The sequence below is a fragment of the Levilactobacillus enshiensis genome (genome assembly GCF_007115095.1).
GTDB lineage: Bacteria > Bacillota > Bacilli > Lactobacillales > Lactobacillaceae > Levilactobacillus > Levilactobacillus enshiensis.
In genome coordinates, this window is the sequence record NZ_SULH01000007.1 from 119604 (window position 1) to 172763 (window position 53160).

A 53160-nucleotide genomic window follows, 5' to 3' on the forward strand; every position below is an offset into this window, starting at 1 on the left:
ATCCACGTTGGTGACGACTTCATGTGCAACTACGACAACGTCATCTTGGACATCGCTCCCGTGACGATTGGCGACCACTGCATGATGGCTCCGCACGTGCAGATCTATTCCGCCTACCATCCCCTTGACCCGGCTGGCCGTGATGCCTTCATCGGCCTGGGCAAGCCCGTCACGATTGGGGACCACGTCTGGATCGGTGGCGGCGCCGTCATCCTACCCGGCGTGACGTTAGGCAACAACGTAGTGGTTGGTGCCAACTCCACCGTCACCAAGTCCTTCGGTGACAACGTGGTTATCGCGGGTAGCCCGGCCCGCGTGATTCGTGAGAACGTTCCTGAAAATAAGTAACTAACGCCCAAACACCGGTCATGCTCGTTTTAAACTAAAAACAACATGGTGGTTGGGTTCGCCTTACTGCCCGGCAGATATAGGCTGGCTCGGTGCGAATACAACTACTTCCCCATACTAGAATAATCTGGATTTCATCTTTCTTTATCAGCTAAAACGCGTTGTGAGCCCCTCTACTCATTGGTAGAAGTTGCTGACAACGCGTTTTTTTATTATTTCGCTAATGATTTAATGACCTTCGCTGGCACGCCACCAACCAACGTGTTTGCTGGAACGTCCTTGGTCACAATGGCACCGGCCGCAATCACGACATTATCACCGACCGTGACGCCCGGCATAATTGCGACCTTCCCGCCGATCCAGACATCATTTCCAATCGTCACCGGCTTGGCTTGGGCTAGATAAGCCCGTCGGCCAGTCGCCGTCATGGGATGGTTGACCGTGTAAATATCAACGTTGGGGCCAATCATCACGTGATTACCGATGGTCACAGGGGCGATATCTAAGATCGTCAAATTATAATTGCTCAAAAAGTCTTCACCAACGTGAATGTTCTGGCCATTATCGCAATTAAACGTTGCCTGAACCGAAACGCGCTCACCGTGGCTCCCCAATATTTCTTTGATTTTAGCCGTCTGCGCTGTTGGGTCAGTCGCTGGAATCGCGTTAAACTCTTGACACAATTTAGCCGCCCGCGCCTTGCGCGCCGCTACCTCCTGATCTAAGAAATAATACGGTTCCCCTGCTTCTAACTTCTGTAACTCACTTTCTGCCATTTCTTTCACCTCAAGTTTAGTCTACCACTGAGCTGCCTAAGAAAATACGGTGTTGATTCGCAACCACTATGACAGCAATCCGCTCAGTTGCGATGATCACTGTCTTCATCTATGCTAATTCCAACCAGGAGGTCTTCCCATGACAACACTGATTGCCCACGCCTTAATTGCCACCCCAGCCGGCTACCTGCTCCTTCAACGAACACCTGTCGAGCGCGGCCAATCCAACATTTACCCGCTATTTTGGGACATTCCTGGCGGTCGCACACAGCCCCACGAGACTGCCCGCCAAGCTGCTAAGCGGGAATGCCTTGAAGAAACAGGGCTTCACATTCAACCGACCACCATTATCGGCATCACAACCACCTATGATCAAAACCAGGAGCAACGCTTCACCCGGCTAATTTTTACCGCCCACTTGCTCACGCCACTCACCGATTTAAAGCTGAATACCGCTGAGCACGGCCGCTATGCTACCTGTACGTCACTAGCAACTTGGCCAGCGGACCAGCAACTCGTTCCTTATCTCCGCAATCTGTTGACGACTGCCAATTAAAAAGGGTTGTGTCGATTACCCACTTAGCTGGTAATCGACGAAACCTTTTCACTTTTTTTTTTTAATTTAAGCGATCCAACCACCGGTGCTCAGCACACTCACACTGCCAGTCGGGGCGACCTTGACGGTGTACCGGTACCCTTGAATATCAAAGTCGGCATGGGCCTTGATATTCAGATTCTTCGTGCTCTGCGTAAAGGCCTGACTGCTAACGACCTTGCCATGAGCATTACGGTTCGTTAATTTGACGGCCTTGCCCGCTTGGAAATCATAGATGGCCGTTTGACTATCCTGTTGTAATAAGACAACGCGTTGGACATTACCATTGGCGGTTGCGACCCCCACCTTAACGTGACCCGCTTCATCGACCGTCGTGGTAGCCGTGGTAGCGGCCAGGTCACGAGTCAATTCGCGCTGCAGGAGATTTGGATAAGTGCCCTTGATAACGGCGTTGACGGGTAACCAACCGATGGCCTTGCCTGCCGCCGTTTCAAAGTAGAGGTACTGCTTCTTATTGATCGTCGTCAATGACTGAATCGCGTACAACGTCCGGTAGCCGTAGGAGTGACCATAGTGATTTGCCGCCGTGGTTCCCAACGTCTTCTTAGGCATGTTCCAGAAGTCATTGTTCGTCGTTGGCGTCCAGTAAGCGGTCTTCTTTACACTGGTCAGCTTACTGATCTGCTGATGGAATTTTAACTGGCTCAGTGCCACATAGCCGCCGACCAAGGTCGTGTTGGCCTTGCTGGGGTTCGGCACAGCGGTCCCGTGAGGCAAAGCTTTGGTCGTCACTTTGGCCAGGCGCACGTAGCGTTTGCCATTGACCTTGATGACCTTATCGACTGTCCACTGCTTCGTAGTACTCTTGTCCGTCCCCAAGACCGTGCTCTTCGCGTAAGCTGCGCGCGGATAGCTGTACACCTTAGTTCCCTTAGCTTTAAATGTGAAAATCCGTTGCTGGGGGTATTCTGGCAACGTGACTTTTTTAGCCGCATGGGCGGTCGTGCTGCCTCCCCACAAAATCAGTCCCAGACTGCCCGCCATTGCCAACTTAATCCAGTTCTTCATGTGCGCTCCTCCTCAGAAGTTACCTGTCAACATCTCTTCCTCAACCTATTCGTCATTTTCCCGAAACGGTTCGTCCTAGTCACACACCGTCCCATTAATTTATCAAAAAAACATTAAAGTAGCTTTACTGAAGTATACACCAAAAGACAATTAATTGTGCGCGATAATCACTATCCGTAACAATTAATTGCCTTTTAGGGTTTATTTAGCTGAATTCTGGGTTGCTCTTAAAACGTTTAATCTAAAAACCAATTGGTCTACGACTCACGGTCGATTACAGGTTTTGGCCCTTTTCCCAAACCGTCTTGGATAACAGCAGGCCCTGCTTAACCAAGTCATTGAACAACGCATGTGTCCGCTTAGAAATTTCACCGGCCGTTTCCAAATTGCTCTGCGTCAGGTAAGTTGTGGCGTCACCGGTGATGTTGTCATCGGTAGCCGCAACCCGACCGCGGGCATAGGATTGGCACCCATCGCGGAAGGCGTTGACCGTGGCGACGAACTCGTGGAAATGCGGTTCGATCAGAACGGACAAGGTCTTGTTCAACCAGTACACGTTGTCGACGGAAACTTCAGTCGTCGTATTCTTGTAGTCTTCCGGCGTGTCATTGATGTTCGTGAAGAATGGCATGTATGGCGCATAGGCAAAGAAGCCCATGGCGACCCACTGAATCGCAGCGTGGTCAGCCGGCACATCGTTACGAATTTGCAAGATGGATGAGCATTGATTCCGGTCCATCGCGATCGAACGGTACTTCTTCTGATCATCGGCGTTGCCTGAAGCAAATGTCCCAAATGGATCGTAAGGCGTGCCGTTGTAGTGGGAAGACAGGAAGAATTGAACGTCTTCAATCGCGATCTTCTTGGCTGGCTTCCGGGTAAATGGCATGTCTTGGTCAGTTGGGTGTTGGTCGGTAATTTCTGGATTAAATAACTTTTGGCCGTACCAGGTCCGTGGCGTGTTGTAGTACGCGTCATCTTCGCCGTGCGTGCCGAAGATTTCACGGAAGTTAAAGGTACCTGGGACCGGGTTCAAGTGGTGCTTCTCCACGAAGTCCACTAAGTCCGTAGCAACCAAGAAGTTATCGGTATCGTTTAAATCGACCTCTTGCATCAACGTCTGGTTGGGCGCAATGGCGTAGGTGTCTTCTGGCAACCGCATTGCGGCCCAGTGATGGCCCCCAGCCGTTTCCAAATACCAGATGTCATTGTGGTCGTTAAAGGAAATACTGTTGCTTTCGCCCGTCCCGTACTTTTCAATCAGGGCACCCAGACGTTGGGCCCCTTCTTTAGCACTCTTAATGTATGGCAAAACCAAGGTGATCATGGCTTCTTCATTGATGCCGTCGTCGACGAGTGGGTCGTAGCCCAACACGCGGGCGTTGGTCGCCGTGGTCTCAGTCGCACTCATGCCGACGTTCAATTCGTTAATGCCGGCCTCTTCATATTGGCCGTCACTTTGGTCAGCCTGTGGCGTCCCCGTATAGCGGTAGGCGTGGTCGGGTAATGGCACGTTGACGCCAGTCGTGATCGACGTGAACGATGCCCCCGTTTGGTCTACTGCTGGGTGGACCACAAACTTGATGGGATTGATGGGGCCGTAACCATCCTCGTTACGCGCCACAATCGTGGAACCGTCCATGCTAGCGGCTTTACCCACTAAAATCTCAGTACAATCGGAACTCTTTTTCATCATTTGATGTTCCGCCCCCTTCTTCATTCTAGTATAAGATTAACTTTTGATTAGAGCTAGGGATTTCGCAAAATTCGCTGAATTGTCAGTGACTTTGTCCGTTGTCGTTGGCTGCGAATCGTCAGTCATATTTCCGAATAGCCAATCATTTTGCCTAAATTTGGCAAAAAAAAGAAACTAGACAATTTCTGTCTAGTCTCTTCAGGTTTGCTTAGATTAAGTTAACCGTTAAAAGTTGAACTCCCCATGCCAATTCTAGCAACAACAGTGGTCCTAGAACTAGGCAACTTGATGGACTAGTCGCCTTACCGGCCGGCAGATATGAGCTGGATCGGTGCGAACACAACTTGAAGCCTCGCAAAACACGAGTCTACAAGCTTGGTTTTCTACTAAGCCAGTAAGAAAAACACTTACTGACTAAGTAGAACGACGCGCCTGAGCTCATATCTGCCGGCCTCTCGGCTTACATTGTGCTTTCGGACGACTTTGAGAATAACCGTAGCGATCGTTATCAGTCGAATGCAAAAAAAGTCAGGTAGCTGTATTTTACAGCCGTTGTCTTGATAAAATACCGTCAGCGCCGGAGGAGGCCAGGGATGGAGCCGGCCGTGAAAGTGGTGTTAGCTGGCGTTTTTCTTAGCCAGCTTACAGCACGGGCGACTTTGAAGACACGTGTTCTTCGTGGCTTCAAATCGAGCGAGAAGACTGGTGGTCTTCCAGGCTGAAGCGTCCCCACAGCAGGCGGAATCCCTGGCAGCCGGAGTGCGCTCAATTTAGACTAATTTAATGGTGCGACTGCTCACCAATACTGAGATGAAGAGCCGGATCTTATCTTTCAAACTTCAGTTAACCGTTAACCTTCATAACTTGGTCGTTAAAACCGGTCGTAACTTGAAAGGTCACGCTCACAGTTGCCAACGACACCATTAGAAGTTACGTTGTTCCCGTGAAATGGTACTGGCATCGATGCGGTGGCGGATTGCCTTCGCAATTTCCGTGACGATCAGGACGATGGCCCCCGCCATGATTGGGATGCCCCAACCGTAGTGGAAGTTGACGCTGGTCGTGTGGAAGACCCCTTGCATGGCTGGCCAGTAGATGATCATGGCTTGTAGCGCCAGTAAGACACCCACGATGACGAAACTCATCTTGTTTCTGAAGAAGTATTTCGACAACACGGGGTGGTCATTTTGCAGGTTAAACAGGTAGAAGACCTTTCCGAAGATGATCACGTTTAACGTCATCGTACTCCCGATAACGGCTGAAAGCCCTTGTGCCGTCAAGAAGTCGTAGGCAAACATCCCCAGCCCTGAAATCAGCAGGGAAACGTAAGTGACCTCGAAAACGTCCAGCTTGGATAAGATTCCACGCGTGACGTCCCGTGGCCCCCGTTTCATAATGCCGCTTTCGGCCGGTTCGAAGATGAAGGCAAATTGAATCGTCAAGGCGGACACCATATTGATCCACAACAGTTGGGTCGGGAACAATGGCAGCTCTTGGTCCATCAGGATACTCAGCACCACGATCAAGCCTTCAGCGAAACTGGTTGGCAGTAGGAACCGAATCGTCTTCCGAATGTTATCGAAGACGTGCCGGCCTTCCCGCACGGCACCCAGAATCGACGTGAAATCATCGTCGGCCAACACCATATCGGCGGAGTCCTTGGCAACGTCGGTTCCCCGAATTCCCATGGCAACCCCAATGTCGGCCTGCTTCAAGGCGGGCGCATCGTTGACCCCATCACCAGTCATGGAGACTACGTGACCGCGGGCCTGCTGGGCCTTCACGATTCGCAGTTTGTCGGCTGGTGTGGTCCGGGCAAACACGGTGTACTTGTCGATCTGGCTCGCCAATTCGGCATCACTTAATTCGGCCAGTTCCGGCCCAGTAATGGCGCGGGCTTGTTCCGACAGGTTCAACTGTTGGGCAATTGCGGCGGCCGTTTCGGGGTCGTCACCGGTAATCATTTTAACCTTGATGCCGGCGTAACGTAACTGGCGAACAGCATCGGCCACGCCAGGACGTGGCGGGTCGATAATGCCGGCCATGCCGGCTAAATGGAAGTTCTGGCCCACGGCGATGTCGTCAACTTCAACGGCGTCAGCAGCGACTGGTTGATACCCCAATGCCACCACCCGTTTTCCTTGGCGGGTCAGTTGTGACAACCGTTGTTGCCAAGCATCCTCATCGACAGCCTGGCCCTGTTCACGCATCAAGCGCGTCAGAGTCTGCGGTGCCCCTTTGACCAACAGGTAGCGTTGGCCGTTGTGGTCGACTAACCGCGCGGAGTAACGAATGGCGGAGTCGAAAGGCAACGAGTCGATCTCTTGTGGGTCGGGTTCAGTACCTACCAGCTTGTGGTACAGCGCCGTCAGGGCCCCATCGGTCGGTTCCCCGGTCAACACCCACTGGCCTTCTTCCTCATGGAATTCGGCATCAGAGGTCTGCCCCGCAATTTGGACCAACCATTCGAGGTCGGGGTCGGCTTGCCAGTCAACGTCCTGGCCCTCATCATTTTGCACCTGCCCGGCGGCATCGTAACCCACGCCAGACACGGTATAGGTATCGGCGGTGGTCAAAATGTCGGTCACGGTCATTTCGTTTTTCGTCAACGTCCCGGTCTTATCGGTGTTGACAATATCCACGGCGCCCAATGTTTCCACGGCAGGCAGTGTCTTAACGATCACATTTTGCTTAGTCATCTGCTGGGTCCCCATGGCGAGGACGACCGATGTGCTGGCCGGTAACCCTTCAGGCATCGACCCCACGACCATCGTGATGACTGCGACTAACAGCACGGGTAAACTGTAAACTTTGGTGATCATCCCTAAGATGAATAAGAGGACTGCGGCAACTAGGATTGCGATTGACAGCCCAAGACCCAAGCTATTCAGGTTCTTCATCAATGGTGTGGCTTGTTGCTTAACTTGCGCAACGTTTTGTTGGATGTGACCAATTTCGGTCTGCGCACCGGTCACGGTCACAATACCGCGGCCAGATCCGTTGGTAACGGCCGTTGAGGCAAAGGCCTGGTTCGATCGTTCGGCCAACGGTAAATTTGCGGTGGCTAGGGGATCTTCTCCCTTAAGCACCGAGTCAGTTTCACCAGTCAAGGCGGACTCCTGGATCTTTAAGTTATCCGCGCTGATCAATCGGAGGTCAGCGGGGACGGTATCCCCGGCTTCCAACTGAACAATATCCCCCGTCACCAATTCACGTGCGGGCAGACTGATTTTCTGTCCGTCCCGAATGACGATGGCTTCGGAGACTAAGAGGGCCTTGATCCGGTCCAAAGCGTTATCCGCTGAGCGTTCCTGAAAATAACCAATGAAAGCATTGGCGATGATTACCAGTCCGATAACAATTGAATCGGAATAGTGATGCATCAACAGCGTAATCAATGCGGCAGCCGCCAAAATGTAGATGATAGAGTTATTGAACTGCTTCAAGAAACGTAACAGATTCGATTGCTTCTTGGCGGTCAGTTCGTTCGGGCCGTTTTGCGCGAGGCGTTTCTTCGCCTCGGCGGTCGTCAACCCGGTATCTTCATCAGTGGCATACTCAACAAGTAAGGACTCAGTCGAGCGTTGCCATAACGGCGGCTGCTGGCTGGGTCCAGGGTCAGTGGTTTCTGCTTCAGTTGTGGTTGAAACGGTTGCTTCAGGTTCTTGTGCCATATAAATAAATCTTCCTTTCTAGGTAAAAACTAACGATTAGCGGTCCGGTATTGGGAGTGCTGCAAACGAACGGTGCAAGACGTCCACCTCCAAATCTCATTTTTAGTTAATTTATTTTACCAAGTTTTCATGAAAATTGCATCTATTTAGCGGGTAATGCAATCTAAATTTAATACTGGCCATCAATAAGTAACTGTGCAACGGATCTGCAGACCGAAGATTCAGAACATCTTGTGGGTCCAGTTGTATGTAAAAAGGCGACCCCCTACTTTTAGGAATCGCCTTTCATCTGGCCTAATAATCCACTTGAAAATTCGTTTGGGGCTCCCCGGTCACGACCGGATGGGCCTCGAAGTATTGCATGATCAGTTCGGCCATATCCACGTTGACCTCCCGAATGACTTTGGCCGGCGAAAACATGGGGTAATCGCCACCACCATTGCCCCGATACTGGTTCATGGCAACGTCCAGGTGATCGGTCGGCTGGACCGCACGCCCGTGATATTTCAGGGACACCACTCGACTTCCCCGTGGCTGCGTCAGATCAAAGCGATAGTCCACGCCACTGTAGATGTCATAATTGTACAGCTCTATTTTAGGCGTTGTGAATGCTGTGGCGATCCCCACGCGGCGGTCACTGCGTAACTCAAAGAAGCTGGCACACCGTTCCAAGGCCAATTTCACATCCGCCCCGGTCAACCGCTCAACGACTAAGGTATTGGGGTACGGGTAACTATTTAATAGTTGCCGCAACGACACATTTTGGCCAAAGCCATGGACATCATCGTTGAATAGGGCCGTGGCCGCAATGTCCGTCACGCCCGCAGCCATTTCGACTTGATTAATGAACTGAAGGTACGGGTGGCCATGAAGTCTTGCTGCCATGGGATCCGTGACCGTCAAGCTGGTACCGGTGATTTGGCCAATTGGCTGGTCCAACCACGTCTCGACCTTCTCTTGAACCGATTGGGTGAGCTGGGTTAAGGTCTCATCCGGTGTCGCACTTGCCGTTGATAATAGCCGTGCTGAGCGATCAATGATATGGTGATCTGCATCCAATTCAAGGTCAATGCACCCTACCGCAACGCCCTTATCACCGGGTTGCGTCGCGGGGACACCCTGAAAGACGCCAGCAATCTGGCGGTGCTGATGGCCCGTGACCAACGCATCGATGCCGGGAACCTCAGCAAGCAACTGATAGCCCTCGTTTTCGCCGGTTTGTCGCTCAGTTGGCACCCCCGTTGCCGGATCAGCCTCAAAGCCGCCGTGGTAGGCAACGACAACGACATCAGCCTGTTGGCGCAATTCAGGAACCAAACGGCGAGCGGTGGCCACGGCCGGTTCAAAGGTCAGGCCAGCAATGTTACTAGCTCGCTCCCAGACCGGTACGTAGGCCGTCGTCAGTCCCAGAATGGCGATCTTGATGCCTTGCTTCGTGATAATTTTGTACGGGGCATCGAGAATCCGTTGGTTTTGGCCGCCAATAATATTGGCCCCCAGTAACGGATAGGTCCGTTTGGCTTCCGCAGCCCGAATGTAGGCCAGCCCGTAGTTGAACTCATGGTTGCCGAGAATCCCCGCATCATAACGCATAGCGCTCGTAATTCGCGTAAATAGGTCCTGTTCCGCCGCTGGCTGCTTGGCCAAGTAGGTCGCAAACGGCGCCCCCTGCAACCAATCGCCATTTTCAATCGTGACCACCACGTTATCCGGCCCCGCTGTTGCTTGGGCTTGGCGAATCACCGTGGCCGCCTTTAACATCCCATACAGATGGCGATCCGTTGGCGTACTGTAATCCGTGGGGTAAACGTAGCCGTGCACGTCACTGGTCGATAGAATTTGGATGTGCATGGTTAGATCAACCTCTTTCGCAACTGTTCGGACAACGAATCAATCAGCAGCACCATGACCACGATACCTAGAAGAATGATGCCGACCTTGGACCAATCCCGTGTCTGAATGGCAAAAATCAGCGGCGTCCCAATCCCACCGGCGCCCACCATCCCCAAGATGGAGGCAGACCGCACCGCAATTTCAAACCGATACAGCGTGTAGGACAAAAACTCTGGCATGATGGTCGGCACCGTGGCTAACACGAAGACTTGTCCCGAGCGGCCGCCAGCACTGGTAATGGCCTCTTCGGACCCCCGATCCATATTTTCAATGGCTTCACCAAATAGTTTCCCCAGCATCCCGACCGAGTGCACACTGACGGCTAAGACCCCGGCGTAAGAGCCAGGACCGACCGCTTTGATGAACATGATGGCCAACACGATTTCAGGAAATGTCCGAATCAACGTCAAGACAACTTTCCCACTCCCAGAACGTAGGAAATAGCGTTCCTTAGGGCCACGCGCCGCCCAAAAAGCAAACGGCACACTGATCAAGGCTGACACAATCGTCCCCAGAAAGGCAATCGCTAACGTTTGTAAAATCAGGGAGACAAGATCCTCGCCACTGCCGTCATAGACATAAGACCACGTTGGGTGGACTAAGCCGTGCAAGATGGACTTCGAGACGGACGCTGCGGACTCCTGAAATCCAGAGAACTTCAACCCATTGATCGTCCAGAAATAAATGATTCCAATGACCAGTACCCAGAGTAACCAGCTCCAACGTTGCCACAGCGACCGCTGCCGAGTAGGAGGCGTAATTGTTGTTTGCATATTAAAGAAGAACCCTCCTTAGATGGTTGCTGACACCATCGATGACCAGGACCACTACCAACGTTGCCAAGATAATAACCGCCGTCTGGTTGTAGTTGAACTCATTCAACGACCGCTGTAAGAAGACCCCGATCCCGCCGGCACCCAAGTACCCTAAGACGGTTGACGCCCGGACGTTGATCTCTAAGGTGTACAGAAAATAGCTGATAAATTGGTTTAGGATCTGGGGCAGCACCGCATACCAAATAATGGTGATCTTCGTGGCGCCCACCGATTCCAAGGCTTCCAACGGCCCCATGTCGATGGTCTCAATGACTTCGTAGAACAGTTTGGACACCATCCCAAAGGAGAAAATGGCCAGGGTAACGACCCCCGCCGTTGACCCGATCCCAAAAATCGCAACAAAAATTGCGGCGAGCAGTAGGTCGGGCAATGTCCGCACCAAGTCTAAGAATAACCGCGTCAGCCCCCGTAACCAACGATTATGAATTAAGTTGCTGGCACTCAATACCGCGAAGGGAATTGCAAATGCTGCCCCAATCGTGGTTCCCAAAATTGCCATCTGAATAGTTTCCAAAAGGGGTTGGATGATGACCGTGGTGTAGTCCCAAGCCGGATTCGACATCCGGACCAGCAGATTCGTAAACTGACCCAGGTTGCTAAAGAACATCCCCACATTAACTCCGGTCATCTGGGCGGAAGCGACCAGCAAAACCAGCATCAGCACCGTCCAACCGATGCCCTTTACGTGATACCGTTGTGCCCACGAGCGTCGTGGAATTGTCGGTGTACTCATGCCTTGGCCCCCTCAGGTGTCTGATAGATTTGGTCCAAATCGCCTTCCGCAACGTTACCAATGGGTTGGTCATAGACCAATTGGCCGGCGCGCAGGCCAACAATTCGATCCGCATATTCCCGCGCTAAGGCGACCGAGTGCAAGTTGACAATGACCGTAATGCCATCCTCTTGATTCAACCGTTTGAGCGTATCCATGACCGTCTTGGTGGTCAGCGGATCCAGTGAGGCCACGGGTTCGTCAGCTAAGATAATCTTGGGGTCTTGCATCAGTGTCCGGGCAATGGCGACCCGTTGTTGCTGACCACCGGAGAGCTCGTCGGCCCTGGTGTACAGTTTCTCGGCCAAATTGACGCGTGCCAACGAATGCACTGCTTTTTCCTTATCTGCCTTGCTGAATAGCCCAAAAATCGTCTTCCAAGTTGGATAGTAACTGACGCGCCCGGACAACACATTTTTCTCCACGCTCGACCGATTGATCAGGTTGAATCCTTGGAAGATCATCCCAATCTTGCGTCTCAATAAGCGGAGTGCCTTACCTTTGTAATCGCTGATAGACTCATCTTCCACCGTAATCTCCCCGGACGTAATCTCATGCATCCGGTTGATGGTCCGTAGCAAGGTACTCTTACCGGCTCCAGAAAGCCCCACCACGACCAGGAACTGACCACGGGAAATGTCAAAACTGATATCCTTGAGGCCAACGGTGCCATTGCTGTAGACCTTATTGACGCCTTTAAATGAAATAATCGGTGCTGTTTGCTCCATAGTTGGTTCCCCCGTTATTAAAAAAGTAGTGAGGTACGGTGTCGCTGCCCTCACTACTTCTGCTGTCTAATCTTCTGTTAATCATTTTATGCCAATGTGCCCCCGTTTTAATTGACCCGATTCACAGAACAAGAGCCACTAATTCTGCTAACCATTAGATTTAACTAAAACAGGAAATCCATTCGCAACGAGAACCTACTTGTCCAGCTTTTGAATCTGCTTGTCGTAGTCTCGAATAATGTTAAAGGTGCTGTCCTTTGCATCCACGTAGCCTTCGTGTGAGTAGACGCTAGAAATGATATCGTGACCCTTCTTGGTCTTCGCAATTGCCTTGAACGCTTCGGCAATCTTCTTTTGCCACTTAGCACTCATATCACCACGAACCGTAATCGTATCGTTCGGAATCTTGGCAGTCGTGTAGATTGGAACAACTTTGCTCATGATGTCTTTGTCGTCCTTCTTGACTAAGTTCCGGGCACCTTGGAAGACAAAGGCAGCGTCAGTGTTCTTGTTGTAAACGGAGAGAACACCTTGGTCGTGACCCTTGACCGTCACCGTTTGGATGTTGTCCTTGTTGATGTTCACACCTTGCTTCAACATTTCAACGGCAGGGTAGATCCAGCCGGCGGTCGACGTGGTATCTTGAACGGCAATCTTCTTCCCCTTCAAGTCCTTCAACGTCTTGATACCGCTGTCTTTACGAACTAAAATCTGAGAGCGATAGTAGTTGACCAATTGCTTAGTTGCTTGGTCATTTGGTTCCTTAACCCCAAACCGTTCGGCCTGTAAGATCACTTTATCCCCATATTGCTTATGTGCAAGAACGTAGGCATCAGGCGGCAGGAAGCCAACATCGACCTTCTTCGATCCCATCGCTTCAACGATGGTGTTATAGTCGGTCGAGACGCTGACCTTGACCGGAATCCCCAATTGTTTCTTCAACAGACCCTCTAACGGTTTGGCCTTCGCTTCAATCGTCCCCGCGTTAGATGACGGTACAAATTCAACCGTCAACTGTTTCGGCGTGTAGCCTTGCTTAGAACTCGAACTCGTACTGCTGGTTGCCTTCCCACAGGCAGCCAAACCAGCTGGCAGTAGCAATAATGCCGCCGCAATCAAGAGTAATTTACCCTTACCCTTTAAGTGCATCGAACTCACTCCTCAAATTATGTCGTATGGCTCTTTTTTAAGACACTTTTAATTCTACCAGAAGGCCGAACTTTTACAATCATTTTATAATTTTTAGTTCGTTATTAAAATACTTATAACGAGTAATGGCGGCATTAACGAAAAAGTAAAACGTAAAACCTTAACATTAATTAATTTAATTATTTAATGCATTTTGCTGGTCTTTCTACTGAAATTTGGATTCACTGCTGAATAAGCACCATTATTTAACGATTAAGTTACTAAAAAGAGCTAGCGGTTTTGCCCGTTCAAGTGGCAAAATCGCTAGCTCCTCGCTTAAATTTACTATTCGTTTACATTAGCCTTGCGTTGCATTGTGCCCATGATTCGTGGCCGTATCTGCCAGCGCATTCAGCTTGGCCATATCGGCTGCATTGATTGAGAAGTCCAACTGCGCATTGGCTTCGATGTGCGCTTGGCTCGTGGCTTTCGGTAATGGCAAGACGCCATTTTCCAAGACAAACCGTAGTGCCAACTGGGCTGGTGAAACATGATATTTGTTCGCCATCTCTTTAATGTCGGCGTTTTCCAACATGTCACCGGTTGCTAGTGGTGAGTAGGCTTCAACTAACATGTTGTGGTCCTGCGCAAACTTCGTGATTTTCGGTTCCGTAAAACCCACGTAGTACTGAATTTGGTCGACCATTGGTGCAACTTCGGCGTGACTCAACACGTTTTGCAGGTCGTGAACGTCAAAATTGGAGACCCCAATGGCTTTTGCCTTACCGCTGGCGTAGATCTTTTCCATTGCCCGCCAAACGTCGAGATTCCCCTGATCGCAGTCCTTACCAATTTCTGCCCATGGCCACGGTGCGTGAACCAAGTACAGGTCAACGTAACCCACGTCCAAGTTCTTCATTGTCGTGTCAAATGCGTCCAGAGCACCTTGATAAGTCTTCACTTCGGCCGGTAACTTAGTCGTCACAAAGATCTCTTTACGGTCGATTCCAGAATCACGAATGGCCTTCCCCACACTGGATTCGTTGGCGTAAGCCTTCGCCGTATCGATATGCCGATAACCCGTCTTCAATGCGTTAGCTACCGCATTGTAAGCCGTATCGCCACCAGGAATTTGCCAAGTACCAAAACCAACTTGTGGAATCTGAGTTCCGTTAGCTAAGCTGAACGTATCCGTTAATACTGACATAGCAAAACCTCCAATTGTATTAGACCTGCTCCGTACCTGCTAAAAGCAGCACGCGCATATCCTAAAACGTGTCCAGCCAAAACGTTTAGTCAACAAATAAATTAACCGGTCACGTTCCGTTATGAATAATTATACGCCTGAGTACCCACTCAAAAGCAATTATTCCATCAAATCGTGGTAATCGTTCATAGTATAACCATTTGTTAAAACTGATTTGGAAAATTGTAATATTACAAATTACCAGAATCGCCCAAAGCCCTTGATTTCTTTGTTATTATAAAGATGTCGTAAAACAATTGCTTAACAAACTGACGACAAACTAAAGCTTTTTTGGTAACAGTCAACGAAGTACCCGGAAAATGCTTCGTTGGTCACTGTCCCCAATTGAATATTAATCCCATTGAATCAGACTAAATCCCAGTTCGATTCAATGGGGTTAATTTTTTTGTGCTGAAATAATTGTTTCATTGATTAAGCTGTCGCCTTACCGTTCGCCAAATTTGGACCGGAACGCGGTGGGTAGGACGGCCAAAGCCTGAGAAGCGGTCTTTGGCCTCGCTTTGAGCCAGAAGGTCGCTGTCTCAAAGTCGCCATTTTTCAAGCGGCCCACTTGAAAAATCCCACGGCTGGGTCCAAATTTGACTCACTCACGGCTACGTATACGTTTAACACTCAAACTACCGTTATCCCAACGATGAGTTGACGAAAAGTCATTGTCAAGACAGAACTTAACTGGAGAAGAACAGCGCTGAAGGTAGCTGTGACGACGGTGTTGACCGAGTTGGTTTTGAACTCAGTCTACAGCGTGGGGCTTGTTTAGAAAATGACGCTTTTTTCAAACCTCAAACCGAATCGGAGGACCGCTCTTCAGGCCGAAGGTGGTCCCCATAGATGCCGGAATCTCTGGCAGCCGCAGGTGAAGTGTCAAAGTTGATTTAACCATACCTTCGACTAAAAAAATCCCGTCGCACCAGCTTTATTGCCGCGTGCAACGGGATTTTCACCTTCCTTCCTATTCTTCGTAATCGTCGTTGCCGTTTAAGACGGCAGATAGGCGTTGTAAGACCCGTAGCAGTTCACCGCGGTCCGCATCCGAATACTTCACTAATCGGCGCCGAATCGCCGCTTCCCGGGCTAATTTAATCTGTTGGACCGTTTGCTGTCCTTTAGGACTTAGGATGACCTGCCGAATCCGTTTATCTCGGCGTTCGGTTTCCTCCAACCAACCAGCCCCAATCAGCTTGTCCACCTGCCGACTGATCGACGAATGGTTGCGACCAATCTGATTGGCCAACTCACCAATGCTGATGCCGGGCTGATGATCGACCCGCATGATGATGGGCAGGGCTGGTGCATCGAGCTTGACGTGAGCTTCTTCCAGTAGCTTACGGTCTTCTTCCGTTTGACTAAAAAAGGTAACGATTTCAAATAGTGCTTCAAAAATTTGATTATCCATACTTGTTATTATACCAGAGGAATGCTAATATGTGTGCATAATGCACGGATAAAATTTTAGCACTTAAGGAGTCCCTACTATGACAAAGAAAATTGGCTTAATCATTGGGTCAACGCGGCCCAATCGTATCAGTACCAGCATTGCAACTTGGCTCCAATCAGCCGTCGCCCAAGATGGTCTCGACGTTGATCTCATCGACCTGGCGAAGATCGACTTGCCCTTTCTGGACGAGCCCGGCCAACCCGCAGATGGTCACTACACGTTAGCTCATACGAAAGCCTGGAGCCAACTGATTCAAGGCTACGATGGCTTCATCCTCCTGTTCCCCCAATATAACTGGGGTTACCCCGCACCATTGAAGAATGCCCTCGATTACCTCTACACCGAATGGCGCGGTAAGCCCGTCAGTCTGGTCTCCTACGGTGGTCACGGTGGTTTTCAAGCCGCACTGGGCATGCAGCTAGTCGTCCGTGGCCTCAAAATGCAACTGATGGCGACGAACTTACAGTTGACACTGCGCAAACAAGATTTGGACGACAACGAACAGTTCATTGATTCCGCCCAAGCCCTCGCTCCTTACGCCTTCAACGCCAACCAAATAGGGGCTGAATTCTGCCACCGGTTGGCCTAACTGGCGACTAGTGCGCAACTGCTAAGTCGTCCAATTGCTATTGATTCGCTCTCAACTAAAGTATGAAAATAGGGCACGAAACCCAAGATCGGTTTCGTGTCCTATTTTAGTGGCCCTGCAACGGCTAGTGATGTCCCGCAGCGCGATGACCCACTACTTGCTGCTACACCCGCATCAGTTCCTGGCGAAGGCGCATCATGGTCAGAAAGTCATCGGTGAAAATGCCCGCCACGTGCTTCTGGAACAGCTCCGTTGCCAATTCTGGCTTGTCGACCGTCCAGATTCGCTCGGCGACCGGCACATCGGCCTGGTAGTGACTCAGGTGCAAGCCACTCAAATGTTCGTTAGCTACGAACGCCACGGCGTTGACCACCGGCTTATCCGTCAGCCAGCAATAAGACTCGTTGGGCGCAATCTTCTGACAATTTTTTAACGTCTGTAAATGAAATGATGAGAAGATGACCGGGTGCTTGAGCGCCGCCCCGTGAACCATCGCCATCACGATGGGCTCAATCTCCGGATACTGGATCTTGTCCGTTTTCAACTCCAAATTCAGCTGAACATCCGCATCATCGACTAACGCTAAGAACTCCGCCAACGTTGGAATCGTTTCTTGATTGGCTAGCCGAAACTGTTGCAGTTCGCTAAAGGTGAAGTCATGGATCAGGCCGCTTCCATTCGTGGTGCGGTCAATGTGCTCATCGTGCATGATGACGGGGACTTGGTCCTTGGTCAAATGCACGTCAAATTCCAGGCCATCCACGTTGTTCTCCAGGGCGCAACGGAAGCCCGCAATGCTATTTTCCGGAAACTTAACGGGATAGCCCCGGTGTCCAAATACTAACGTTTTCACTGTCATAAAATCGCTCTCCTACTAATAGCCGTTCGCACGGTTGTTATTTTTAATGTTGCCGTTGAGCGACGACTGCGCCGTCTGCAACGCCGTTTTAATATTAGTCCCCGCGTAGATCTGCTCCATGGCGGTCTGAGTCAAGTTACGAGCTTGAATCAACCCCTGCATGAAGATACCAGAGTTGGTATTGTTTGGTTTCGCTGCGGCCAATTGCTCGCCAGGAACTCTGGATTCCGGTAACTTCTTGTACATGTTCAGCAAGGCTGGCTGCTGCTGCGACCCCTTGTTCAAGGCCAAGTATCCGGTCGCTGCCTGCCACTCTGCTTGACTCTTAGCGGTCATGACGAACTTGATGAAGTCCCATGCCCCCCGCTGAACAGCCGCAGATTTGTCATTCGAGATCCACAGTGACGCGCCACCGATGGCCACCCCATTACTCTTCTGGCCATCGGGATGTGGATAGTAGGTGATGCCCACTTGATCCTTGTTGCCCTTAGTCAACTGGGTCGTTGTCGCGGAACTTTGTAAGAACATGGCGAGTCGCCCGGATAAGAAGCTGGCGATTTCGTTGTTCAGCGCGTTCCCACCGGCACCATAGTTGGCAAAGACACCATCTTTAACGTTCTTCTGAATCCAGCTCATCGTATTCACGGTGCTAGCGCCGGTCAAGTTAGCGGCCGTTGGCGTACTGGTGTGACCATCGTCATTGTTGGCAAAGGAAGCACCGGCGTTCGCCATGAACTGTTCAAATAACCAGCCATAAATTTCGACCGACATGCCTTGAACCTTCTTGTTCGACTTTTGCATGACCTGCGTGGCAACCTTAGTGATGTCACTATAGGACGGGTTGACAGGTGGTGGCGTGACGCCCAACTTTTTCAGCAACGTTGCGTTGTAAAACAGGACGGGTTGCGAGGTGTTAAATGGCATGGATAGCTGCGTCCCCTGGTTAGAATAGAACGCCCGGGCCCCCGCAGAAATCTGGTTCACATCGTAGTGGTCGGCGTCGATGAACTTCTGGACCGGCGTCGTGTAGCCCGTGTGGTGCATCTGACTAGTCGAAATATCCATGGACTGGAAAACCGCTGGCGATGCATCGGTACCGTGCGTGTTGATGACTTTTTGCACGGCCTCATTATAACTCCCTTCGAACTCCGGGACGACTTCGTACTTACTTTGCGACTGGTTAAATTCCTTAGAGAAACTAATCAACTGTTGCTGTGCCGGACCGGTCATTTCGTGCCAAAAGACCACTTTGATCCGGCCGTTACTCTGCGCCGAAGCGGACGGATGACTGAACGCGGTCCATCCCAGAATCGCCGCTAAGACGACCAGAATACCGGCCACAATGCCGAATGTTTTGTGGGAAACGGTTTGCTTCTTCATTTCGTGGCCCCCTCATTCAAGCCATCCTTAAAGTAATGTTGTCCCACAAACAGCACGATCAACGTGGGAATCACAACGATCACAGCACTCGCTTGAATCATACCCCAATTGTTAAACGTTTCCTGTGATTGCAGTTGCCGCAACCCATCTTGAACTGGGCGGAACTTATCACTAAACGTGGTCAACATTGGCCAGAGGTATTGGTTCCAGCTTTCCAGGAAGCTGTAAGCGGCTAGTGTAAACAGGCTGATACGCGCGTAAGGTAACGTGACGCGCCAGTAAAATTGCCAGTGGTTCAAGCCCTCCACGTCGGCGGCTTCCTTTAACTCCGGTGGAATCTGGCGGAAGGACTGCCGCAACATGAAGATCCCAAAGGCCGATGTCAGAAATGGCACGACCATAACGGCGTAGTGGTTCAGCAGGTTCAACTGCCGCACCGTCGCGAAGTTGGGGATGACCTCAGCTTCAAAGGGCAGCATCATCGTGGCCAGAATCACGTAGAACAGGAAGTCACGGCCCTTAAAGGACAGGAAGACAAAGGCGTACGCCCCCAACGAACAGAACAGGAGCTGCGCCGCCATCGTCAACACGGAAATGACAAAGCTGTTGAGCAGGTAGCGCATAATGGCCGTTTGCTGCACGGCGTCCACGTAGTTTTGAAAGGAAATGTGCGTGCTAAACAGCGTCCCCTTGGCAATATCGGCCGTGGGCAATAGGCTGGTCCAAAAGCCCAAGATAAACGGGCCGATGATAATAATCGCCATGATGACCAACACCAGGTAACGTAACGTTTTATGAGTCTTTGTCAACATCATTAGTAGGTCACCCGTTTCTCAAGGAATTTGAATTGCAGCAGGGTAAACAGGGCAATGATGACCGCCAAAATCACGGATTCGGCGCTCGCCAACCCATAGTTGCCGCTTAAAAAGGCATCTTGATAGACCCGATAAACCATCAGGTTGGTGGCGTTGTTAGGCCCCCCAGCCGTCATCAGGTCGATCAACCCAAAGCTCTTGAAGGCCCCGATCAACGTGACCGTTGACGTGAAGAATAGTGTTGGCGAGATCATCGGAATGGTCACGTGGAAGAACTGGTAGCCCTCGGACGCCCCTTCGATGGCAGACGCTTCGTAGAGCGGTTGGGGCACCATTTGTAACGCCCCAAAGAGAATCAAGAAGGTAAACCCGAGATTCATCCAAACCGTGGAAATGATGACGGCGGTCATGGCCGGACCCGGTTGCGTCAACCAAGCCACAATCGGCAAATGGAGGAAGCTCCCAATCTGGTCGAACAGCCCAATCGACGGACTGAAAATGAACAGCCAGAAGATAGCGGCTACGGAGACGGAAACCCCCATCGTAGCGGAGAAAATCGTCCGGAACCATTGAATTCCGGCAAGCTTTTTGACCGCCAGTTGGGCCAACAGTAATCCTAGAATCAGGGTCAAGGCCACGACCCCAATCACGTAAATGGCCGTGGCTTGCAGGCTGGCTTGATAGGCGCTAGAGGTCAACAGGCCGATGTAGTTTTTCAAGCCGACAAAGACCGTGGGCCGACCCAGGTTATTGGTCAAGAAGAGGCTCAGATAGAGGGTTCGCAACATGGGATAAAAGACGAAGATTCCCAGTACCAGCAGTGATGGTCCGAGAAAGGCAAACGCGTAGTACTTGTCACCGGCGTGGAGGTTGTACCCCTTGGCCCGCTTGTGACTAATCGCCGCCGACTGATCGACCTTAGGCTTGGGCGCTGGCGTGACTTCTGCTTGCATGTTGGCGACCTCCTTCCACCATAAACTGGACTTCCCCGGCATGGTCAAAGACATACGCATTGCCATCAACGCCGACGGACAGCCAATCGCCGGTACGGTAAACGTCATCGGGATCAGCGGTCAACTCAATGGGTGTCCCATCACTGAGTTCGGCCTCCAGTAAAATTTGCGCACCCAGGTATTCAACGGTCTTGACCTGCGCATTGGGCTCACCCTCTCCTTGAGGGAGCAAGTACAGCGACGTTGGTCGAATCCCGACAATGTAGTCCGCAACTGGTAATGGCTTTGGTAACGCTAATTTCAACGTATCGGCCAATGTTAATTCGCGGTCGGCAGTCACCCGTGCCGGTAACAGGTTCATCCGTGGCGTCCCAAAGAAGCTGGCCACGAAGGTGTTGGCTGGCCGGTTGTAAATGTCGAGGGGCGTGCCAATCTGCTGAATCTTGTGGTCGTGAAGCACCATGATGTGATCGGCCATGGTCATCGCTTCGACCTGGTCGTGCGTGACGTAAATCACGGTCAGTCCTAATTCTTGCTGAAGATTCCGCAATTCCGTCCGCATCTTGATTCGGAGTTGGGCGTCCAAGTTGGATAAAGGTTCGTCCATTAGGCATATCTTGGCATCACTGGCGATTGCCCGCGCTAAAGCGACCCGTTGCCGTTGCCCACCAGATAAGTCCCGGGGACGACGGTCCTTGAATTCTTCCAGGTTAACCAATTTGATGGCCTTCGTGACCCGTTCTTCGATTTCCTTGGCGGGAAACTTCCGGGCCTTCAATCCAAACGCCACGTTGTCGGTGACCGATAAAAATGGAAATAATGCATAACTCTGAAATACCATCGTTAACTGGCGGTCTTTCGGTGGCAAGTCCGTTGCCACCTTACCGTCGATCTGAAGTTCACCGGTCGAAATTGGAATTAACCCTGCAATCATCCGTAACAACGTACTTTTCCCACACCCAGAAGGCCCGACAATCGCGAAAAATTCGCCACTCTCAATGTGCGCCGTCACGTTTTGCAAAACCCAATTATCAGCGGTGTACGCTTTCCCCAATGCGTTTAACTCAATCGACATCTCGCCACTCCCCTTACTTAAGTATGGGGCAAGTGTACGCGGCCCATGTAACGAGGTTGTGTCGTCTATGTAAATAGTTTGTAAACCATCCTCACTTTTTTTGAAAGCGATTACCTGTTAGGGTTGACAGGCCGGGATAGTCGTTTCCGTGGCACTTGATTTAGGGGGTTATTTAGCGGTCAGAACCCGTCCTAGCGATTTAGGCACCGTGACAAATTAGCTAGCTGCTATGCGGCGTCAAGTGCTCTACAACCGTTATCATTCCGGCGTTTTTAGCCTGATCTCATCTTTTTAGGTTGAACTTGCAACCCGCGAGAATTATGGCCAGGCGCTAGCTGAAACCCATCGCCGTTTTCTGTCAAATTCACCATCTCCCACTAAACCACTTGGGACCAGTTGATTGCCACTCTACCTGCTAAATTCCAAGTGGCTAAAAAGGTAAATTAACTTAATATCTACGCTAAGTTTTCCTAATCTAGGCATGAAAAAGGCGCTACCAGTTCGTCCGCTGATAGCGCCTGATCGTTATTCTGATAATTGACTAAGGGTTAAACGATAAAATCCAGACCGCATCCCCGCATTGGTAAGCATTTACGCCGTTAAATTTGTCTAAATTGGGCGCACTCCGGCTGCCAGGGATTCCGCCTGCTGTGGGGACGCTTCAGACTGGCAGGACACCAGTCTTCTCGCTCGCTTTGAAGCCCCGAAAACCACGTGTCTCCAAAGTCGCCCGTGAAGTAAGCTGGCTGAAAAAAACGCCAGCTAACATCACCTTCACGGCCGGCTCCATCCCTGGCCTCCTCCGGCGCTGACTGTGTTTTATCACGCCAATAGCTGTAGACCACTGCTACCTGTCATTTCTTGATTCGACTAATAACAACCGTTACATTACGTCCTCATTGTCGTCCAAAAACACAATGTAAGCCGAGAGGTCGGCAGATATGGGCTCAGGCGCGTCGTTCTACTTAGTCAGTAAGCGATTTTCTTACTGGCTTAGTAGAAAACCAAGCTTGTAGACTCGGGGCTTTCGAGGCTTCAAGTTGTGTTCGCACCGATCCAGCCCATATCTGCCGACCGGTAAGGCGACCGGACCACCAAGCTGGCAGCCGCAGTGCGGTCAATTTACACTAATTTAACTCCCCCAAACATCGTCAGCGATTCGCTTGACCAATTTCAGTTTGGCCCACTGCTGGTCCTCTGTCAGTTGGTTGCCTTCTTCAGTCGAAGCGAAGCCACACTGGGTGGACAGGGCCAAGTTGGCTAGTGGCACCTGTTGAGCGGCATCTTTGATCCGGGTCTTGATGTCGTCTTCGTTCTCCAATTCAGGAAACTTCGACGTGATCAATCCCAAGACGAGTTTCTTATTGGGGTCATTATTCCAGATTTTCTTAAGCGGCGTGAAGTCCCCAGCCCGATCACTGTCGTATTCCAAGAACAAGCCGTCATAGTGTAACTGGCTCAGGTAGTCGGCCACATCATCATAGCCGCCAGAGAACAGGTACGTTGACTTGAAGTTCCCCCGGCAAATGTGCGTGGTCACCGTCAAGTCGTCCGGCAGGTCCGTTAACAGGGTGTTGATGACCCGAACCGCGTCTTCGGCCAAGGACACGTACGTCTGGTGAGCGGTCGCATCGTCAACCGTCTCGTTGAGCTTACTAATGAGAAAGGCCCACGTCGTATCGTCTAGTTGCAGGTAACGACAACCCAATTCATAGAAATGCAGAATCGTTTCATGATAGGCCTTGGCCAAGTCATCTAGGTACGCATCCCAGGTCTCATAAAAGTCGTGCCAGTTATCGCTACGGTTGTCCCGGAACAACATAGTTGGTGAGGGGATCGTCTGCTTTACCAGCACACCTGCTGGTACCAGTGACTGCAGATACTGGAAGCTCTCAAAGAAGGGGTGATCCGGGTTAAACGCAATCTTGCCCACCAGGTCGGCGTTGTCGGTTCGGGTCTTGCTGCCATGGAATTTATAGCTTTGTTGATAGTCGTAGTGACCAACGCCATTTAGACCCCATAAGAAGTCCAGATGCCACCAGCTCCGATTGAACTCACCATCAGTAACAGCCTTCAACCCCAGGGCGACCTGTTCACCAACGACACGTTTGGTCTCGGCACGTTGGACGGCCTTCAGTTGGTCGGCATCAATCTCACCCGCCGCAAATTTTGCCCGGGCATCCTTGAGGGTTGCGGGGCGTAAGAGACTACCCACAATGTCATAGCGGTAAGGGAACTCATTTTCTGTCGTCGTTGTCATGTTTGATTTCCTCCTAAAGTGGGTGGACTTAGACCGTTCGACTGGCAACGTGAAGCGCACATTCAGCAAGCACGTTGCCCGCAATCCTCCCAGCGTGCACCGCTCGGGGAATCTCAAGGGGTTGGTAACGGCAAAATGGCCGTTGCCAGTCCAACGATATAGGTCGCCCTGTTTTCTAATCGGTCAGCATAACTAAAAAACGACACGCTCCTCCCCCAAACTAATTGCTTAGTTCAAGGGACGAACGTGTCGTTTTACCACCCTAGTTCACAAAGTCCTCGCAGACCTTGCCTCAACGGTACCAGTTGATACCCGGAAAGTTAACGGTTCCTACCGACCAAGTAGCGTGAACCGCTTGATAGCTCTTAGGAGCTCATCTTCATGGTTCGTCATCGACCCGTTCCCACTCGTTCGGGCTCACTGCACAACGACAACACCACTACTCTTCTCCTAGCTTTATTTATGACAAACCGATTAGAAATTAGTGATAAGTTTAGGACTCTTATTCCCACCTGTCAAGCGTTGATTTTAATCCAACAACCCATGACTTCTTAAATAGTCCCGTGCCACGGTCGCGGCCTTCTCATGCTTGACGGTGACCCGGTAATTCATCTTCTGCATATCCGTTGTGGTCACCTTACCCGCTAATTTGTTCAACGTTGGCTGCAATTCGGGATGGGCCGTCAACAATTTTTCCGTCATCAACGGGGCCCCCTGATAGGGTGGGAAGAACTGCTTGTCGTCTTTCAAAACGACTAGGTGGTACTCCTGTACTTCGGGATCGGTCGTGTACCCATCGACCAAGTTGACCTTGCCATTGGCGATGGCCTTATAGCGAATCGACGGCTCCATGGTCTTGACGCTGGCAAATTTCAGTCCATACGCCTTGCTGAGGCCTGGATAGCCATCCTTCAACTGATGGAAGTCCGGATCAAACCCGGCGTGGACCTTGTCCTCAACGGCGACCAAGTCGGAAACCGTCTTCAACTGATATTTTTGCGCAAATTTTTTAGTCACCGCCAGATCATACCCGTTTTGATACTTCATCGGCTTCAGGTAGGCTAGCTGGTGTTGCGTCTTAAGCGCCTGTTTGGCTACCTGATAGGTTTTCGCAGGGTCGTGGCTCGCCGATTTCTCACCCGTGACCAACGACTCCAGCACGGTTCCGGTAAACTCGGGATAAATGTCAATCGACCCCGACTGGAGCGCCTTGAACAGGAAGGAGGTTGCGCCAAAGTTAGCCTTGGTCGTCACCTTGATGTTGGGATGGTCATGCTCGATCAAGTCCTTATACATGTTGATCAGAATTTCGGGCTCACTTCCCAATTTACCAGCCACCGTAATGGTCGTCTGGGGGTTCGCCAGCTTACGATAGCCCGCAAAACCACCAATTAGGACGATCAACGTTAGGAGCACGATCCCCGCCTTTTTAAACGACAGCTTTCCCAGCCAATCAATCGCCGCGCCAAAGACCAGCGCCAGGATGGCCGACAACACGGCCCCAATGATTAAGAGGGCATTGTTGTTGGTTTCAATTCCCAGCAGGATATAAGTTCCCAGACCACCCGCGCCAATCAGAGCAGCCAAGGTGGCGGTCCCAATGATCATGACCATCGCGATCCGAATACCGGAGATGATCATGGGCAAGGCCAGTGGTAGCTCAACGCGGAACAATTTCATCCGCCGCGACAGCCCAAACGCGGTCGCCGCTTCCTCTAAATTGGGATCGATGGTGGTCAGCCCAGAATAGGTGTTTTGGAAAATTGGCATCACCGCGTAAATGACCAACGCAATGATCGAGGGGACGGTCCCAATGCCGACGATGGGAATCAGAATCCCCAACAGTGCCAGACTAGGAATCGTTTGGAGAATACTGGTAATCTGAAGCATCACCTTGGCCCAGCGCCGATGGTTCATCAAGAGAATCGCTAAGGGAATGGCGATGATGGCGGCAATCAACAGTGAGATCAGCGACAACCCAATGTGTTGACCAATCGAATTGACGATGTCACCGCCCTGCGTTCGTAGAATATGGATAATCTGTGCCAACTAGTTTGCCTCCTTAGTTGCCAAATAGTCGAGAAGATCCGGCGTGCCAAGCAACCGCGCTGTCGTTCCCGTGCCCACCACGACCGAGGTGTTGCCTTTCAGGGCTGCCGCCAACTCGTTGACCGTCGCCGTTGTCGCTAACGTTTCCGTTTCAGTCGTCGCCACCCCGTAACCCGCATTGAGTAATGACTGGACGGTATCGGGGCGCGGGGCGTGCTCATTTTCAAAAAAGCCACGCACAAACTCATTGGCCGGATGCTGCATAATCTCTTCACCCGTTCCCACCTGTTGGAGCTGCCCCAACCGCATCACGGCAATGTGTTGGCCCAGCCGCAATGCCTCGTGCATGTCATGGGTGACGAACACGAAGGTCATCTGGAGCTCCTTGTGCAACTGTAGAACCAGGTCCTGCAACTGTTTACGCGAAATCGGATCCAGCGCGCTGAATGGTTCGTCCATCAAGACCACCTTGGGTTTGATGGCGAGTGCACGGATGATACCGACTCGCTGCTGTTCCCCACCAGACAGTTCATTGGGCATCCGGGTAGCGTACTGATCCGGATCTAAATCGACCTGTTTCAGCAGGGCGCGTGCCCGTTCGACCCGTTGTTTGCGCGGCCAGCCGAGCGATTCCGCCTGAATGGCAATGTTTTCTTGAATGTTTAAATTCGGAAAGAGGGCAATATTTTGCAGCACATATCCCATTTGCAGTCGCAATTGTGTTAAATCGTAATCAATTAGGCGTTGATCTTCAAAGTAAATGTCGCCCTTGGTCGGTGCAATCAGGCGATTCAACATCTTCAATGTGGTCGTTTTGCCACTCCCACTGGGACCGACCAACACAAAGAAATCCCCCGTTGGTATGGTCAGATTGAGATTGTCAATCGCCTGGTTACCGGCATAACGCTTACTAACATTTTTAAATTCTATCATTCGTGACCTCCCACTGATGACTTGCAAACCCTGCTTTTATATTTTCGCGATGAGCTGTCAAAATCGGAACCCAGCTCACCCAATCTCACATGACTGTCTTCAATTATACTAATCTTCTGCCAATTTCCTAAGCAGAAGACTTACCAACTTTGTCACGCAACAGTCTCCCACTTTACACGTTTCCAGCCCGACTGTTAATATTAAAAAGAAAGACTTTCCGTCCAAAAAACTTAGAAAATAAGGTGTTTAATGTGCCAGACGAAACCGATATTGCCATTATCAAGGAACTTAATCGCGATAGTCGCATCAAAACTAGCCACTTGGCCGACCTCGTCCACCTCTCCGCCCCAGCTGTAGCCGCTCGCATCCAGCGGTTGGAAGATACCGGCGTGATTACGAAATACACCATTGAAGTCGATCTCGACAAGATTGCCCGACCACGCCAAGTTTTCATTCAAGTCGCCGTTCAAAACCGCCAACATGCGGACTATTTGAAATTGGTCAAGCGTCACCACAACGATTTCCGCCACCACTACCGCACGACCGGGAGCTACGATTACATGCTGGAAGGCGCGTTTCACGACCGCCACGTGCTGAACGATTTTCTCCTGGCGCTGGGGAAAGTCGCCCGTTACCAGGTCATCGACGTGATCGACGATATTTAAGCCGTCTTGGTGGAGGAGCGTTGCATTTTCATCCGGTCTAAATTGACTTGGATGACGGGCAAAATCGCCCATTGTGACGGCACTGTCAAAATAATTCCCACTTTAGTCACCCTGCAATATCAAATTCAAAACTAAAAATTGAAAGATAAATTTCAAGTCTCATCTCAGTGTGGGTAAGCATTCGCACCGTTAGATTGGCCGCACTACGGCTGTCAGGACTTTATCAAAACAACGGCTAGGGCACAGCTACCTGGCGTTTTTAGATTCAATTGATAACGACCGTTACGGTTATTCTCAGAGTCGTCTGAGAGCACAATGTAAGCCGAGAAGTCGGCAGATATGAGCTCAGGCGCGTCGTTCTACTTAGTCAGTAAGTGATTTTCTTACTGGCTTAATAGAAAACCAAGCTTGTGGACTCGGGGTTTACGAGGCTTCAAGTTGTGTTCGCACCGATCCAGCTCATATCTGCCGGCCGGTAAGGCGACTAGACCACCAAGTTGCCTAGTCTTGATTACAATATTGTGGTTAGACTATGTTTTGAAATTTTCCACCTTCAATCCAAACCTAGCCCCCGCAAAAACGCTAGAATTCTTGACCGACTCCGCGAAAAGTGCTGTAATCAAGTTGATAAGAAACGATTGCTTCACTTAACTAGTCACAGTATCGGGGTTTACATTTAAAACTAAGGTGGGTCTTAACATGGACGAAGTGGTACAAGCACTGAGCGACATTGTCAAATTAAATACAGTTAATGGAAACGAAAAATTGGTTGCCGACTATTTGGCCGACCTGTTCAAGCAACACGGCATCGACAGCACTGCCGTTGAATATGCGCCTAACCGTGTCAGCCTAGTCGCCGAAATCGGTGACGGCAACGGTCCTGTCGTGGGGTTTGACGGCCATTCAGATATCGTGGCTTTAGGGGACGCGACTAAGTGGCAGGCCGATGCCCTCTCCGCGGCTATCGTGGACGGCAATATGATTGGCCGGGGAACGTCTGACATGAAGTCCGGTTTGATGGCTGGTGCCCTGGCAATGATCCATTTGAAGGACCAAAACGTACCACTACACGGCACCTTGCGCTTCATGGCCACCGTTGGTGAGGAATACGGCCAATATGGTGCCCAACAATTGGGCAAAGAAGGCTACGCCAAGGACCTTGATACGCTAATTGTCGGCGAACCAAGTGGTGTCCACAAACAACTATTACTGCAAAAAAAGATTCAATACATGTTGCAAAGCGACGAGGCGGGCGCCAAAAAACTCTTGGCCGCTAACCAGACCAACGAACAACATTTCATTGAACTGGCACACAAAGGGTCCTTGACGTACACGGTTCACTCCAAGGGGGTCGCCGCACACAGCTCCATGCCAGAAATCGGCAACAACGCCATCACCCCTTTGATGCGCTTCTACCAAAAGGAAGAAGCCTACTTTGCTTCCATCAAGGACTATCGCAACCCCGTTCTGGGACCCGTCACACCCGTTGTGACCATGATCAAGGGTGGCGAGCAGATCAATACGGTGCCGGCCAGCGCTGACCTCTCCGTCAAGATCCGGACCATCCCCGAACTGCCAAACGCCGACATCACGGCTGCCATCAAGCAGATCATCGCCGCCATCAACGCTGAAGGTGCAGACTTGACGCTGGATATTCTCAGCGATCTCCGGCCGATGCACACCATGGCAGATGCGCCGCTAGTTCAGGCCGCTAAGGAAATCGGGCAGGCTGAACTGCAACAAGCCCTCCCATTGGTCGGCGTTCCCGGTGGCACCGACGCTTCTTCCTTCCTGGCATTCAACCCAGACATCGACGTCATTGTCTTTGGTCCCGGCAACATCACGGCCCACCAAGTCAACGAGTACGTCGACCTCGACATGTACCACCGCTTCATCACGATTTACGAGAAATTGATCACCCGGTTATTGCAGTAACCTGCTTACCGGCTAAGCAGCAAAATCCGGAACATCACTAAAAAATCAGCATCTTCAGAAGGATCTTCTGAAAATGCTGATTTTTTTGCCATTATCGTGTCGAGATGTGCGCCACCAGGCAGTTTGCGCGTCTGGCTGGCCCGCTCTTTTTTCAGTTTACGCTTCGTCGTCCACATCGTAGCCCGGGGCGTTGGTCAGCCCCCAGGTAATGGTGCCCTGGTACTTACCAGCCGTGGCCCCACCGCCGACTGACAACAGCAGTCCCGTTTCCGGCGTCCAACTATTGCCCACATCATACAGGGTGTCCGCTTCACTTCCGTCCGTTTGCCGCGTCAAAATCTCTGTCGCCTCCGCCCCAATTGTCCGCGTTCGATAAGTATCTACGTAGATGAGTTGGCCCACCAATGGCCTACCCGTCTCCGTTTTAAAGGGTTCTGCCTGGGCCGTTAACGTCCACGGCTCACCGGTTCCACGTTCATCCTGAACACTCAAGATCCAGTCATTCTCCCGCTGAACGCGTTTTGTTTCTCCCGTTAGAACGGTCTCCTTAAACGTACTTCGTAGCGAAACCGTACTGAACCGTAATGTTCCCACCAACGTAATCGGTACGGTCACTGGCGCGGATGCGTCCCCCTCTTCGGTCATCGCGATCAATTCTAAGTGATTGGCCCCCCGTTGAATCTGGGCACCCGAAATCGGCAATTGAAAGTCGCCTGCGCGATTCACCAGAACCGGCTCAAGCGCCTTTCCGTTCAATTGCGCTTTTATCCAGATCTTTGACGAATCGTCAGCGTCCACACCCTTCAAGCGGGCCGTCCCTTCGACGACGATATCCCGACGAGACGACAAGACGATCGGCGTTTCACTGGTCACTTCCAAGCTCATCCGCGCGTGGGGGTTGATCATAAAGTCTGGCGTATCCGCGGCACTAACCTGCGTCGCCGATGTAAACTTACTGGTCAACGCCTCAACCGTCTTGGTGGTCGTCACGGCCTTGGCCTGCCCCATGACGCTGATAACGGCCGCCCGGTTCTCCTCATTCAGCGCATTTTGCAGGCGTACCGACAGCTCATTATCCGCGAAATTCGTCAGTGACACTTGCTGCTCCTCTCCCTTGCTATAGGCGATCTTGATCTCCTTCACGTCGATATCCTTAGGCACCTTCAAGTGGGCCACGATGTCTGCCCACGCCTGGCGCCCGGAGCGATAAGCCAAATGATAGTCCAACCGCACGCGACTCTTGCTCTTGACCTGCCCACCCGAGGTCACCACCCGTTTGCGGTCCAAATCGGTCAGCGTGGTCCGCGAATCGACATCGACCATTCCCGGGACGTTCTCCAACACGACCAAATGATTTTCAAATTGGTCACTCGTTGCCGAAGTCAGGCCCCAACGAATCTGCCCCGTTTTCTGCGGATCCAGTTGATTCAAATCCAGTTCAATGGTTCGGCCGATTCCCTGCTGTGGCGTGTGCATTTGCGGGTCCCGGTCATCGAAGGTGTACATCAATAACCCACCCTTCTTTTGGTAGCGTATCGTCAAATGATGCCACTGCCCATTCGACAAGAAGTTCGGTTCGTTGACGTTGTTCACAACATTCTTGTGCCACAGGTTGTAGTAGTACGTATAGCGGCTCCCCAAGAGGCCGTGAATAATACCATGGTCGATCTCGTGTCGTTGATACGTCGTCGTCTTCCCGGGGTAGTTCGAGGCAATGTGCATCACGGGATAGCCGACATCAAATGAATTCGCTTTTCCCGCTGCCGAATCGTTTTCCTGCCCGTTCCACTGCGTGTCAAACTCCAGCGCCCAACTATTCTGAATCGCTGTCTTTGCCACTTTTTTGGCACTAGATTGATGGGAATCATCATCGACTCCCCACACGCCCAGCGTTTCACCAGGGATAACGCCCTTGCGTTTTCCCGGCGTTGCTTCCAACCCCCGGCTATCATTTTGCAAGACAAAGGCGAGTCCCGCCCCGGCCTGCGCGTCACTATTTCCTAAGTACAACCACATTGAAATGGTCTGGTCGCGCCCTAAGTCTAAAAGACCCTGTTGCGTTGCCCACATCGACCCAAACTGGTTCGGTCCGCTCGTCAACGCAGCAACCTGAGTCCCGGGAGCATTCGGATTGGTACTCGCCATCACGGTCGCTGAACTTTTTTTAGTGGTCTCCGTCGTCACAAACGGATTCGTCTTGTCCAGCACAATACCGTGGGGGGCCGTTGCCAAAGCGGTACTCAAATCATCAGCGTGCCCCACGCACCAGCCCTGCCAGCTCAAGCCAGCCATTACCAGCACCAACCCCAAATGTAACCATCGTTTTGCTCCCATTGTTTCTCCCCCATACTCTTGCTTAACCAATTAACGACTATTTCAAAACAAAATAAGTGTCCAGTCCGCTGTGGGCGTTCACCCGCGGTAGACTGGGCACTTGTTCGCATCCAGCTTGTGTGTTGGCCGCCGGATTACCGGACGACGCAACGTTTGATTTAACTGTGAACCGGACTGATCACTCGCTGCCTAACTCGGCGCGTCACTCAGTGTCCAGACAATCGTTCCCGAATAGTGCCCGATTGCTGAGCCATCGGTGACGGTGAGTAACATCCCCGTCCGCGGTGTCCAACTACCGACCACATCGAAGCGTCCCGCATCTTCACTATCGTCCGTAACGTGCGTTAGGACCGGCGTGGGGGTCGTCCCAATTGGAAGCGACCCGTGGCTGGTCACGTAGACCGGTTGCCCGGCCAACTGCTGCCCATCACTAGTGGTCAATGCGGTGGCTTGTGCGTTCAGCGTCCAACGAGAACCCGTTCCGCGCGTATCCTGAACAACCAGCCGCCAATCGCCGGTCCGACCGACCAACTGACTGTTACCGGTCAAGGTACTGGCTTGGAACCCCTCCTCGCTAGAAACCGTGTCAAATTTCAGCTCGCCGGTGACCGTGATGGGCACGGTCACCGTTTTAGAAACGTCACCGCTAGCTGTCACTGCAGTCAGCTTCAGCACATTTGCCCCTGGCTGTAGCTGGCTGGCAGCCAGAGAAAGGGTAAATGTCCCGTCACTTTGCGGCGTTACCCTGGCCAGGGTAGCACCATTCAGCTTCGGCGTGACGCACAATGCTGGTGGCACATTGGCACGGGTGAAGCCACCAATTTTTCCCGTCACCGTCGTTTTCTGCAAGTCTGGTAGCACCAATGGATCTGCACTAGTCACTGCCAAATCAAGCTTAACGGCGGGCATAACGCGAAAAGTTGGCGTCGTGGCCGTGCCAACAAACGCTGATGATGCGAAGATACTGGTGACACTGGCAACCACTTGCTGGGTGCTGACTGGTAGGATCCGCCCCGTCACTTGAACCGTGGCCGACGGATTCTGCCGCGACAACGCTGACTTAAAGGCGACTGTGAGCGCGCCGTCGCGAGTCGCAGAAAGGGCGACCGTCGTGACTTGCCCATTAGCCATGGTAACCGTAGCCCGTTTGGCATACGCAATCCCTGCTGGCAAACGGAGCTGCCCACCAATCGCCGACCAGACTCGCCGACCGCCTTGGTAGTTGAGATGATACGTCAATTGGACCTTATCTCGACTGACAACTTCATCGTCGTGGTCAACGATCTTGTCCTGCGTTAGATCCGTCAACTGCGCTGAAGTCTGCGCCGTCACCAGTCCAGGCGCGTTCTCCAAGACGACCAGGTTGTCTTCAGCATGCGTTCCCGTGGTCCCCGTGAACCCCCACCGCACACGGCCGGTATGGTCTGGATCAATCCGCTTCGGATCGACCGCTACCGTCCGGCGAGTGCCCGGTTCAGGTGTTTCGGTCACGGGGTTTTTGTCGTTAAACGCGTACGTCATGGTCTGGGCCGTGGCGTTCCAGGTTAACGTCAAATGATGCCACGCGCCGTTAGCCAAGAAATTCGGCTGTGTCGCATCGCTGATCACGCCGCTGTGGCGCAAGCGATACCCAGTCGGCGCATTGGTCGCTGGCGGGAGCAAAGGCAGGTAACTCGTTGCCAATCCCGGATAGCCCGAGGCAATGTGGGCGGTGGTCCGACCGGCATCTAAACCCGTGGTCAGGCGCGTCGCCTTGTCGTTGAAGTTTGTATCAAACTCCAGTGCCCAGCTATTTTGAATCGCTGTTGCGGCAATGTCCTTTGCCGACCCGACCGCGGTGCCAGCCGCCACACCCCACACCCCGAGCGTTTCGGCACTGACAGGCGCATTCCCCCAGTCAGGCATCGCGTGGACGCCCCGGGAATCATTTTGCAACACGACAGCCATGCCATCGGTTGCAGCATTTCCCTGATCACCAAAGTAAAGCCATAGTGACAACTGTTCATTGTGCGTTAAATCAAAACTATTATCATCCGTCGACCAAGTTGACCCAAACTGACCTGCGTTGTTTGTTACCACCGCGGCTTGCGTTCCGGGTGCTGCCGGATTCGTCGTGTTCACGACGGTAGCAGAGCTCTTACTAGTCGTTGCCACCGTTAAGATGGCATTGGGCTTGCTGAGTAAAATCCCTTGCGGCGCGGTCGCCAAGGCATGGGCAGCGTCGCTAGCCGCATGCGCTGTGACCACACCGCTCCAACAGGTCAGGGCTAGCAGAATCAAGCCAGCGTCCAACCACCGTCTGAACATGGGAAATCCCCCCTATTCACTTACGAAAGCAGCCGCGGGTAGCATTCATCTGTAACAACCAGTATCGGTTGTGCCCACCAGGAGAATCGTTCCCGACAAAAGTAATGACCCGTGTCGCCGCCCCCCATAGATGAACCTACTCGCCGTCAGTGTCCTCATCATCGCGGTGACGGTTGCGGTACAGCAGGTAACCAATGATGGTCAGTAGCATGACAATCAGGAGGCCTAACGCTGCGTACAGCCAGTAGTTCGGCCGTTTAGCTGGCGCCAAGACCGTCTTGTTCAATCGCTTAACCGTCTGGTCTGCAATCGTGAAGTTACGGGTAAACTGCCAGGTCTGTGAACCCGCCTTAGCCGTTAGATAGAGCGTGTATTGGCCGGCGGGAAGGTTCTGGTTGCCCCACGGAATCCCAAAGTTAAAGTTACTATTCGGCGCCATTCCCATCCCACTTTGTTGCTGCCGAATGAGAACTTTGGTCGAATCGAACTTGGTCACCCGGGCGTTGACCGTGAGTTTTTGCATAATGCCAGGCTGCGGGTTTTGCAGATTAGCCGTGACGTAATTTCGCCGGTTGATCTGCGTGACCTTGATCTCGTGAAGCTGCATGTCGGGTAAGACCGTCTGTGTGCTCTCGCGGAGTCGTAGGCCAATGGCGTAGGCGAACGCATTTTGAATCATGATCTTCGCCGCTGTGTGTTTCGTTGCGGTTGGCACCTGCTCGACGTACACCCCGCCTAACATAATTCCCGGTAGCCGTTTGGCAGGCATGGTGTAGGTAAACGTCACCTTTTTCTGGGCATTAGCCGCCACCGTCACCTTTTGATCAGACCCCTTAGTGAAGATGTCTCGCATGCCCACTTTTAACGAAGGGTCCAACTGAGGCTTGACCTGACTGTAATCAATCACGCCATTATCGTTCGTCACAGCCTGATTGACGCTAACCACATACTTCTGTTGCCGATTGCTCGTATTGTTGATGACAATTGCCAACTGCTGCGTTTGTCCAGGTTTGACGCGCAAAGCAAAATAATTCACCTGCTTGTCATCCTGGTTGCTTGGGAGCTCGGCTCTCACCGTGTACCCCACGCTATCCGCTAAGGCCGTTGGCATTTGCCAGATCAATCCGACTAAGGCTAGACTCAACGCGAGTAAAAGTTGCCATCCTCGTTTCATCGTTGTCATCCCCCATCAACCGCCAGAAAAATCGGTGCCACGGACATGACACCGTCAAAACAACCTGCGCTGCTTGCTTGATGACGGCCTAGTCGCGTTACCAGCTAGCCGTCGCTTGGACCCACTTTTCAGCATCAGCACAACTCTCAAAACTTACTGTGGCGTGTCGCTCAACTGCCATGTTAACGTTGAACTGTAGATACCACTGACTTGCCCAGCAGGAACCGTTAAGTTGATTTTGGCTAACCCATACTCGGAGTCCCAAATTCCCAAGCCACCTCTAGCTGGTGCCGCCAAGACGATTTGCGACGTCCCGCTCCCATTTAAAGGTGTGCTGGTCGCCACTGGTGCTGCCGATGGGTTGCCCGTGTTGGCCGCAGCGACTTCTGGTGTCCCCAGGGTCAATTGTGCCCCACTCAGCGTGTCACCCGCTGCATCCGTAAATGGCGTGTTCTTTAACTGAACGTTCCAACCACTGCCTAAGCCAGGGTTAGAAACTTCAACCGGATTATCGGCCGAGACGGCGTAGAAACTGCCGTTGGTCTTGCCGTTAGGAGTGACATTCTTGCCAAAACTGATGTTTGGCGCCGTATCCAGAGAAATCGTGGCGTTAGGACTCGTGTCGAATTCGGCTGACGTCGTGGTACTTTGCGTCGTTACGGCCGAACTGCTACTCGTCGAACTGCTGATACTTGTCGTGGTCGCTGTCGATGAACTACTACTCGTATCAGTGGTTGCCGCGGAAACTGGTGCGGCAGCTAACAAGCCAGCGCCTAAACTCAAAACCGCCAGGCTACTGAACAGTGAAACCTTCAATTTACGAGTCATTTTTACTCACTCCTTCATACTAATATCGTGATTACCAGTATTAGAGTAAACGAGGCGCTTTGGTAATGGCTAAGCCCCCCGCTAACTGACGCCCTAAATTATTCCGTGCCGGCCACGTTGTTCGCCGACTATCTGACCGAATTAACCTTTCAGTGTCCATACGCTTGATTCAATAAAGATGATAACCGCTATAAATAAAAAAGACCAGCTTTTCGCCAGTCTTTCGTACCTAGACCTTTAGTGGTGAAAGTCCTCCACCTTTAAGGCCAGCAACTCATTTAACCATTGATGTGTCGCGTCATCCGCGCTTATTGAAATCTTAAAACCAAGCGGTGAAAACAACGAACCAACTGCCGACCACTGCACCTGTCCCCCCACAAAGAAGCTGGCGGTCAACTGTTCACGCTGTGTGGGCGTGATGGGTGTCGCCATGGTCGTTAGTAAATTGACGGCCAGTTGATCGGCAACTAACCCCGCATAAGCCGTTGGTGTCAGGGACTTCACGATTTGACGGGGAACCGATAATGGGACGACCGGACCTTCACGCAATAATAACCGTTGCCAATTCATAATCTGACCCAGCAGCAGACCATAAAATTGCCAGGGGACCTGATTACCGATACGTTTGAGGGTCGTTGCCGTGATGGCGGCGATGTCCCACTGCACCTGTTGTTCGCCTTGCGCCAGTGCCGTCTGTAGCCACTCGCTGAAGTAACGTTGCACCGTGGCATCGACCAGCGGTGGCAGCTTGCTACCCTGAACCAAATGGTAACGACCGAGTAAAAAGTCCTCGACTTGGTTCCAGTCGATGGTGCGGCTGTTCTGTTGCTGTTTACGTCGTTTGAGCTGTCGCAACTGCTTCAAGCGACTTGATTTGCCATAATTTCCTGGACGACTCATGCCTTCGTCCTCCATTTCTAGATTGATTTACATTTGAAAAGCTGTCATACCTACAATTACAGGTAGCTACAGGTAGCTGCCGCCTTACCGTTCGCCAAACTTGGACCGGAACGCGGTGGGGAGGACGGCCAAAGCCTGAGGAGCGGTCTTTGACCTCGCTTTGAGCCGAAAAACCACGTCTCAAAGACGCCATTTTTCAAGCAGAGCACTTGAAAAATCCCACGGCTGGGTCCAAATTTGGCTCACTCACGGCTACTTAAGTGATTGTCAATTAGGACTGCTGTTACATTGAATCCCCAACTAGATAACATAGTGGTTGGGTCGGCTTACACGGTATTCTTAGGCAACACTGAGCTTAACTATAAGCATCGTTATCAGGTGGACACAAAAATGTTAGATAATCACGGCCCTATAGCTATTATCGTGATAAACCACAATCAGCGCCGGAGGAGGCCAGGGATGGCCCCGGCTGTGAAGGTGAAGTTAGCTGGTGTTTCTCAGCCAGCTTACTTCACGGGCGCCTTTGGAGACACGCGGTCTTCGTGGCTTCAAAGCGAGCGAGAAGACTGGTATTCTTCCAGTCTGAAGCGTCCCCACAGCAGGTGGAATCCCTGGCAGCCGGAGTGCGCCCACTACACACCAGAATAAGCATAACTTACAAGCACCGTTAGCTACTCAGTTAAACCACCCACAACACCGATTAAGATTTCCCTTTATTTCGTTTCTTCAAAGCTTGATTGATCTTTGTCACCCGTAAATGCTGGTCAAAGGCGACGGCGAGCCACACGACCACATAGACCAAAACAAATTCGCCCCAGAAGATGAGGTCGATCGTCCATCCATTATACGCCATCAGCGCCATCATGAGAATTGCTGTTCCCACTAACTGGATGCCAAACACCAGTGGCCGCGCTAATCGTTCATAATCCTCATCGAGAATAATACTGAGAATGCCGACAGCAGCGCTCATGAGGAGCACGCTGCTGGCCGCCTTGGGCGAAACATTTGCCGGAACCAGCCGCGTCGCAATCATTAAGAGATAGGCCACAGCACCGTAGCCCATGCCACGCATGCCATACAGAATAACCTTATTCATCGTCCGTTCCTCCTATAACCCCAATTGTGTCATTAACGCCTTGACATACTTACGACTCACTGCCGTTTTAACCTTATTTGTTAAAATGGCGGTCATGTTCCCCGAGAAACTATCTTCCAACGACTGGAGGTGGTCAAGGTTCAGTGCCCCGTGCTTAGAGACTTGGACGAAGTTGTCATCCCCCAAACGTTGTAGCAAATGCCGCAACGTTTCATGGGTCGTCACCGTTTCCGTTGTCGTGTACAACAACAGCGTCTCGTGCTGGACGTCGGCCAGAATAATTGCCGCCGTCTTGACCATCACCAACCGATCCGGCGTTTTCACTGGAATAATGCCGGTATGTGGCGCTTGATACTTATCCAAGTAGGCCAAAATCGCTGCTACCGTGGCACTATTTTCTGCCGCCTGAACGACCACTAGCGGATCATCAGCGTCGATCTCTGCGTTCTGCTCAAATTTATGGCGCACCCCAATCCCCCCATTTTCACTTACCGTTCATGAACTACCCGCCGGTGCCGCCGCCAAACTTGGAACCACTCCGTCCCAAACGCTAGCGCCACCGCACCGATAAAGATTAACCCCATTATGTGGTAAGTTTCCTGTTGGGTCAATAAGGTTGACCAATTTAACCGCACCCCCATCAATCGCTCAAACTGATCTCTAGCGGCCACGTGACCAGCAAAAACTGGGTTCAATTTATCAGCCATTAAGAACTGCCGGTAGAGGGCCGCCACGTAACTTCCGGGAATAAATTTGACCAAGTTCTGGGCGAACGTTGGGAGCATCCCAATGGGAATGTAGGTGCCAACCAAGAAGCCCGCTGCGGTACCCACGATGGTGCCCAGTTTGTCGAGGCTATCCACCGAATGAATCCCACGAATGATGGCCGCATTGACCGCCGTTGCCAGTAACGAACTCGTTCCCATCAGCACAAACACGTTTAGTAAGGTCGATGCCGAAAAGGTCAGCCCGTCCGTCACGTAGAAGCCGCCCCACATGATGGCAAACATGGCGACCTGCATCAGCATGCCAATGAATGCGGCACTGCAGAGATAACTCGCAAATAGGCGCAGCGGCCCGGCATCGGTCAGCTCCAGATCAGCGGCAATGTGCTGTTCTTTATCCGTCACCAGCAGAGCCAGATTGGTGAGTGTCGTGGTGATTCCCGTGATGGCTAACGTTCCGGCAATCAGCCAGGTGTCGAGTAGAAGCTTCGCGTTGGGCAGCTGATGCCAACTCGCCAGCATGTTTTTCTTCAGAAAGACCAGGTAGAGAACGAATGAGATCAGTGCCCCTAAGAGTGAGAAGAAGACCCCACTGCGGTCGCGAAAGTATAAGAGCAAATTGCGTTTAATCATCGCTAACATGTTAACGCATCCCCTTTCCCGTCAACGCCAAGAAGGCATCGTCCATGGTTCCCGGTCGAAATTCAAAGTTGCTGATCAACGCGCGATTCGTCGTCAAAATATCGAGTGCGTCCTGCATCGTCGGTAGACTAAAGGCAATCTGTTGGTCCGTCACCCGCAGCGGTTCCCTGGCCACGTGGGCTGCGAGTTGTGGTACATCCGGTGAGGTCAGCGTCAACAGATCGGCTGCGTAGCGATCCTTGATCTCGGTCGCTGTGCCACGGGCCAATACCCGTCCATGATCAATCACGATGACGTTATCCGCAGAATCCGCCTCATCTAAATAATGTGTGGTTAAAATAACCGTCAACCCATGCTCGCGCTGTAGCCGTTGAATCAGTGTCCAAATAGCCAGCCGCGTTTGAATATCCAGTCCCGTGGTCGGTTCGTCCAAGAAGAGAATGTCCGGTTCGTTGAGCAGTGCCCGGGCAATGTCGACCCGCCGTTTTTGACCACCAGACAAGGTACCGTAACGCTGCTTCATGAACGAGGTCAGGCCCAATTGCTCACGCAACACGGCAACTCGGTCAGCCGGGACGTGTCGATACTGGTCCGCTCGAATCTGTAAGTTCTCCCGTACTGTGAGCATGTTATCCAAGACGCTTCCCTGAAAGACCACGCCCAACTTGGGTTGCTGATCGTAAATGATCCGTCCGGCAGTCGGCCGACTCAACCCAATCAACATGTTCATGGTCGTCGATTTGCCAGCCCCATTGGGTCCTAGTAACGCCGTAAAGCTGCCCTTCTCGATCTGTAAATTCACGTCATTGACCGCGACATGGTCCCCAAACGTCTTGGTTAGGTGTTGCGTTTCTAATAGCATCTGCCTCATCTCCTATGCCAGCAGAATACCCCATCGTGTGGCAGACGTCTTGCTGATTGGGATAAGTGGTCCACTCTGCCGGCCAAGTGGTCAAAATGACCGGGTAAAATTTGGCTTCATCTGTGATTCAGGCGACAAAAAAAGATCGAGACCAATGTCCCGACCCTGTATTTGTTGGTAAAGTTGTCGCGTTTAAGCTACTGTGCACCCCCGCGTCGATACCGGTGTATCTTACTTATCCGCCATTTCACGCGCGTGGTATTTTCTAAAGTAAATCAAGGTCATGATCGCCAGGAAGACAACGCCGACTAAGATAGAAATCCGAGTTTCCGGGTTCAAGAACATGAAGACTAGCGTGATCAATAGGAAGACTAACGTCACGTAATTGGACCATGGTGCGAATGGCATCTTGAAGGGGTGGTTCGCCATGTGTTGGGGATTCTGCTTACGGAACTCAATTTCACTGATTAGAATCACAAACCATGGCACCATGCCGGGAAGCACACTGGAACTGTACACCATCACGAAGATCTGACTGGCATCCTTGAAGAACATGGGCAAGACCACGTTCAAGACGACCCCAATCCCAATCCCGATGGAAATCGCAATGACCGAGTAGAATGGCACCCCGTGGCGGTTCAGTAACGTCACCTTTTTCGGTAACTGACTCTTTTCAGCCAATGTGTAGGCCATCCGGCTGGCACTGTAGATGCCGGAGTTCGATCCGGATAAGGCGGCCGTGATCACCACGAAGTTAATGATGGACGCTGCGGCGGTAATCCCAATCTTAGCAAATGTCTGAACGAACGGTGAGCCGATCTGGTTGAGTTGGTTCCACGGATAGATGGACACGATGACGAAGATGGCCCCAACGTAGAAGATCAGGATACGGGCCACAGTCGAACGAATCGCCGTCACCAGGGTGTGTTGTGGGTTTTCGGCTTCACCAGCCGTGACCCCGATCAACTCAATTCCCTGATATGACGCGAGCACGATGGCCAGCGCGTAGATAAACCCTTTGGCTCCCCCGGTGAAGAAACCGCCGTGCGTCCAGAGATTACTGATCCCGACCGCATTGCCGTGGTTCCCAAACCCGAAGAGAATTACGCCTAGCCCCGCAATGATCATCAGAATAATCGTGACCACTTTGATCAGGGCAAACCAGAATTCGAGTTCCCCGAACATCTTCACCGAGATCAGATTGGCCACACACAGGAAGGTGATGGCAACTAACCCCGGGATCCAGTCCGGCAGATCAGGCCACCAGAAGCGAAAGTAACCGCCCAGCGCAATCATTTCACTCATCCCGACCACGATGAACTGGAAGATATTACTCCAAGCCGTCAAGTAGCCAAAAACGGGATGCATGTATTCGGAAGCAAAGGTTGCAAACGACCCGGTCGTGGGATGCACGTAAAGCATCTCTCCGAGGGCCCGCATAATTAAGTAGAGGAAAATTCCAGAAATGATGTACGCGATAAGGACGGAAGGTCCCGTCCACTTGATTGTGGAACCAGACCCCATAAATAATCCAACGCCGATTGTTCCGCCTAACGCAATCATTTGCATTTGGCGAGCGCTTAGTTTTCTTTGCAATCTAATTCCTTCTTTCTATTCTATTGAATATATTTTTGAAACGTGACTAGCAAATACGAATTGGTCTAAACCATCCAGCCCATAAATTAAAACTTTATGAGAACCAGTTTATCTGGTTCTCAGCCGGAACGCAATCTTTTTTTACGTTACCACCAGTCATCACTAATTGTGTAACTTAACTAATTGCCAAATAGCCAATACTAACGGGCATCGCCCAAAAGACGGGGACCGACTAGTCAGCCCCACACCATGGCCATTTTGCTTTTAATTATGCAGCAATTTCTTACTTTATTCAAACTGACCGCCGGCCTAAAAAGGCCGCTACCAGCGCTATGCCGGCAACGGTCATTAGTCAACTTTTTTAAACTAGTTTTTCGTATACAAAGCAAACATCGGCTGGATGATAAACACCGACTAAATCGCCGACCTTTTGGAAACCAAATTTCTCAATCAGATGCTGCATCTTCTTATTGTCCCGATGGGTGTCGATGCGAATGCTATCGGCTTCGGGATGGTTGGCCGCGATGTAATCGAACAGGTCACGGAACAGTTGTGACGCGTAACCTTTCCCCTGATGATGAGAGAAAATAGCGACCCGGTGAACCGTGACGTATTTGTCACTGGTCGAGAGCCACTCGCCGTCCATGGTGTCGTAGGCGTGGTCTGGTGATTCAATGATAGCGGCCACACCTAATGTTTCGTGGTCATCACTGTTATAAATGACTGCCCGTCCGTCTTCAATGTCACCCTTGATGACGTTGCGGTTGGGGTATTCATTTTGCCATTGATCGATTCCGGCATCAGCGAGTTGCTGCTTGCCATCTTCGATAATGTCACAAACTAAGTCTAATTCTTCAATTTTTGCTTTCCGTAAATACATGTTGTCACCTCATTATTAAATTCCGAAACTTTTTAATACCCGTTGCGCCAATTGGTCGATGCGTTGGTAATCGTCATCGTCCGGATCCTGGTCAATCTTGACCGAATCGGCGACCTGTTCACCGTTACTGGAATTTAACTGCATGGTCAAATAATCGACAGCGCGGCCAAAATGGCGGTGTTGTTTGGAGCTGGACCCCAAAACCGCAAACTTGGTCCGCTTCAGGTCAACGTCCTTCAGGTCGGCAAAGAAATCCTGCGCTTCGTCGGGCAACTCCCCGTCATGATAGGTGTAACAGGCCACAATCACGGCATCGGCATTCGGCAGATCAAAGGCATCCGCCTGTGAGATCTCCGTAATGACCGTCTGTGCGCGCGATGCCAATTGGGCCTGTAAGTGGCCAGCAATGGCTTGATTACGCCCAGTATGACTGGCATAAATAATTTGGATTGATGAGATCATAAGTTAAATTTCTCCTCGATACAAAATAGCCGGCACACATTGGCGGTACCGGCCAATAATAAACTGTTAAGTATTATAGACTACTTTAGCAAAATCCCCTAGCAATTCCTATCAAATATTTTCGACCTTGTGAAAAATCGTGGTGGGTGTAAACGATGCCATTGTACGACTCACTGGAATCCCGTTAGAATGCCAAATCAGCAAACTTTTTTTCGTCAAATTCGTTCGTCACACCAGGAACGGCAAAACCACTCAACTGCCGGAATTCACGACGAAATTGCTGATATCCGGGCAGCTCAGCCGTGAAGTTAACCGGCGTAATCTGTGGCAATAACGTGGCGACTTTCTCCTGGACGGCTGGCGACAATTCCAGCGCATCCGGTCGTAATCGTCCCAGCGTATCAACCTCACGGCGACTGCCATAGACCATGTCGCGGAATAACCGATCCTGTTGGTCGATGGGCCGTTCATGAGTTCCCAGCGCCTGCTCGATCTGATACAGTGCCGTACAGTATCGGGAAAATCCCGGAATGACCACGGACGCCTTGGTCGTCACGGACCGATTGACGCTGATCAAAGCCTCACCGCCACTGGGCAACAATTGCTTCTGTAGCTGACGGGCACTGGCCTCCGCCGCGCGTTTCGCCCGGCCCAAGGTCCCATCGTGATAAATTGGCGCTGTGGCTGCGGGTCCTTCATAGGAAAAGAGAATCGTTTTACAGGTCGGCGCTAACACGCCAGCGGCCTGAAGCGACTGCACCCACAGTTCCCAGTCCTCGCCACCCATGACGTGCTCGGTCGCCGCAATTTCGCTCGGCGTGGCCGGTTCGATGGTCGTGGCGAGCAATTGATTACGTTGCAAGTCCACCGTAAAGTCGGTGACCGTCTGACCAATAGGCTTGATGACGGAGCGCCAGACTTCATCCGGGTCAAATGGATTCACCCGTTTCGGCGCCGCGATTGAATACACCAACAGGTCGATTGGCCCGTCTAATTCGGTCTGTAGATAGTGGATCACGTCACGCTTCGTGGCGGGCAAAAACGCATTGGCATTAAAATTCTTGGCAACCAGCCCAGCGGCTTCGGCAGCCTGTTTGAAGAAAACCTGGTTCCACCAGCCAGCGGCCCCCAGAAAATCATCCTGAGGTGGCCGCGCGTAGCCCACGGAAACGGTCGCAGCGCCCTGACCAAAGGCGGCTGTGACTCGACTGGCCAGGCCATAACTGGCCGAGCCACCCAGAATCAACGCTCGCTTGGCACCGGTATACTGCCCCTTCGCTCGCACCGTCTCAATTTGGGACTGCAACATTCGCTGCAGTCCCTGCGGATTGACTGACCGGGCGACATTTCCTTCAATTTTTTCTGTTAGCGTCACTTGCCCCATGACGTTCCCACCCTTCCTGTTCCCTCTAAGATACCACTTTCCGGAGGGGGGCCGCGCGGATTTGCTCATTGAAGTCTTAATAATCAGCAGTTGCCATTAAACTGCCGCCTTACCGTTCGCCAAATTTGAACCGGAACGCGGTGGGGAGGACGGCCAAAGCCTGAGGAACGGTCTTTGACCTCGCTTTGAGCCAGAAAGCCACTGGCTCAAAGACGCCATTTTTCAAGCAGACCACTTGAAAAATCCCACGGCTGGGTTCAAATTTGGCTCACTCACGGCTACGTAGGAGGTGGTCAATTCAGATTGATTTGACAATACACAGATAAGCACAAGGATGAACATCTCCGCTATCTTGAGTCGCCGTAACTATCATCACCCACAATTTGAAATCGTGACGTGTCCCCCTTAAATCAAAAAAACGCACCGCCACCGCCTAGAAATCAGGCCATGTCAGCACGTTTTAGTTAAAATTTCTAAGGTTAAAAGTTACAAAGTACGGCTCATGTCTGTTCTACCACCAACAGTTACCCTAAAAGTAGGCAACTTGGTGGTCTGTTCGCCTTACCGGACGGCAGATATGAGTTGGAGCCGCTCCTAAGCTCATATCTGCCGTCCTCTCGGCTTACATTGTGTTCTCAGACCACTCTGAGGATAACCATAACGGTTGTTATCAGTGGAATTCAAAAATACCAGGTAGCTGTGATCTACAGCCATTGTCTTGATAAAACACCATCAGCGCCGGAGGAGGTCAGGGATGGAGCCGGCCGTGAAAGTGGTGTTAGCTGGCGACGAATTTTCAGCCAGCTTACACCACGGGCGACTTTGGAGACACGTGGTTTTCGGGGCTTCAAAGCGAGCGAGAAGACTGGTGGTCTTCCAGGCTGAAGCGTCCCCACAGCAGGTGGAATCCCTGGCAGCCGGAGTGCGCCCAATTTAGACTAATTTAATGGCGCGACTGCTTACCCATACTGAGATGAGACCTGAATTTTTATTTTCAATCCGTGAATTCGGATTCCGCCAACAGCTTGCGGACTTCATCCGTTGTGTGGGTCTCCATCATTGCGTTGCGGAGACTAGCGGCGTTGCGTTGATTGCGAACGTAGATTTTAAAGAACCGTTTTAATGAAGGGAACCGCGATGTGTCGAACCGCTTTTCGAAGTCATCGTACAAGTCGAGCTGGTAGTTCAACAACCCCAGCAGCTCCTTGATGTCGTGTTCCTTGGGTTCCTTTTCAAAGGCAAAGGGACTGGTGAAGATACCGCGGCCAATCATAATGCCATCGACACCCGGATGCGCCTGAGCTAACTGCACACCTTGCTGGTAGTTCTCGATGTCGCCGTTCAACTGTAACAGGGTGTTGGGGGCGATTTCGTCGCGCAGTTTGACGATGTCGTCGATCAATTCAAAGTGGGCGGGAACCCGGCTCATTTCCTTTTTGGTCCGTAAATGGATCGTTAATAACGGAATATCCTGTTGGAAAAGGAAAGTCAGCCAGTCACGCCACTCGTCCAGGCGACTATAGCCCAGCCGCGTCTTAACGCTCACTGGCAAGCCGGCTGTCTTGGCGCCAGCAATGACTTCAGCAGCGCTATCAAAGTTACGGATCAGGTCACTCCCACCGTGATTCTTGATCACCGTGGAATCCGGGCACCCCATATTCAAGTCGATGGCTTCGTAGCCGAGGTCCTTTACGACCACCGCAGCCCGCGCGAAGGCCTCGCCATCATTGCCCCAAAGCTGGGCGACTGGCATGTGGGCCTCTTCAGGTGCCACGTAGAGCCGTCCCTGAACAGTGAACTTCGCCTTCGGATGGGTCACACTAATGGCGTTCGTGAACTCGGTGAAAAAGACATCGGGCGCCGCAGCACGGGCCACAACGCGCCGAAAGATAGCATTGGTAACAGCTTCCATGGGCGCCAAACTAAAGAATGGCCGGTTTTCGGCCCGCGCGTGATCCGCAATATTTTGCCAGTAAGATGAGTCAGACACGATAAAATCTCCTTGATCTCGTTAAATTTGATGTTTAGTCCGGTTTTAAGCAGTCCCTACATTCTACCACGTTTCGGCGCCGAAACCAGTAAAAAAGAGTTGCCCCACTGGACAGCTCCCTTTCACACGTTTAGATGACCTAATCTGTGCTGACGGTGATGTCACCATCGGCGGTCGTCAATTTATACTGTGCCTGGGCCGTTCGACGTAACCAATACCCGCTGTGACGGGCCTTACCTAAGACTTGAATATCATCCATATCCGCGTCCTTGCCGATCACTTTTGCTCCGGCAGATGCCGCGATGTGTGCTGAAATATCCCCGTCATCGGTATAGGCGGTCAACGTGTTCACCAACCGATTATTCTGTAAATGAACATCACCATTCTCTGAGCTGACGCGACCGCCACCCAGCTTGGTTTTCGAGAGACGAACGTCCCCATTCTCCGCGACCAGTCGATTATTGTCGGCGGCCAAGCGACTGTTGCTGACCCCAACATCCCCATTTTCAGCATCAATGCTGAGTTGTTGCGCCTGAATATCACTCATCCAGACATCACCGTTACCCGAATCGACCGCCAGCTGTTTGTCAACGCGGACACCCATTAAGCTGACGTCCTTGCTAGCGGCAATCGTCATGCTCTTGGCTCGCAGGTCACGCAAAGAAATCGCATGGCTCCCCTTTTTCACGGTAACATCAGCGAGCTTCTTATCCCGAGGCACCGTCACCAGAACACCCCCGTTGGTCTCACCAGCACCATCTCCAGTAGAGAAACCCATGTCACTCAAATGCGTGGTCGTCTGCCGCCCCTTGATTGTCAGGGTTCCCTTGGCTACCTTTGCCGTCGGATGGCCCTGAATATTGTCCAAATAACTCACGGTCACGCGATTACTGTCGCCCGCTTTAATGGTGACCGGTGCTTTGGCGTCAACCACGATCCGTTGGTAGGCGCCTGGCTGATAGCTTTGTTGCGCCTTGCGAATCACCCGAAATCCCCGTGGGTTATTGGACCACATGATATCTTTATTGCCATGGTTCCACCACCCGATTCCCATTAACAATAACCCTAAGATGACTAATATAATTGAAAGTTTTGTACTCCGTTTCATAGTTTACGCCCCCGTTCTGCGCGACTTCGTGGAATAAAGCGGTCGTAAATTTTCTTTGCCGCCCACGACAACGCCCAGATAACCTTACTCCCGAACCATTTTACGATTAGCCAGCAAAGCCAACTGGCCCCCAAAGCTGCCAAGCCCATTCCCAAGTAAAAGATTCCCGTCCAGGGTGCTTGGAAAAAGGTAGCGATGCCCACGACAACGCCAGCTGCCCCGACAGCGATGACGCTGAGGAAAACGGCAAATGCCGCGACAATCAGACTAAAAACAACGGCCGCAAACGCGATAAATAATGCGCCAATGACGATTAGAATTGGAATCGTCACCGGTGTCGACAGTAAGGCCAAGATGATCAGCCACACTGTCTTCACATTATTCTTAGTCGCCTGAATATCTGACCGTGACTTGGTGGATTGGCTCTCTTGACTGCTCGACCGAATCGAATAGTCGGCTAAGACTTTTCTTGCCAGTGACCGTGGCGTCCCCAACTCGTCGACGGCCTGTTCATACGTATCAATGCCAGCGTCCAACAAATACTCACGGTAGTATTCGATGACGTCTTGTTGTTCGGCCGTTGTCAGCTGCCCCAGTAGCTTTTGTACGGCTTGAATGTAATCATTCATCTACGTTTCCTCCCAATAACTTGGTAATTGCTTGATTAAAGTCGGCCCACTCGTTTTGAATCTCCGCGAGCCGCTCACGACCACTGTCCGTCAGCCGGTAATAACGCCGGTTACGGCCCTGAAACGGTTCATCGTAAGTTTCTAGCCAGCCATTTTTCTTTAGCCGCCGCAACACCGGGTAGAGGGTCGATTCTGAAATGGGAATCACCTGCCGAACTGCCTGTGTTAACGTGTATCCGTAATGGTCGCCCTTGGTGAGTAGCCCCAAGACACTGCCGTCCAACAATTCCGTTGGCACCTGAATGGCCATTTTGCTTGCCTCCCCGCTATACTATATGGCGTATAATATCAATTCATCAATAATATACCGTGTCAAAGCCTATCTGTCAACTTAATTTGGCCACTAACTTTATAAATCATGAAAAGAAGCCACTAAGCGACAACAACTGGATTCAGAGATTACTTATTAATAAACGGTCACCCAATATTAAAGCCCTTATCACCACGGCCATTGACATTCATTTACTACCCCTGCATACTGGAAAAAATCTCTTGAGGAGGTCGTCGTATGGCAACGAACCAAGCACTGCTGATTATTGATTACACGAACGATTTTGTTGCGGACAAAGGTGCCTTAACCTGTGGTGAACCGGGACAAGTTCTCGCCCCCACCATCGTTAGTTTAGCGGCCGATATCCACCGAAAGGGCGGCTGGGTCTTACTCCCAACGGACGTCCACACACCGAATGATCCCTACCACCCGGAAAGTAAGCTGTTTCCACCCCACAATGTCCGTGGGAGCTGGGGTCGCGAACTCTATGGGCCGGTCAAGACCTGGGTCGATGACCACGCTGCCGATGGTAACGTTTGGCAATTCGACAAGACTCGCTACAGCTCGTTTGCCGGCACCGACCTCGACCTGCGACTACGTGAACGCCATGTGGACACCCTCCACTTAGTCGGCGTCTGCACCGACATTTGCGTGCTCCACACCGCAGTAGACGCGTACAACTTGGGTTACCACCTCATTGTCCATGAAAATGCCGTCGCCAGCTTTGATCCGGCCGGCCATGCGTGGGCGTTGGGCCACTTCAAGAACGCCTTGGGCGCGGAAGTGATTTAACTGAAACTCTAAGTTAACACCTATTTTTGTCCCTGTAATAAGCCAATACCACTCAACTAAAAAGCGACATCATGACCACAGAATCAGTCTTTGACCTGACCGTGGTAATGATGTCGTTTTTTACGCTATCCTCCCCATTGCGGGGAATTCTGTTGCGCGATATAATTAATTGAATATCAAATTATTAGTAGCTTTATATTTAATCGGAGCTAGAGAAGGATGGCAACTATTTATGAAAAGATTCATTGGCAGTTTAGCCCTGATTTTGGGGCTAATGGGGGGTGGTGCGCTTAACGCACAGGCTGCTAAAACAACTGTATCGTCGGCCTCAGCGACCAGCACGTCATCATCGGCAACAGCAAGTACAACCCGTGAGCGCAGTCGTGAAAGTTCAACGAAGCCAGCAACGCCTGACTATCGGGCCGTGTTGCGCACGACAAAGGTCAACTACTACACTAAGATTGGGCTGAACCTAACTCACAACTACAAGGTCTACAAGACCGGTGGTGCCAAGTCTTCGGCGAAGAATATGACTCCTATCGCCACTGGTCGCCAGTACGCCAATCTTAAGGTCCACGTCACCCGTGAACAAAAGATGGCGGATGGGACTTGGCTCAAATTTACATATAACCATACACGAACTGGCTGGATTCACCACAACGGGACGGTGAAGAGCTACCGCTACTTGAATGTACCACTAATTGCGCAGCGGCCACAGTTGCCGACCGGTTGTGAGATTACGGCGACCGCGATGATGTTGAAGTACGCGGGTGCTAACGTGACGAAAATGACGTTGGCCAAAGAAATGCCGCGTAGTTCCAATCCGAATAAAGGGTTTGTGGGAAGTCCCTACGCCGAATCGGGCTGGTGGATCTATCCCAAGGGCCTACTGGGCGTCGTGCGGAATCACGTGGGCACGGCTAAGGACATGACGGGCGCCTCATTTGCCACGCTCAAGAAGCAGATCAATCAGGGGCACCCGGTCGTCATCTGGGTGGCTGGCGTTGATGGCTTTGTCAATCACGCCATTACAATGTCGGGCTACAGCAGGACGCGGGTCTACTACAATGATCCGTGGACCAAGAAGAAGACTAGCATGACGCAGGTCAGTCTGAATACCCACCGCAGTCACGATGGTTATCGGGCATTAAGTTATTAAAAGGGAGGACTTATTTTGAAAAAACAATGGTTAATGGGATTACTAGTGGTCTTAGGCTTGGGGAGCCTCGAGATTGCCACCCCTGCACAGGCAGCTGGAAACTATTACACGACAAATCCTGGCATTATTCGCGTTAAGAAAACGGTCGCCTACTACCAAGACGCCGCTAAGACTAAAAAGGCCACGACCGTCAAGGCTGGGCACTACGCCAAGATTGCCAAGGTCGTTACCGTTAAGGGTCACGCACCCGTTTTAAAGACCAATACTGGCAAGTACGTCACCGCCAACAAAGCATTTGTCGCCAAAACGGCTGGTTACCAAAACCCTAAGGCCTACTATCAGGTCAATTACACGCAGATCAAGCCTTACGGTAAGGTCGGCTACACGGTTAAACGCAACTACGAGGGCATCAAGACGTGGAAGATTATGAAGCGTTTGGGCACTGCCAATGGTTACAACAAGTACAACCAGGCCACCTACTATGCCGTTCGGAATTTCCAGAAGAAGCATCACCTCAAGGTCACGGGCAACGTTAACGAAAAAACGTGGGTCAAGCTCGGCTTCTCCAAATCAAGTTGGACCGGCATTGACTCCTACGTCGCTCCCCTTGGTGCGCACGCTTGGAATGGCCGCACCGAACATATCAATGCGATGATCAAGCAGGCTTACCAATACAAGGGCAATCCTTATTTGGTAGGCTCATCATCCAAGCCGATTTACGGTACGGACTGCTCCGGATTGGTCATGCAAGCCCTCTACGCCGGTGGCATCAACCCAGCGCCAATTAGCGCGATTCACCACGCCTACCCTGGCAACGAATGGAATTCACGGAACCTGTGGGCAAGTAAGAAGTTCAAGCACGTGGCTTACAGCAACCGTCAACGGGGCGACCTCGTCTTTTACTACCAACCAGGGACGCACGTTATCTGGCACGTGGCCATTTACCTCGGCGGCAACAAAGTCATCGAAAGCTGGCCACCACGGATCATGGTTCAACCGATCAAGAACGGTCAACGCTCAGACGTTGCGGGTATCGCTCGGGTATTTAACTAAATTAAGCAAATGATGAAGCGGCTATCCTAATTGTGGGATAGCCGCTTTTGTTGGGCGCTTCAATTGCTATCCACAGTTACGCATGGTAAGGTCTGGATACTGTGTAACTGAATTTTATTGGTACTAATTAAAATATTCAATCCTATTTTACGGAGTTAACCTTGTCGCCTAAATTTTAGACCTGAGGTAAACTTCGTGAATGATGAATCCGATATTCAGTTCGTTATAAATAAGATTATTTATGACTACGACCATGGCCGTTTTAAAATGTTCTTCCACAAGAAAACAACCCGTTACTTAGAACAACAACGTTTAAGCACTGAACAAGTCTTAGCGGTCGCGATTGATCAATTAGTTGTCAGTCATTCCTACCGTGGACCTTCAGCCCATCGTTGGCTTGAAGGCATTATTGTTTATGAATTTATCGAATACATTTACGGTATCGACATGTACGTTAAATTCGACATTGGCTCTAATTTCACTCAAATTGAGTCCTTTCATCCCCGAGAAAAGAAACTAAATGTCACTTGGAAACATTACTGAAAGGAGTTCAACTGATGATAAAACAAATTGGCCGTATCAATTCGCCTGACCTGATGGGCAAAGATAGCTTTTTCACCATTATAGAGCTCGAAGAAACTCACCTCATTGGTAATGACCCTTTGACTGAGATTCATCGCTACTGGGTTCCGGAAAACTGCAATATTCATGATGAAGACGCCTATTTAGAGCCCCTTAATGATCCAGATTATAATATCAGGCAACACTATGCGCTTTACCGGCAAAGATTCCATTTTCTGACCGCCACCGAAATTACGGTTGCCCGCCAGAATCTAGATCTGACGCTGGATGAGGCTGCACTTATCTTGGGACTAGACGTCGTGAAACTCTCCGGAATTGAAAACCATGGTAGTCTCCAGTTCTTCGATCAGGAAATTTTACTGCGCTTGCTGACTGAGCCAGACCGTCTTTGGCAGTACGTGCAACAGTACCACACACTCATTGAACTACGAGCCACACAGCGCAAAATAGACGTTGACCAGTTGTTCGCAAAGCTAGAGAAAATCAATATCAAATAGAAAGACCTGGGACATAACTCAAAAATCAGCTGTTTCAGTGCTATAGTCCCCTTAAGGTTGACAGATGAAAAACAATAATTCATCTATTAATCTTAAGGGGATTTTATTATGCCTAGAACCAGATTCACACCTGAGG

Annotated in this window: 47 protein-coding genes (1 of these 47 cut by a window edge); 11 read left to right on the forward strand and 36 right to left on the reverse strand. The window is 51.3% G+C overall.

All coding sequences use genetic code 11. The annotated features are described in order from the left end of the window. A protein-coding gene (locus FAY32_RS08775) for a sugar O-acetyltransferase (protein ID WP_143463056.1) crosses the window boundary here: on the forward strand, positions 1 to 348 show its 3' portion. The gene continues 222 nt to the left of window position 1, outside the view; the window shows 348 of its 570 coding nt (coding positions 223–570); the start codon falls outside the window, past its left edge; the stop codon is at positions 346 to 348. A 212-nt stretch (positions 349 to 560) separates the two neighbouring features. On the opposite strand, the gene FAY32_RS08780 is transcribed toward FAY32_RS08775, so the two are convergent. Beyond that, positions 561 to 1124 carry a sugar O-acetyltransferase gene (locus tag FAY32_RS08780; protein ID WP_143463057.1) on the reverse strand — a complete coding sequence of 188 codons (564 nt, stop codon included), beginning with the start codon at positions 1122 to 1124 and terminating at the stop codon, positions 561 to 563. A 139-nt stretch (positions 1125 to 1263) separates the two neighbouring features. Here FAY32_RS08780 and FAY32_RS08785 point away from each other — a divergent pair, with 139 nt between their 5' ends. Beyond that, entirely contained in the window at positions 1264 to 1680 is a 417-nt protein-coding gene (locus FAY32_RS08785; protein ID WP_143463058.1) for an NUDIX hydrolase, read from the forward strand. A gap of 66 nt (positions 1681 to 1746) precedes the next feature. Here the strand turns inward: FAY32_RS08785 and FAY32_RS08790 are convergent, their stop codons facing one another. The 10 genes from FAY32_RS08790 to FAY32_RS08835 all read right to left on the reverse strand — a co-directional run bounded on the left by FAY32_RS08790 (position 1747) and on the right by FAY32_RS08835 (position 16138). Further along, a complete protein-coding gene (locus FAY32_RS08790; RefSeq protein WP_143463059.1) occupies positions 1747 to 2748 on the reverse strand; it encodes a GW dipeptide domain-containing protein in 1002 nt (333 codons plus the stop codon). Between the two features lie 274 nt (positions 2749 to 3022). After that, the gene (locus FAY32_RS08795) at positions 3023 to 4441 is read right to left on the reverse strand and encodes a C69 family dipeptidase (RefSeq protein WP_143463110.1); all 1419 of its coding nucleotides are present in this window, start codon (positions 4439 to 4441) and stop codon (positions 3023 to 3025) included. Between the two features lie 926 nt (positions 4442 to 5367). Next, positions 5368 to 8118 carry an HAD-IC family P-type ATPase gene (locus tag FAY32_RS08800; protein WP_143463060.1) on the reverse strand — a complete coding sequence of 917 codons (2751 nt, stop codon included), beginning with the start codon at positions 8116 to 8118 and terminating at the stop codon, positions 5368 to 5370. Between the two features lie 294 nt (positions 8119 to 8412). Then, the gene (locus FAY32_RS08805; protein ID WP_143463061.1) at positions 8413 to 9969 is read right to left on the reverse strand and encodes a bifunctional metallophosphatase/5'-nucleotidase; all 1557 of its coding nucleotides are present in this window, start codon (positions 9967 to 9969) and stop codon (positions 8413 to 8415) included. A 2-nt stretch (positions 9970 to 9971) separates the two neighbouring features. Beyond that, the gene (gene phnE, locus FAY32_RS08810) at positions 9972 to 10784 is read right to left on the reverse strand and encodes a phosphonate ABC transporter, permease protein PhnE (RefSeq protein WP_191988169.1); all 813 of its coding nucleotides are present in this window, start codon (positions 10782 to 10784) and stop codon (positions 9972 to 9974) included. Between the two features lies 1 nt (position 10785). Continuing rightward, complete coding sequence (gene phnE / locus FAY32_RS08815; protein ID WP_143463062.1) at positions 10786 to 11580, reverse strand: phosphonate ABC transporter, permease protein PhnE; 795 nt, start codon at positions 11578 to 11580, stop codon at positions 10786 to 10788. Continuing rightward, positions 11577 to 12347 carry a phosphonate ABC transporter ATP-binding protein gene (gene phnC, locus FAY32_RS08820; protein WP_143463063.1) on the reverse strand — a complete coding sequence of 257 codons (771 nt, stop codon included), beginning with the start codon at positions 12345 to 12347 and terminating at the stop codon, positions 11577 to 11579. The genes phnE (FAY32_RS08815) and phnC overlap by 4 nt, the downstream gene beginning before the upstream one ends. Positions 12348 to 12542: 195 nt before the next feature. Further along, the gene (locus FAY32_RS08825; RefSeq protein ID WP_143463064.1) at positions 12543 to 13496 is read right to left on the reverse strand and encodes a phosphate/phosphite/phosphonate ABC transporter substrate-binding protein; all 954 of its coding nucleotides are present in this window, start codon (positions 13494 to 13496) and stop codon (positions 12543 to 12545) included. A gap of 337 nt (positions 13497 to 13833) precedes the next feature. Next, the gene (locus FAY32_RS08830) at positions 13834 to 14682 is read right to left on the reverse strand and encodes an aldo/keto reductase (RefSeq protein ID WP_143463065.1); all 849 of its coding nucleotides are present in this window, start codon (positions 14680 to 14682) and stop codon (positions 13834 to 13836) included. A gap of 1012 nt (positions 14683 to 15694) precedes the next feature. Continuing rightward, entirely contained in the window at positions 15695 to 16138 is a 444-nt protein-coding gene (locus FAY32_RS08835) for a MarR family winged helix-turn-helix transcriptional regulator (protein WP_143463066.1), read from the reverse strand. Between the two features lie 79 nt (positions 16139 to 16217). Here FAY32_RS08835 and FAY32_RS08840 point away from each other — a divergent pair, with 79 nt between their 5' ends. Then, positions 16218 to 16769: an NADPH-dependent FMN reductase gene (locus FAY32_RS08840; protein WP_143463067.1), complete on the forward strand. Its 552-nt coding sequence runs from the start codon at positions 16218 to 16220 to the stop codon at positions 16767 to 16769. A 163-nt stretch (positions 16770 to 16932) separates the two neighbouring features. Here the strand turns inward: FAY32_RS08840 and FAY32_RS08845 are convergent, their stop codons facing one another. The 8 genes from FAY32_RS08845 to FAY32_RS08880 all read right to left on the reverse strand — a co-directional run bounded on the left by FAY32_RS08845 (position 16933) and on the right by FAY32_RS08880 (position 27093). Continuing rightward, the gene (locus FAY32_RS08845) at positions 16933 to 17628 is read right to left on the reverse strand and encodes a glycerophosphodiester phosphodiesterase (protein WP_143463068.1); all 696 of its coding nucleotides are present in this window, start codon (positions 17626 to 17628) and stop codon (positions 16933 to 16935) included. 15 nt (positions 17629 to 17643) lie between these two features. Then, complete coding sequence (locus FAY32_RS08850) at positions 17644 to 19008, reverse strand: ABC transporter substrate-binding protein (protein WP_143463069.1); 1365 nt, start codon at positions 19006 to 19008, stop codon at positions 17644 to 17646. After that, the gene (locus FAY32_RS08855) at positions 19005 to 19820 is read right to left on the reverse strand and encodes a carbohydrate ABC transporter permease (RefSeq protein WP_404820132.1); all 816 of its coding nucleotides are present in this window, start codon (positions 19818 to 19820) and stop codon (positions 19005 to 19007) included. The genes FAY32_RS08850 and FAY32_RS08855 overlap by 4 nt, the downstream gene beginning before the upstream one ends. 2 nt (positions 19821 to 19822) lie before the next feature. Further along, complete coding sequence (locus FAY32_RS08860; protein ID WP_143463071.1) at positions 19823 to 20776, reverse strand: carbohydrate ABC transporter permease; 954 nt, start codon at positions 20774 to 20776, stop codon at positions 19823 to 19825. Continuing rightward, entirely contained in the window at positions 20742 to 21851 is a 1110-nt protein-coding gene (locus tag FAY32_RS08865) for an ABC transporter ATP-binding protein (RefSeq protein ID WP_143463072.1), read from the reverse strand. Before FAY32_RS08865 ends, FAY32_RS08860 begins: the two co-directional genes overlap by 35 nt. Positions 21852 to 22983: 1132 nt before the next feature. Further along, the gene (locus tag FAY32_RS08870; protein ID WP_143463073.1) at positions 22984 to 24111 is read right to left on the reverse strand and encodes a vitamin B12 independent methionine synthase; all 1128 of its coding nucleotides are present in this window, start codon (positions 24109 to 24111) and stop codon (positions 22984 to 22986) included. Between the two features lie 528 nt (positions 24112 to 24639). Next, positions 24640 to 26160 carry an ABC transporter permease/substrate-binding protein gene (locus tag FAY32_RS08875; RefSeq protein ID WP_143463074.1) on the reverse strand — a complete coding sequence of 507 codons (1521 nt, stop codon included), beginning with the start codon at positions 26158 to 26160 and terminating at the stop codon, positions 24640 to 24642. Then, positions 26161 to 27093: an ABC transporter ATP-binding protein gene (locus tag FAY32_RS08880; RefSeq protein WP_143463075.1), complete on the reverse strand. Its 933-nt coding sequence runs from the start codon at positions 27091 to 27093 to the stop codon at positions 26161 to 26163. Between the two features lie 251 nt (positions 27094 to 27344). On the opposite strand from FAY32_RS08880, the gene FAY32_RS08885 reads away from it, so the two are divergent. Both FAY32_RS08885 and FAY32_RS08890 read left to right on the forward strand, forming a co-directional pair. After that, the gene (locus tag FAY32_RS08885) at positions 27345 to 27758 is read left to right on the forward strand and encodes an Lrp/AsnC family transcriptional regulator (protein ID WP_143463076.1); all 414 of its coding nucleotides are present in this window, start codon (positions 27345 to 27347) and stop codon (positions 27756 to 27758) included. Between the two features lie 699 nt (positions 27759 to 28457). Then, positions 28458 to 29693, forward strand: a complete 1236-nt coding sequence (locus FAY32_RS08890) for an ArgE/DapE family deacylase (protein WP_143463077.1) — start codon at positions 28458 to 28460, stop codon at positions 29691 to 29693. Positions 29694 to 29849: 156 nt separating this feature from the next. Here the strand turns inward: FAY32_RS08890 and FAY32_RS08895 are convergent, their stop codons facing one another. From FAY32_RS08895 to FAY32_RS08915, 5 genes are all read right to left on the reverse strand, one after another. Next, positions 29850 to 32027 (reverse strand): WxL domain-containing protein, encoded by a 2178-nt coding sequence (locus FAY32_RS08895; RefSeq protein ID WP_143463078.1) that lies wholly within the window; start codon positions 32025 to 32027, stop codon positions 29850 to 29852. Positions 32028 to 32216: 189 nt separating this feature from the next. Next, positions 32217 to 34334 carry a WxL domain-containing protein gene (locus FAY32_RS08900; RefSeq protein WP_143463079.1) on the reverse strand — a complete coding sequence of 706 codons (2118 nt, stop codon included), beginning with the start codon at positions 34332 to 34334 and terminating at the stop codon, positions 32217 to 32219. A 136-nt stretch (positions 34335 to 34470) separates the two neighbouring features. Continuing rightward, positions 34471 to 35508: a DUF916 and DUF3324 domain-containing protein gene (locus FAY32_RS08905; protein WP_225428321.1), complete on the reverse strand. Its 1038-nt coding sequence runs from the start codon at positions 35506 to 35508 to the stop codon at positions 34471 to 34473. Positions 35509 to 35661: 153 nt separating this feature from the next. After that, positions 35662 to 36336: a WxL domain-containing protein gene (locus FAY32_RS08910; RefSeq protein WP_143463080.1), complete on the reverse strand. Its 675-nt coding sequence runs from the start codon at positions 36334 to 36336 to the stop codon at positions 35662 to 35664. A 237-nt stretch (positions 36337 to 36573) separates the two neighbouring features. Continuing rightward, on the reverse strand, positions 36574 to 37236 hold the full coding sequence (locus tag FAY32_RS08915; protein WP_143463081.1) for a hypothetical protein: 663 nt from the start codon (positions 37234 to 37236) through the stop codon (positions 36574 to 36576). A 459-nt stretch (positions 37237 to 37695) separates the two neighbouring features. Here FAY32_RS08915 and FAY32_RS08920 point away from each other — a divergent pair, with 459 nt between their 5' ends. Next, positions 37696 to 37884, forward strand: coding sequence for a hypothetical protein (locus tag FAY32_RS08920; RefSeq protein ID WP_143463082.1), 189 nt, complete (start codon positions 37696 to 37698; stop codon positions 37882 to 37884). Between the two features lie 52 nt (positions 37885 to 37936). On the opposite strand, the gene FAY32_RS08925 is transcribed toward FAY32_RS08920, so the two are convergent. The 12 genes from FAY32_RS08925 to FAY32_RS08980 form a co-directional block, all read right to left on the reverse strand. Next, the gene (locus FAY32_RS08925; protein WP_143463083.1) at positions 37937 to 38332 is read right to left on the reverse strand and encodes a DUF3021 domain-containing protein; all 396 of its coding nucleotides are present in this window, start codon (positions 38330 to 38332) and stop codon (positions 37937 to 37939) included. A 12-nt stretch (positions 38333 to 38344) separates the two neighbouring features. Continuing rightward, positions 38345 to 38800, reverse strand: a complete 456-nt coding sequence (locus FAY32_RS08930; protein ID WP_143463084.1) for a LytTR family DNA-binding domain-containing protein — start codon at positions 38798 to 38800, stop codon at positions 38345 to 38347. A 20-nt stretch (positions 38801 to 38820) separates the two neighbouring features. Then, positions 38821 to 39699 carry an ABC transporter permease gene (locus tag FAY32_RS08935; RefSeq protein WP_143463085.1) on the reverse strand — a complete coding sequence of 293 codons (879 nt, stop codon included), beginning with the start codon at positions 39697 to 39699 and terminating at the stop codon, positions 38821 to 38823. Between the two features lies 1 nt (position 39700). Further along, positions 39701 to 40561, reverse strand: a complete 861-nt coding sequence (locus FAY32_RS08940; protein WP_143463086.1) for an ABC transporter ATP-binding protein — start codon at positions 40559 to 40561, stop codon at positions 39701 to 39703. 231 nt (positions 40562 to 40792) lie between these two features. Further along, on the reverse strand, positions 40793 to 42157 hold the full coding sequence (locus FAY32_RS08945) for an amino acid permease (protein WP_143463087.1): 1365 nt from the start codon (positions 42155 to 42157) through the stop codon (positions 40793 to 40795). 361 nt (positions 42158 to 42518) lie between these two features. Further along, a complete protein-coding gene (locus FAY32_RS08950; RefSeq protein ID WP_143463088.1) occupies positions 42519 to 43037 on the reverse strand; it encodes a GNAT family N-acetyltransferase in 519 nt (172 codons plus the stop codon). A 15-nt stretch (positions 43038 to 43052) separates the two neighbouring features. Continuing rightward, on the reverse strand, positions 43053 to 43499 hold the full coding sequence (locus FAY32_RS08955) for a flavodoxin domain-containing protein (RefSeq protein ID WP_143463089.1): 447 nt from the start codon (positions 43497 to 43499) through the stop codon (positions 43053 to 43055). 184 nt (positions 43500 to 43683) lie between these two features. Then, the gene (locus FAY32_RS08960) at positions 43684 to 44883 is read right to left on the reverse strand and encodes a trans-2-enoyl-CoA reductase family protein (protein ID WP_191988170.1); all 1200 of its coding nucleotides are present in this window, start codon (positions 44881 to 44883) and stop codon (positions 43684 to 43686) included. Positions 44884 to 45877: 994 nt separating this feature from the next. Beyond that, positions 45878 to 46873: a tRNA dihydrouridine synthase gene (locus FAY32_RS08965; RefSeq protein WP_143463091.1), complete on the reverse strand. Its 996-nt coding sequence runs from the start codon at positions 46871 to 46873 to the stop codon at positions 45878 to 45880. A 139-nt stretch (positions 46874 to 47012) separates the two neighbouring features. Continuing rightward, complete coding sequence (locus FAY32_RS08970) at positions 47013 to 47981, reverse strand: DUF4097 family beta strand repeat-containing protein (protein WP_143463092.1); 969 nt, start codon at positions 47979 to 47981, stop codon at positions 47013 to 47015. Further along, positions 47978 to 48610: a DUF1700 domain-containing protein gene (locus tag FAY32_RS08975; protein ID WP_143463093.1), complete on the reverse strand. Its 633-nt coding sequence runs from the start codon at positions 48608 to 48610 to the stop codon at positions 47978 to 47980. Before FAY32_RS08975 ends, FAY32_RS08970 begins: the two co-directional genes overlap by 4 nt. Then, the gene (locus tag FAY32_RS08980) at positions 48603 to 48920 is read right to left on the reverse strand and encodes a PadR family transcriptional regulator (RefSeq protein WP_143463094.1); all 318 of its coding nucleotides are present in this window, start codon (positions 48918 to 48920) and stop codon (positions 48603 to 48605) included. The genes FAY32_RS08975 and FAY32_RS08980 overlap by 8 nt, the downstream gene beginning before the upstream one ends. Positions 48921 to 49178: 258 nt before the next feature. Between FAY32_RS08980 and FAY32_RS08985 the strand changes: the two genes are divergently transcribed. From FAY32_RS08985 to FAY32_RS09005, 5 genes are all read left to right on the forward strand, one after another. Then, positions 49179 to 49733 (forward strand): cysteine hydrolase family protein, encoded by a 555-nt coding sequence (locus FAY32_RS08985; RefSeq protein ID WP_143463095.1) that lies wholly within the window; start codon positions 49179 to 49181, stop codon positions 49731 to 49733. 232 nt (positions 49734 to 49965) lie between these two features. After that, positions 49966 to 50892, forward strand: a complete 927-nt coding sequence (locus tag FAY32_RS08990; protein ID WP_143463096.1) for a C39 family peptidase — start codon at positions 49966 to 49968, stop codon at positions 50890 to 50892. Between the two features lie 33 nt (positions 50893 to 50925). Next, entirely contained in the window at positions 50926 to 51945 is a 1020-nt protein-coding gene (locus tag FAY32_RS08995; protein WP_404820133.1) for a DUF5776 domain-containing protein, read from the forward strand. Between the two features lie 195 nt (positions 51946 to 52140). Next, positions 52141 to 52488 carry a hypothetical protein gene (locus FAY32_RS09000; RefSeq protein WP_143463098.1) on the forward strand — a complete coding sequence of 116 codons (348 nt, stop codon included), beginning with the start codon at positions 52141 to 52143 and terminating at the stop codon, positions 52486 to 52488. A 14-nt stretch (positions 52489 to 52502) separates the two neighbouring features. Next, a complete protein-coding gene (locus FAY32_RS09005) occupies positions 52503 to 53024 on the forward strand; it encodes a hypothetical protein (RefSeq protein WP_143463099.1) in 522 nt (173 codons plus the stop codon). The last annotated feature ends 136 nt before the right edge of the window (positions 53025 to 53160 follow it).

What these genes read in the sequence shown, in the direction of transcription:
- FAY32_RS08780 (WP_143463057.1), bottom strand. Translation starts at nt 1,124, where the DNA reads ATGGCAGAAAGTGAGTTACAGAAGTTAGAAGCAGGGGAACCGTATTAT.
- FAY32_RS08785 (WP_143463058.1), top strand. Translation starts at nt 1,264, where the DNA reads ATGACAACACTGATTGCCCACGCCTTAATTGCCACCCCAGCCGGCTAC.
- FAY32_RS08790 (WP_143463059.1), bottom strand. Translation starts at nt 2,748, where the DNA reads ATGAAGAACTGGATTAAGTTGGCAATGGCGGGCAGTCTGGGACTGATT.
- FAY32_RS08795 (WP_143463110.1), bottom strand. Translation starts at nt 4,441, where the DNA reads ATGAAAAAGAGTTCCGATTGTACTGAGATTTTAGTGGGTAAAGCCGCT.
- FAY32_RS08800 (WP_143463060.1), bottom strand. Translation starts at nt 8,118, where the DNA reads ATGGCACAAGAACCTGAAGCAACCGTTTCAACCACAACTGAAGCAGAA.
- FAY32_RS08805 (WP_143463061.1), bottom strand. Translation starts at nt 9,969, where the DNA reads ATGCACATCCAAATTCTATCGACCAGTGACGTGCACGGCTACGTTTAC.
- phnE (WP_191988169.1), bottom strand. Translation starts at nt 10,784, where the DNA reads ATGCAAACAACAATTACGCCTCCTACTCGGCAGCGGTCGCTGTGGCAA.
- phnE (WP_143463062.1), bottom strand. Translation starts at nt 11,580, where the DNA reads ATGAGTACACCGACAATTCCACGACGCTCGTGGGCACAACGGTATCAC.
- phnC (WP_143463063.1), bottom strand. Translation starts at nt 12,347, where the DNA reads ATGGAGCAAACAGCACCGATTATTTCATTTAAAGGCGTCAATAAGGTC.
- FAY32_RS08825 (WP_143463064.1), bottom strand. Translation starts at nt 13,496, where the DNA reads ATGCACTTAAAGGGTAAGGGTAAATTACTCTTGATTGCGGCGGCATTA.
- FAY32_RS08830 (WP_143463065.1), bottom strand. Translation starts at nt 14,682, where the DNA reads ATGTCAGTATTAACGGATACGTTCAGCTTAGCTAACGGAACTCAGATT.
- FAY32_RS08835 (WP_143463066.1), bottom strand. Translation starts at nt 16,138, where the DNA reads ATGGATAATCAAATTTTTGAAGCACTATTTGAAATCGTTACCTTTTTT.
- FAY32_RS08840 (WP_143463067.1), top strand. Translation starts at nt 16,218, where the DNA reads ATGACAAAGAAAATTGGCTTAATCATTGGGTCAACGCGGCCCAATCGT.
- FAY32_RS08845 (WP_143463068.1), bottom strand. Translation starts at nt 17,628, where the DNA reads ATGACAGTGAAAACGTTAGTATTTGGACACCGGGGCTATCCCGTTAAG.
- FAY32_RS08850 (WP_143463069.1), bottom strand. Translation starts at nt 19,008, where the DNA reads ATGAAGAAGCAAACCGTTTCCCACAAAACATTCGGCATTGTGGCCGGT.
- FAY32_RS08855 (WP_404820132.1), bottom strand. Translation starts at nt 19,820, where the DNA reads ATGTTGACAAAGACTCATAAAACGTTACGTTACCTGGTGTTGGTCATC.
- FAY32_RS08860 (WP_143463071.1), bottom strand. Translation starts at nt 20,776, where the DNA reads ATGCAAGCAGAAGTCACGCCAGCGCCCAAGCCTAAGGTCGATCAGTCG.
- FAY32_RS08865 (WP_143463072.1), bottom strand. Translation starts at nt 21,851, where the DNA reads ATGTCGATTGAGTTAAACGCATTGGGGAAAGCGTACACCGCTGATAAT.
- FAY32_RS08870 (WP_143463073.1), bottom strand. Translation starts at nt 24,111, where the DNA reads ATGACAACGACGACAGAAAATGAGTTCCCTTACCGCTATGACATTGTG.
- FAY32_RS08880 (WP_143463075.1), bottom strand. Translation starts at nt 27,093, where the DNA reads ATGATAGAATTTAAAAATGTTAGTAAGCGTTATGCCGGTAACCAGGCG.
- FAY32_RS08890 (WP_143463077.1), top strand. Translation starts at nt 28,458, where the DNA reads ATGGACGAAGTGGTACAAGCACTGAGCGACATTGTCAAATTAAATACA.
- FAY32_RS08895 (WP_143463078.1), bottom strand. Translation starts at nt 32,027, where the DNA reads ATGGGAGCAAAACGATGGTTACATTTGGGGTTGGTGCTGGTAATGGCT.
- FAY32_RS08900 (WP_143463079.1), bottom strand. Translation starts at nt 34,334, where the DNA reads ATGTTCAGACGGTGGTTGGACGCTGGCTTGATTCTGCTAGCCCTGACC.
- FAY32_RS08905 (WP_225428321.1), bottom strand. Translation starts at nt 35,508, where the DNA reads ATGAAACGAGGATGGCAACTTTTACTCGCGTTGAGTCTAGCCTTAGTC.
- FAY32_RS08910 (WP_143463080.1), bottom strand. Translation starts at nt 36,336, where the DNA reads ATGACTCGTAAATTGAAGGTTTCACTGTTCAGTAGCCTGGCGGTTTTG.
- FAY32_RS08915 (WP_143463081.1), bottom strand. Translation starts at nt 37,236, where the DNA reads ATGAGTCGTCCAGGAAATTATGGCAAATCAAGTCGCTTGAAGCAGTTG.
- FAY32_RS08920 (WP_143463082.1), top strand. Translation starts at nt 37,696, where the DNA reads ATGGCCCCGGCTGTGAAGGTGAAGTTAGCTGGTGTTTCTCAGCCAGCT.
- FAY32_RS08925 (WP_143463083.1), bottom strand. Translation starts at nt 38,332, where the DNA reads ATGAATAAGGTTATTCTGTATGGCATGCGTGGCATGGGCTACGGTGCT.
- FAY32_RS08935 (WP_143463085.1), bottom strand. Translation starts at nt 39,699, where the DNA reads ATGTTAGCGATGATTAAACGCAATTTGCTCTTATACTTTCGCGACCGC.
- FAY32_RS08940 (WP_143463086.1), bottom strand. Translation starts at nt 40,561, where the DNA reads ATGCTATTAGAAACGCAACACCTAACCAAGACGTTTGGGGACCATGTC.
- FAY32_RS08950 (WP_143463088.1), bottom strand. Translation starts at nt 43,037, where the DNA reads ATGTATTTACGGAAAGCAAAAATTGAAGAATTAGACTTAGTTTGTGAC.
- FAY32_RS08955 (WP_143463089.1), bottom strand. Translation starts at nt 43,499, where the DNA reads ATGATCTCATCAATCCAAATTATTTATGCCAGTCATACTGGGCGTAAT.
- FAY32_RS08960 (WP_191988170.1), bottom strand. Translation starts at nt 44,883, where the DNA reads ATGGGGCAAGTGACGCTAACAGAAAAAATTGAAGGAAATGTCGCCCGG.
- FAY32_RS08970 (WP_143463092.1), bottom strand. Translation starts at nt 47,981, where the DNA reads ATGAAACGGAGTACAAAACTTTCAATTATATTAGTCATCTTAGGGTTA.
- FAY32_RS08975 (WP_143463093.1), bottom strand. Translation starts at nt 48,610, where the DNA reads ATGAATGATTACATTCAAGCCGTACAAAAGCTACTGGGGCAGCTGACA.
- FAY32_RS08980 (WP_143463094.1), bottom strand. Translation starts at nt 48,920, where the DNA reads ATGGCCATTCAGGTGCCAACGGAATTGTTGGACGGCAGTGTCTTGGGG.
- FAY32_RS08985 (WP_143463095.1), top strand. Translation starts at nt 49,179, where the DNA reads ATGGCAACGAACCAAGCACTGCTGATTATTGATTACACGAACGATTTT.
- FAY32_RS08990 (WP_143463096.1), top strand. Translation starts at nt 49,966, where the DNA reads ATGAAAAGATTCATTGGCAGTTTAGCCCTGATTTTGGGGCTAATGGGG.
- FAY32_RS08995 (WP_404820133.1), top strand. Translation starts at nt 50,926, where the DNA reads ATGGGATTACTAGTGGTCTTAGGCTTGGGGAGCCTCGAGATTGCCACC.
- FAY32_RS09005 (WP_143463099.1), top strand. Translation starts at nt 52,503, where the DNA reads ATGATAAAACAAATTGGCCGTATCAATTCGCCTGACCTGATGGGCAAA.